This window comes from Mycobacterium talmoniae, assembly GCF_001854525.1.
Classification (GTDB): domain Bacteria; phylum Actinomycetota; class Actinomycetes; order Mycobacteriales; family Mycobacteriaceae; genus Mycobacterium; species Mycobacterium talmoniae.
Map to the genome: position 1 here is coordinate 1 of NZ_MLQM01000024.1, position 44499 is coordinate 44499.

Consider the following 44499-nt stretch of genomic DNA (forward strand, 5'->3'; position numbering starts at 1 on the left):
CCCCCCCCCCGCCCGGCCCGCCACCCGGCCGGGGCGCCCCCCCGGAGCGCCCCGGTCGGCCCGTCCGGCGCCGCCGGCCAGGGGCGCGCCGCCGAGCGCTACCTGCAGGCCCACGGCTGGGCGACGGTGACCACCGAGGCCGACGACCTGTTCGCCGCCGGTGGATATCCCGCGGCCGGCGACGGGGTGCGGGTCGCCGCCCCGATCCGCTACCTGCACGCGACCCGCAAGCGGGTCAATGGGCGTTGGCGATCGAGCGGCGGGTCAGCTCCTCGGTCACGGGGCAGGGGTCGGGGAACGGTTTGACGTCGAAGCTGACCGACCATTCGATGAAGTCGTCGAAGAACTGGATCGCGATCTCGCAGATGTAATCGCCGAGCGTCGCGTTGTTCTCGACACCGCGGAACCCGCTTCGGCCCGCCATCGTCAGGTCCTCGACCCGGGTGCGGGACAGCTGCTCGATCTTGCGTTCCCGCCCGATCGGGCTGCCCCGATACCAGGCGAAGGTGACCCGCGGCCAGACCACACCGCCGCGCAGCCACTGGCAGCCCGTCGGATTTTGGCCGGTGTTGACCAGCCCGCTCGCCCCGGTCAACTCGGCCACCGTCTGGTCGCTGATGCCGCCGCACAGCGGGAAGAACGGCCCGTGGCGGGCGTCGGGCGCCGTCGTCGCCGACGGCGGTCCCGAAGCGTGCGGCGCGGGGGAGCAGGCGGCCACCGTCGCGGCCACGGCCGCGGCCAGTACCCGTCGTGATGCGGCCCCCCGCTGCCTGCTCACCCGATGCACGGTAGCGCGCGCCGGGCGAACGCGGACGCTACATCGCCGGTTCAGCCCGCCATGAAGGCGTCGTAGGCCGACGCCAGATCGGGCGGCAGCACCGTGGTGTTGCACTGGCGCTGGGCGTCACCGATCGGCGCCAGGATGCCCCGCAACTCGTAGTACTCCTGCGGGTGTGCGGTGAAGTAGTTGCGGACATTGGTGGCCGCCTCCGGCCGTGGCTGACTGATGGCCTGCGACACCACCGCGTCGGCACCCGGGTGGGCGGCCAGATACTGGCGCGCCGAACTGGTGGTCGTGTCGACCGTGTTGGACAACCCGGCCGGGCTGCAGTCCGGGTCCGCCGCCGCCGTCGGCGCGACGAGGACGCAGGCGGCCGCCGCGCCCAGCAGGCAGCCGCCAGCGATACCAAGGTTTTTGAGCATTCTTATTCCCTTTGAGTCACGAATCAGTTGCACTCCCGACCCGAAGCCCACGGTACGCACCGCCGCCGCGGTCACCTCCGGGTGAGGCTGACGTCAAAAGGGGCTCCGCGGCAAGCCGTTTCGGCGCCTGCCGTCCGATGACGCGGATTTCGCCGAAGTTGCGGTAAGCGACCAATGAGAACGACGCCGGATTCTTAAACTGCGGGCCAAGTCCTTAACGAACGGTGACGGTCGGCTGTGATCGGATTGTGACCTGCTGAATGGTTCCGGGCGTTTTTGGTCGACATCGCGGTGATGCTGATCGCCGGGACGCTGATGGCGCGGCGCCCGCCGCCGGAACGTGTGAGACCCGTTACTCCACCCGTGCGCTCGGAATGCGGCCGAAGGCTCGCTGTTAGACAGTTACGTGGTGTCGAAATCCGGTCAGCCCGGCCAACCGGGCGCGCTGCACCTTGGTGTCGCGCTCGACGGATACGGGTGGCACCCGCAGGCCTGGCGAACCCCCGCCGCCGGGTCGGTGCTGGACGGCCGGTACTGGACTGACCTGGCCCGCACCGCCGAACTCGGGCTGCTCGACTTCCTCACCATCGAGGACACCTTCACCGTCCAACCCGGGCGTCGCGCCGCTATCGATCCGCGACGGCTGGCCGGTCGCGCCGACGCGGTACTGGTCGCCGCCCGCATCGCCCCGGCGACCCGACACATCGGGCTGATCCCGGTAGCCACCGTCACCCACACCGAGCCGTTCCACGTGTCCAAGGCCATCGCCACCCTGGACTTCGTGTCGGGTGGGCGGGCCGGCTGGCAAACCCGGGTCAGCGCGACCGCGCACGAAGCCGCCCTGTTCGGCCGCCGGGACGGCGCGCTGGATGTCGACGGATTGTTCGACGAGGCCACCGACTTCGTCGAGGTGGTCCGCCGGCTGTGGGACAGCTGGGAGGACGACGCGGTGATCCGCGATGGGGCTACGGGCCGCTACATTGACCGCGGCAAGCTGCACTACATCGACTTCACCGGAAAACATTTCGCGGTGAAGGGACCGTCGATCACGCCGCGGCCACCGCAAGGTCAGCCGGTGGTGACGGCGCTGGCGCACACCGCCAGGATCTACGAATTCGCCGCCGGCAGCACCGATCTGGTTTTCATCACGCCCACCGACGACGCCTCGGTGCGCGCCCTGCTGGCCCAGGTGCACGCCGCCGGCGGTGCGGGCCTGCAGGTGTACGCCGACGTCGCGGTGTCGTTTCACGGCGAAGCCTTTCGCTCGGATGCCCTGGTATTCACCGGCGGTGCCACCGATCTGGTCGATCTGCTGCTGAGCTGGCAGCGGCTGGGGATTCACGGCGCGCGGCTGCGGCCGGCGGTCAACGCCACCGATCTGCCGGTGATTGTCGAGCAGGTGGTTCCGCTGCTGCAGCGCGCCGGCCGATTCCGCACCGGTTACCGCGACGGCGAAACGCTGCGGGCCCGGCTCGGCCTGCCGGTGGCGCCCAACCGGTACGCGGTGGGGCCCCGATGACCGGGGTCCCGCTGTCGGTGCTGGATCTGGCGCCGATCAGCGCCGGCGGTGACGCGCCGACCGCGTTACGGAACACCATCGACTTGGCCCGGGCCGCCGAGCGGTGGGGCTATCGCCGGTTTTGGGTCGCCGAACACCACTTCGTGGGTGTGGCCAGCTCCGCGCCGGCGGTGCTGATCGGGCAGATCGCGGCCGCCACCACCACGATTCGGGTCGGGGCGGGCGCGGTCCAGTTGGGCTACACCACCGCCGCGGCGGTGGTGGAAAGCTTCGGCACACTGGCCGCGTTCCATCCGGGCCGCATCGATTTGGGTGTGGGCCGCTCCGCGCGACGACGCTCCGGCACCGAGACACCGCGCCCGGAGGAGGGGCCGCGGGACTGGCGGGAGGTCGACGGGGTGGTGATTCCGCCGCCGTTCGACCTGCGTCCGGTGCTCAACGCCGACCGGGCGCGGGCGACCGGATCGGTTCTGCAGCAGCCCGACGCGGTGACCCCCGACTTCGTCGCGCAGGTCGACGACATCCTCGCGATGCTCGACGGCAGCTACCGGATCGACGGTTTCGACGTGCACGCCGTTCCGGGCGAGCAGACCGGCCTGAGCCCGTGGATCTTCGGCAGCAGCAAGGGCACCAGCGCGCGGCTGGCCGGGCAGCGCGGGCTGCCGTTCGTCGCCAGCTACCACATCACGCCGGGTACCGCGCTGGACGCGGTCGACGCCTACCGCGACGCGTTTGTCCCCTCCCGCTATCTGTCCCGGCCGTATCTGGTGGTGTCGGCCGACGTGGTGGTCGCCGAGGACACCGCCACCGCCCGGCACCTGGCGTCCAGCTACGGGCACTGGGTGTATTCCATCCGGGCCGGCGAGGGCGCCATCCCGTATCCCGATCCGGACCACTGCGCGCCGCTCACCGACGAGCAACTTGCGGTGGTCAACGACCGGGTGGCAACCCAATTCGTCGGCGACCCGGATGAGGTCGCCGACCGGCTGGCGGCGCTGCAGCGCGTCACCGGCGCCGACGAGCTGGTGGTCACCTCGATCGCCTACCGGCATCGGGATCGGCTGCGCTCGCACGAACTGCTGGCCAAACGCTGGGGGCTGGGTCAATGAGTAAGCACCGCAAGCAGGTTCATCTGGCCGCCCACTTCCCGGGCGTCAACAACACCACCGTGTGGACCGACCCGGCAGCCGGCAGTCAGATCGAGTTCGACTCGTTCGTGCATCTGGCCCGCACCGCCGAGCGCGGGCTGTTCGATTTCTTCTTCCTGGCCGAGGGACTGCGGCTACGCGAGCACCGGGGCCGCATCTATGACCTCGACGTGGTGGGCCGCCCCGACACCTTCACCGTGCTGGCCGCGCTGGCCGGGGTGACCGAACGGATCGGGCTGACCGGCACCATCAACACCACCTTCAACGAACCGTTCGAGGTGGCGCGGCAATTCGCCAGCCTGGATCACCTGTCCGACGGGCGGGCCGGCTGGAACATCGTCACATCGTCGGACGCCTTCACCGGCGCCAACTTCCGTCGCGGCGGCTTCCTGGACCACGCCGACCGGTACCGCCGCGCTGAGGAGTTCCTCACCGTGGCGCGCGCCTTCTGGGACAGCTGGGCGGCCGACGCCCTGGTCGCCGACGGGGCCGCCGGAACCTACGTCGACCCCGCCCGTATCCGCATCGTCGAACACCGCGGTCGGCAGTTCGACGTGCGCGGCCTGGCGACGCTGCCGGCCGGGCCGCAGGGCCACCCGGTGCTGTTGCAGGCCGGTGACTCCGACGAGGGAAGGTCGTTCGGCGCCCGGCACGCTGACGCGCTGTTCACCCTGCACGGTTCGTTGGAGGACGGCCAGCGCTACTACGCCGACGTCAAGGGCCGCGCCGCGGCGCAGGGGCGAAACCCCGACCAGCTCAAGGTGTTTCCAGCCGCGACGTTCGTTTTGGGCGACACCGCCGCCGAGGCCGCCGAGAAGGCGCGGCATATCCGGTACCAGCAGGTCAGCGGGGCGACGGCGATCGCCATGCTGGAGCAGGTCTGGGGTCGCGACTTATCCGGGTACGACCCGGACGGCCCGCTGCCCGACATCGACCCCACCGGCGACACCAGCATCACCCAGGGTCGAGTGCGGCACGGCGACCCGCTCGCAGTGGCCCGCAGCTACCGGGAGCGTGCCGCGGCCGAAAACCTCTCCATCCGCGAACTCGTCATCGCCGTCACCAGCCGCCAGCAGTTCGTCGGCACCGCCGCCCACATCGCCGCCGAAATCGACCGCTACGTGCAGGCCGATGCGTGCGACGGGTTCATCCTGGTGCCCCACCTGACCCCGCACGGGCTCGACGACTTCGTCGATCAGGTGGTGCCGCTGCTGCAGGATCGCGGCGTGTACCGCACCGAATACACCGGCCACACGCTGCGGGAGCACCTGGGCCTTGCGGGCTGACTCAACGCGGCGTGGCCCGGGCGGCGGCCTGGTCGGTGGCCTCGCGGATCGGGCCGCGCCACAGGTCACCGTGGCCGGGCGCCAACACCTCGGTCTCCAGCAGCGCCAGCGCGGCCAGGCTGCGCACGCAGTCCGTCTGGTTGTGGCTGAACAGCGCCGGCAGCAGCTGCGGCCCGCGGTGCGTCAGCAGCGGATGCCCGGTGATCAGCGCATCCCCGCTGGCCAGCACGCCGTCGACCAGATACGAGCAGTGCCCGCCGGTGTGGCCGGGGGTCGGGATGGCCATCGGCTGGCCGGGCAGGGTGGCGGCCACCTCGGCGGTCAGCGGCTGCGCGGTGGGGATGCCCTCCCGGCTCAAGCCGCCGTTGCGCACCACATGCAGCGACCAGCGCGCCCACCGCGGCCGCCACACCCGGGTGACGACGGCCAGCGGGGTGGCCTGCTCCAGGTACTCCCGCTTGGCATGGCCGACCTCGTCGGGGTGGCAATACACCGGTGTGCCATGGGTTTTCGCCAACCAGATGGCGGTGCCGAGATGGTCGATGTGGGCGTGGGTCAACAGCACGGCGCGTACGTCGCCAGCGTCGTACCCGAGCGTGCGCAGCGAGGCCAGCACGTCGTCGCGGTCGCCGGGATAGCCGGCATCGATCAACAGCACACCGGTGTCGTCGGTGACCAGCAGCCAGTTGACCGCTTCACCCTGGGCCAGGTGCACCCGCTCGGTGACCGGGGTCAGCGTCGGTGCCATACCCGCGAGTCTAAGAACCGCGGGGGAGAGTAGAAACGATCAGGTGGCTGAATTGAAACTGGGATATAAGGCGTCGGCTGAGCAGTTCGGGCCGCGTGAACTCGTCGAGTTGGGTGTGGCCGCCGAAGCGCACGGCATGGACAGTGCGACGGTCAGCGATCACTTCCAGCCGTGGCGGCATGAGGGCGGGCATGCGCCGTTTTCGCTGGCCTGGATGACCGCGGTCGGGGAGCGCACCAAGCGGATCACGCTGGGCACTTCGGTGCTGACCCCTACCTTTCGGTACAACCCGGCGGTGATCGCGCAGGCGTTCGCGACCATGAGCTGCCTGTATCCCGAGCGCATCTTCTTGGGGGTGGGTACCGGGGAGGCGCTCAATGAGATCGCTACCGGCTATGCGGGGGAGTGGCCGGAGTTCAAGGAGCGGTTTGCTCGGCTGCGCGAGTCGGTGCGGCTGATGCGTGCGTTGTGGCGCGGGGACCGGGTCGACTTCGACGGCGACTACTACCGGCTCAAGGGGGCCTCGATTTACGACGTGCCCGAGGCCGGGGTGCCGGTCTACGTTGCCGCGGGTGGGCCGGCGGTGGCCAAGTACGCCGGACGGGCCGGCGACGGGTTCATCTGCACGTCGGGCAAGGGTGAGGAGCTCTACACCGAGAAGCTGATGCCGGCCGTGCGGGAAGGTGCGGCGGCGGCCGAGCGCAATGTCGACGACGTTGACAAGATGATCGAGATCAAGATCTCCTACGATCCGGATCCCGAACTGGCGCTGAACAACACCCGGTTTTGGGCGCCGCTGTCGCTGACCGCCGAGCAAAAGCATTCCATCGACGACCCGATCGAGATGGAGAAGGCCGCCGACGCGCTGCCGATCGAGCAGGTCGCCAAACGCTGGATCGTGGCGTCGGACCCCGACGAGGCGGTGGAAAAGGTCGGCCAGTATGTGAGCTGGGGTCTGAACCACCTGGTGTTCCACGCGCCCGGTCACGACCAGCGGCGGTTTTTGCAGCTGTTCGAAACCGACCTGGCGCCGCGGCTGCGCCGGCTCGGTTAGAAGGCCAGCAACCCGGCCAGCAGGTTGGGGATCTCGCCGGCCAGGCCCCCGAGGTCGCCACCCAGCGCGCTGAACGTGTCGGTGCCGGACGGGGTGATGGCTTCGGCGATGGCTTGGGTCAAGGCGATCAGGGAGCCGATGGGGCCGACGCCGTAGCCGGGTAGGTCGATGCCGACCAGGCCGCCGGTGACCGACACGTCGAAACCCAGGGCGTTGAACAGCGATCCGGCCGGGCTGAGCAGCCCACCCAGCTCCAGGTTGACGCTGTTGATGTCGACCAGCGCCTCCACCGCGGGCGGCAGGTCGAGCAACGAGACCAGCGGGGTGAGGTCGAGCGATTCGCCGCCGTTGAGGAACGCGCCGGTCATATGCGCCGGGATATTGATCAGCTCGTTGAGGGCGGCCAGCGGGTCGGTGTCGGGGCCGGACAGGTCCCCGATGATGGACTGGATGCTGTCGACGAGCGCCACCCCAGGGCCGATGACCGGGCCGACCGCGCCGAGCAGCACGCCGCTGAGCGGGGAGGCGGTGAACCCGAGTAGCGCGTGCACCAGCGCGTCGTCGGCGGTGGCGTCGTAGGCGAAGTTGAAGAGATTCAGGTGGTTGACGGGTCCGCCCAGCAGCAGCGCCGCCGCAGCCTGCGCAGTCCTGATCAAGGCGGCGCCGCCGATTCCGCCCACAGAACTGGACCAGGTCGCTTCGACGGTGCTCAGCAGATTGGCGTCGGGGACAAACGGCGCGGTAAACCCGGCCTGCAGATTGTGGGCGATCTGGCTGAAGACGGTCCCGAAGTCGCCGCGGAAGATGTCCTCGAGGTAGCCGATCTGGTTGGTGGCGACCTGGCGGATTATCGGGAACGGATCACTGCTCCACGCCGCGAACAGGTCCGATACGTTGGTGCTGGCCTGCTGGATAACGTCCACCCAGGGGGTAATGGGGTCCAGCCCTGCGGTGAGCTGGATCTCGGGGGGAGCCACATCGGGCAGCGGCGCCGCCGTCACCGGGGTGACGGCAATCAGGCTGGCTCCGGCGAGGGCAACCCCGGCGGTGACCCACGGACGGGTGGCTAGCTGCTGCATGGCGATCTCCCTCCCGCGCTGGATTGTGAGGTAACTCACAATCTGAGGGCAATGCTAACTGATAGCTGCCTAAGAAGCGTTGAAAAACTCTGGGAGATTCTCAGCGCTGGCTGGCGACGATGAGGGCGGTCCACTCCCCGTGTGGGGACGGGACGGCTCGCAGCGGGGTGCTGGGGCGGCAGAGTCGCAGCTCAACTGCGTTTTCTGGATCGGACCGGGGTTATTCAAAGCTTGTTGTCCGATTCTGCGCCTATCAGGATTTTCTTAGTTACAGTGTGATCCGCCGCGCAGACCTTGCGGGGTTTGGTTCCAGCGAAGGGCATGACCATGCAGGCTGCGCTACGTCCGTATCTGACCGCCGGGATCGCCGTCGTCGGCGCCGGCGTGGTCGCGGTAAGCCCCGTCGCAGCGCCACCGACGCTGCCCGACGTTGCGATGCCCGCGGTGCAACTCACGGCCGGCATTGACTTCGGTCAACTCGCCGACCTCGGTTCCCCGACCGACCCTCTCGGCGTCTACTCCGCGTTGGCGACCAATTCGTTCAACGACCTGTCCGCCATCGCCGGCGAGCGGTTTGCCGACCCGGCGCCCATTCTGGGGGCGATCCTGCACAACCAGATGGGTTACTTCAACGACTTCCTGGCGAATCCGGCATCGATCGTCAACGTGCCGGGTGAGATGTTCAACAACGCGGCCAACGTGTTTCAAACGCTGACCAGCTTCGCCCCCGAGATCAGCCTGCACAGTGACCTGTTGACCGATGTTCAGGGCCTGCTGGCGGCCATTGCGGACCTGAACATCGGCAACATCTTCAAGCTCATTCCGACCCTGACCACCATCATCGACGAGGCCGGACAGATCATCGGTGACCTGACCTCCGGCAACCCGCTGCTGATCCTGTCCGTCCTGTTGCCGGCGCCGATTGTGCTGGGGCTGGCCGCCATTGGTCCGCTGGTCAACGGTGTCGAGGCGTTCGATACCAGCTTGAGCGCGGTCCAGGGGGCGATCGGTTCCGGCGAGTACCTGAACGCCTTGGCCGCTCTGGTCGCCGGCCCGGGCTATGTCACCGACGCCATCCTCAACGGCCAATGGGGAGTCGGTATCGACCTTGGCCCGCTGGGCGGCGCCGGTATTCCGTTGTTCAACGGGCTGCTGCAACCCATGCAGGACGCCGACATCAGCCTGCTCGACAACCTGCTCAAGATCGACATCGGCCCGTTCACCGGGCTGCTCGACGGCTTCGTCAACTACCTGCCCCGCGAGATCGCCGGGGCGCTGCTGACCGGCGGCATGGTCGATCCGGTGGGCAGCAGCGTGGGAGCCCTTCCGCTGGATCTGGGCGCGCTGGATCTCACCAAGCTGCTCGGCGACGTGTTGGATCCGGCCGCACTGCTGGCTGGACTGGGCGGCGTGCTGCCCGCGGCGGCGAGCGATCTTCCCGGCACTCTCTTGACCGAGTTGTTCGACCCGTCCTGGCTGCTGAACCTGTTCTGAGTCGTAGGGGTTCAGCTAAGAAACCCCAGGGCGCGGCGGCCGGCGCCGACCGACGGGGTGGGATCGGTCGCCAGTGTGCCCGACATCAGCTCGTAATAGATGTCGCGGAAATCGGTGGTGGGCTTGAGATCCCCGTCATTGAGGTCGGTCAGGCTGGGTTCGTCGCCGTAGAAGCCGCCCTTCACCGGGGTGCCGGCGACGAACACCGGCCCGGCGGTGCCGTGGTCGGTGCCCTGGGACGCATTGGCTTTGACGCGGCGCCCGAACTCCGAATACACGACCATCACGAGGTTCTTGCCGTACCGGTCGTCGGCCATCTGCCGCAAGAACGGCGTCACCGCCTCATCAAAGGTTTGCAGCAGCCGCTGCTGGGTCTCGCGTTCGTCGGCGTGGGTGTCGAAACCGCCGAGCTGCACCGCGTACACCCGGGTCGGCACCCCGGCCCGCACCGCCTGGGCGACCAGCTGCAGCTGGGCGGCGAGCCGGTTGTGTTCGGTGCGGGCGGCCCGGATCGGCGCGAACGCGGTGTCGGTGCTGCGGGCGGCGCGATAGGCGGCGCACACCGCCGCCATGGCGGGGGTGTCGTGCGGATCGTCGGCGCCGAGCGCGGCCATGGTGGCGGTGAACCGCTCCGCCGATTCCGGGGACGCGGCCGGGGTCAGCGCGGCGGCGGTGCATTTGGCGCCCACCGCCAACGGCGGGAGCACCGAGCCGATGTTGACCGCCCTCAGCGGGTCGTCGCCGGTGGCGTCCAGCCAGCGGCCGATCCAGCCGGTCGAGACGGGTTCGGTCGGCGACGCGGTCTGCCAGATGTCCATGGACCGGAAGTGACTGTGGTCGGGTTGCGGATAGCTAACCCCGCGGATTACGGCCAGTTGGCGCTGGTTCCACAGCTGCGCCAGTCCAGTCAGCGCCGGATTGAGTCCGAGCCGGTCATCGAGATGCAGCACATCTGCTGGGGCGTAGGCGAGTTCGGGACGGGCGTCGTGATACGCGTTGTCGGCGTAGGGGATCAGTGTGCTGATGCCGTCGTTGCCGCCGTAGAGCGTCACGATCACCAGCACCCCGCTGCCGTCGGGCAGCGGCCGATCCTGCGCGGCGCGCAGCAGGTCGGGCCAGCTCACCGCCACCGCCCCGGACAGCAGGCCGGCGGCGCCGACACCGACGCTGGCGATCAGAAACTTGCGGCGATTGATCTCAGGCATCAGCGACCCCGTTACGACGTCAGGTATTCGGGCGTGTTGACGGCGGCGGCGACCAACCGGACCGGCTGGCGCGCCAGCGGTTTGAGCGCGGCGACGGTGCGGTCCGACCACGCCCCGACCCCGATCAGGTAGCCGACGGCGTCGATCCGGTCGCCGGCGCCGGTGTCCTCGACGCCGGACAGGTCACCGGCGCGGGCCAGGTTGCCGGCGGCGCGCAACCGCTCCCCGGCGCTGGCGGTGGACAGCCACACCTGCCCGCGCGGCCAGCCACCGACGTTCGGCGGATAGAACGGTCGCTGCCCCAGCGCGGTCAGCGTGGCATCGACCATCTTGATTCGCTTCGGGTGGTCCAACGGAACCCGCAGCGCCCGGATCACGCCGACCAGCCACTCCACCGGGGTGTCGACGACAGCTCCTCGGGCGCCGAGGAACTCCGTGTCGGTGAGGATCGCCGCGGTCAGCGCCCGCAGGTCGCGGCCGGGACCGTAGGCGGCGAGCATCCGGTCCAGTGCGGCCGCCGAGGGCGCGTCGTCGGAGGCCAACTGCTGCCACAGCCGCCCCGCGACGTATGCCGGCGACTTGGGTTGGGCCAGCACCGTGTCGCAGAATCCAACCGCATCGAAATCGCCGGTGCTGCCCAGCAGCGTCTTGGCGGTGTCGTCGTGGCGTTTGGGCGCCAGCACCGTATCGCCGTCGGCCTTGATCACCCAGCCGGTCAACGCACGGGCGCCGGCCCGCACATCGGCCTCGGTGTAGCCGTTACCGTGGCCCAGCGCGAACAGCTCCATGAATTCCCGGGCCAGGTTCTCATTGGCGGCCTTGGCGGTGTTGCTCTGCCCGTCGAGCCAGCGCAGCATCGCCGCGTCGGTCAGCATGGCGTAGGCCAGGGTGCGGAAATCGCCGAGCGCCAGCGTCCGCAGCTTCTGGTTCTGCGCCGCCATGAAATCCGCGACCCGAACCTTCTGCGCCGACGTCGCGAAGTGGTTGTGCCACAGCAATGTCAGCTTCTCGTGGATGGGCTGGTCGACGGCGGCCATGCGGCGCAGCCACCAAGCGGACAGCGCGGCCATCTGCTCGGACAGCTGCCGGTTGTACTGCTTGCGCTGCTCGGTGCTGGGGCCTTTACCGGGGGCGTGCGGCGCGGGCAGGGTGGGCATCGGGGTGGCCTGGGCGCCCGGATCGGCGTCGGGGTCTAGGTCCAGCGCGGCATCCACGTAGGCCGACCAATCCTGGGCGGCTACCGCGTCGACCTGCGGGCCGGTCACACCGAACCCGGCCCGGCGCAGCGCACGGGCCGTGGCGATCCACCGGTCGGACTGGGTGGCCATATGCGCAGTGTGAACCGCCCAGCTGAAGATTGGCTGTCACCGCCCGGCGCGTCGGATGCGTCCTATCTCGGTGAGCCGGTCAGAAGTATAGGTCCGGCGTTGCCGGCCAGGTCGCCCTCAAGCGCGTGGCTGGGCCAAGTTATACCGGCATGCATTTTCTCATCGGCACCGTGTCGGTCGACTCGTCCGCCCAACCCACCCGATGTTGCCCGCACGGCGCCGCAGCGGCTCGGGGTGGCGGTGCGCCGCCGGCGAGCAGGACCGTGAGGTTGTCAATCGTGCCGGTCGCTGCTGCCATTGCCGCAGTGATGCGCTGCTGCAGGTCCCCCAGCACTGGCGCTCCGACCTCTGACCCCGTTGGTGGGCCGGATCGGGCGGCCAGCCCAGCGCAGTCTGAGACGAGCTTGCGCAGATCCGCTGCTGCCTCGGCGATCTGGGCGCACGATTCGGCGATATCGGCGGTGGTCGGGTCGGCGGGTTGGACCATCGCGGCATCCCCCTTGTCGCTGTCGATAAACACCAGTATTGCACGGCTTTTCGACGCTGGCCGTACATCGAGCTACACCCCAGCGACTCCGTCCGACGCCAGTGGGCGTAGCCGTCCCCTGCCAAACCCTCAGCGCAGCAATCCTCTTGCGCCGCAATCCGTGTCAGTGCGGAATAAATGCCACGCCTCGACGCCGGTGATCACGCCGCGGTGAAATCGCCTCTTGGTGTGACGGTCCGAATCACACCGGACTCGTCATCGGGATCCCGAGCAGCCCGTCTGCACCGCTGCTGCGGACTGCCACGGGTAGGGCGGCAATCTTGGGTGGCATGCACGATAAGGTCTCCCCTCCTGACCGCATCTTCCACCAAGGGGTCCGCCCCGCCGGTCCCCCGATAGTTCGGATCGAACCACTTGGTCACGATCCGATAACGACCCCCGAATCTTTGGACATGCCACCGCAGTTTGTCAAGGGTCACTTTCGCGGCGCCGGCCGCACCTCGGCATCGGGGCCGCGGACACCGTCGAGCATCGAGCGTGACGCACAGCGGCGCCACCCATGTTCCAGCAGGTTACGTTGGCGTTATGGCCGATCGATCCGCGCGCGTTAGCGACGTCCATGAGATCGCCGCCGCGATGCCGCACGTGACCAGAATCGAAGGGCCGAAGGGTAACGCGATCTATCAGGTGGGCGGCAAATCGTTCGTGTTCTTCCGCAACCCGCGGCCGGATGCCAAGGACCCGGTCACCAACGAGCCCTACGCTGACGTCATCGTCATCTGGGTCGAGTCCGAAAGCGACAAGCTGGCCCTCATTCAAGACCCGGAGACGCCGTTTTTCACCACCGACCATTTCAACGGACACCTGTCCGTACTGGTCCGGGCGGTCGACTTGCCCGCCATCACCAGGACCGAATTGGCCGAAGTGATACAGGACGCGTGGCTGTCCCGGGCCTCGAAACGACGCAGGGAGAAGTGGCTGGCCATCCATGCCGACGGCAGGTGAGGGCCGGCGTGCGTCGATAGGCGGATGGCTACTTTTCGGCGTGGTCGACGAGGTGGATGGTGAGGGCGGCGGCGAGCAGGCGGGAGCCGTGTGGGTCGCTGGGGTCGATACCGGTGAATTCATGGACGCGCCGTAACCGGTAGGTCAGGGTGTTGGGATGGATGAATAGTTCGGCCGCGGCGGCTTTCCGGTCGGCGCCATGACGCAGATGCATCTCGAGAGCGTCGAGCAGGCTGGGATGTTGCTGTAGTGGCGCGATGCGTTGGGCCAGGAAGTCCCGGGCCGGCCCGGGCCTGGTGGCCTGATACTCGAACAGCAGGTCTTCGAGGTGATGGAGGCCCGGGTGCCCACCGAGTTGTCGTGCGAGACGGGCGATCTCGGTAGTTTCGGCGACCGCCGCCGGGATTCCTAAGAGCTCCGTTGCCCGGCACTCGGCGGCATAGATCTCGACGCCAAAGCGCGTCGCGAGGGCGTCCACCAGCGCTTCGAGGGCTCCGGGGCCGACCAACGGTGTCGGCAACAGGACGGTGCCCGCGTAGCCGTCGAAGGTGTTGAGGATGTCGGCGGATCCGAACTCGTAGAGGACGTGTTGGGCATGACGCATCCTGCGTTGGGCGACCAGCACGTCGTGAGCCGTTTGCGGTGTCGGCGCGGTATCGATGTCAATGGCGAGGATGTCGTAACGGTCACTGAGTTCGACGCTGGCATCCTCGGCCAGGATCGCTGCGGTCGGATCGCCGGCGACCAAGGCCTTACACAGGGTGCGCAGCTGTTCCCGCTTGTTGGCTCGCAGCACGAAGTCCGAGTCCTGGTAGATCTCGGTGATGACAATGCTGCACGTTCCGGCCAGGTCCGATAGGTGTGCACCCAACGCCGCCAGCGTCGCCGCATCGATGTCGGGTACCAGCTCCACGACGAGCTCCCAAAACCGTCGCACACCTCCGTGCAGGGCGGTGAGCAGAACCGGCAGCGGAATCCCGTCCTCGGCGTGGCGTTCGATGATGGGCACCGCGAACGCCGACACCTCGGCGGTGCTGAGCTGACGCCCCTCGATCATGCCGGTGACCACGACGGGAAAGGCCGCCGCCAGCAGCGGTCCGATTTCCACCTGGAACGGCTCGCTGGGCAGGGTCGTCGGCCACCGCACAGCTTTGACGGCAGCGTCAAGCAAAGCATCCGAGAGCTCGGGGATCCGCGATTCAATCGCCTCTCGCAGCGGCGAGTCTTCGGGGATACGCGGCAGAGCAGAAGTCACGATCCGATTGTGGCCGACAACAGCCCGATTGGGGGTGGAATCGTCACACGGGGTTGCGCCGGTGCGTGGCGGCGCTCCCGGCGCGGCAGCTCCCTGTGCAGGCCAGCCGGGTCGTCGACCGTGCAGCGGCGCCAATCATCAAGGGTGCGCCACGAGTTCGCTCCTCACCGCAGTTTGTGATTCGCCACAATCCGGATTCGGGTTGTTAGCACAGGTCATGCGGCATATTGCGGGTACTGCGGGGCCGGTCGCCGGTTAACCCGAGTTTTGTTTTCGGCACCAATAGGGTGGCCCAAACTTCTCCGATGCGTGCAGTGAATGGCGGGCCCCGATGTCGACATACTTAGACCACTGAACCGACCCAGTCCAGCCGTTGCTGTCTGGGTAAGCGACTCTGAGTGAGGGGTGGCAATGCCGGTGGAGGCGCCCAGCGTCGAGCGCATCGACTTTCCCGGCGGGAGCGGACAGTCGCACGCACTGAGGTGCCTGCTAAGTGCGACCGTCAAGGTGGGTCTGCAGGCGTGGGTGCGAACGCAGTGGCTGCCGTGGCCCTACGGTGCCATCGACCATGTCGGTCGGGCCCTGCCGCCGATTCCCGGTGTTACCCACCAGCCAACGGCGTTGCCCCATTGCGCGGCGGAGATCGTCAGCCCTGCCGAGCCGACGTCGGGCCGGTTCATTCTGTATCTGCCCGGGGGAGCGTTCTACGTCGGGGGCCGGTATCTGCACCGTCAAATGGTGGGTCGGTTCGCCACCATGCTTTCGTCGTCCGCACTCCACGTCAATTACCGAAAACTTCCCCAGCACTCCATCAACGACGCGGTCGCCGACGGCGTCGATGCCTATCGCCACCTTCTCGCAATGGGCATCGACCCCGACCGGATCGTTGTGATGGGGGATTCCGCGGGCGGATACCTCACCTTCACCACGGCTCTCGGCATCCGGGATGCGGGCTTACCGATGCCGGCTGCACTCGTCGCAATTTCGCCGCTAACGACGTGCGAAATCTCGGCCAAGTTGGCTGCTCCGTCGGCCAGGACCTGCGCGCTCTTCTCTCGGTCGGTGGTCACCAAGCTGCATGACGAGCGCGTCAGGCTCAACCGCGGTGAGGACCTGGTATCACCGGCAGACTGCCGGCTCAACGGGCTACCGCCCACCCTGATTCAGGCAAGTCGGAGCGAGATGCTCTACCCCGACGCCGTCCTGATGGCCGAGCGGCTCGCCGCTGCCGGGGTGCAGTGTGAGCTGCAAACGTGGCCCGGCCAAGTACACGTGTTTCAGGCGGCCGCGGCCGTAGTGCCGGAATCGGCCCAGGCTGTCGCCGAAGTCGTCGATTTCATCGACCGAGTGGTGCCCGCGGTCGCTGAATTGACCGCCTGACACCCGCGCTGCCCTCCCGGATCGCCCTGACCAGGCGAATCGGTGGCATCTGATAGGCAGCTGAAAATTGCCCCCGGGTTTTGCGGTGCAGCAGTCTGGGACCATCGGTCCCGGTAAATTGCGCAGCGGCATAGCGCAATGCAGGGGGATGGTTGTGGATCGAATACCACGGGGGCGGCTCTCGCGTGGCAGCAAGTTGGGTCGGCTGGCGGCAAAACGTGCGGTGAGCGGCGCGGGGCTCCGCCTGGCGATGATCGGCCGATCCGAAGACGCGAAAGCCGTGCTCGCGGAACGCGCGACCATAACGGCGGCGGACAATCTGTTTGCGGTCCTGGGATCCATGAAGGGCGCGGCGATGAAACTTGGCCAAGCCCTCTCCCTTTTCGATGTCGACCTGGTCCCGGAATCACACCGAGAACGCTTCCGGCAGAAGCTTGCTGCGCTGCGCGACCAAGCCCCGAAGGAACCCTTCAGCACCATGCGGGGGGTGATCGAGGCCGACCTCGGCCCGCTATCGCGGGTGTTCAGCGACTTCGACGAGGACCCCATCGCCGCCGCCTCGATCGGCCAGGTCTATCGCGCACGGCTGCGTGACGGCCGGGAGGTCGCGGTCAAAGTGCAGTATCCGGGGGTCCAGCAGGCAGTGGAAGCCGACATGCGCAACCTTGCGCTGCTGATCAAACTGTGGCGATCGTCGTGGCCGGCCGCCAACACGGCCATGCTCGAGGAGTTCAGCCGCAATATCGAGAACGAGTTGGACTATCTGACCGAGGCGCGTACCCAGCACCACGTGGCACAGCAGTTTCGCGGCCACCCCATGATCAGGGTTCCGGACAGCGTCGTTGAGTACAGCACCCCACGGGTCTTGGTGACCGAGTTTGTCCACGGCGTTTGCTTTGACCAGATCCGCGGTCTGCCGGCCGACGAGCGTAACCGCATCGGCGAATTAATTCACCGCTTCTACATCGGTTCGCTGTTCTGCCACAACGAGTTCTGCGGCGACCCCCACCCGGGCAACGTTCTGCTCGGCAGCGACGGCAAGGTCGAGTTTGTCGACTTCGGGCTATATCACCGGATGGATCCGGCCAATGTCGAGTTCGAGCGGAAATACCTTCGCGCCGCCGCCGAAGGAAAGGCCGAAGAGCTGTATCGCCTCATGGTCGACCGCGGCGTGGTGGACGCGAATTCGGCGGTGACCCCACAGGAATGCCTGGACTACTTCTTGGCCGTGGGCGCCTGGCACATGCTCGACGAGGAGATCGCCATCACGCCGGAGATGGCAACGGCCGCCATCGTGATGGCAATCGACCCGCGCGCGGTGGAATTCACGGACATGAAACGGCAGATGCTGCCGCCGGAGCACCTCTTCTCCCGGCGCGCCGAATTTTTGACGTTCGGCATACTCGGGCACCTGGAAGTGACCAACAATTGGCATCGGATCGCTCGTGAATGGCTCTACGGTGATCCGCCGCATACCGACCTCGGTCGCGAGATCGCCGATTGGCAGGCGTCCATCAGTTAGATCAGTGCGGCGCCGGCGAGTCTGGTGAAGGCCGACGCATCGTGACTGCAGAACACGGTCACTTCATCGCCGTGTTCGGCGATGAGATCGGCCAGGCGGTGCATGTTCTGCAGCTGTGCGCGCGGCAAACTCGGGTGACCGGAAATCAGGCTCAGGCCGCGAGTTGCGCGGCCGGTGATACCGCGCCGGACGGCGCCCGGCAAGGCGTAGGCATCGCCCGCGTGCAGCAGCCAGCCGGTCCCGGTGTCGATCGCGACGCCGACATGGCCACGACTGTGGCCCAGCAGGGGGATCACCAGGATGTCATTTGGAAGTCCCGGAAGCTCGCGGACGGCTTGGAATCCAAACCACCGGTCGCCGTCGGCCCCGAGTTCGTTGACCCGCCACCGCACGCCATGGGCCCACAGCTGTTCAGGCCGGTAGCGGATGCGCTCGAACGCGTCGGGACGCACACCGGCCCGATACTCGGGGCCGTGCACATGCACAGTGGCCCAGGGAAAGTCGGCAAGCCCGCCGGTGTGGTCATAGTCGAGGTGGGTGACCACGATGTTGCGGACATGTTTCGGGTCGTAACCAAGCGCCTGGATCTGCCGGATCGCGGTCTCGGACTCCCGGAGCACCGGCCGGATGGCGTGGCGCGTCCATCCCAGCAGTTCCGGACGACGGACACAGTCGAGCCCGAATCCGGTGTCGACCAACATCAGGTCGCCGCCGGAAAGCTCCACGAGCAGGCAGTGGTCGACCGTGCCGAACACCATGGTTCCGCAATTGAGGTGATGCACTCTCATCTGAGACTCCTCTTATCGGATATGCAGCATGCCAGGAGTGGCGGTCACTGCCCGGAAGGAAGGGACCGTAACTGCACTTTTGGTGCCGGTAACAACTCGGAGCGGGAGCGGACGGAGCTCGACCTGCCCGTCCATGACGCCCCGATCACGCCAACGGCAACGGCTCTCATCGGTTTGTCTCCCGAGCCAAAACCGGCCCGAATTTTTCTCGTGTGCAGCTAGTGACCCTGCCATGGCCCGTCGGGATACTTGGGCTTCAACCTGGGCCAGGTGTTCTGGCCGGATCGCGGTTCTCAGTACGGGGTGGGGCTCGATGAGGGGTGAGCCTGACCGGCGCTGCTGTGCGTCGAAGTACCGCGAAACACAACGAGAGACCCTGGGGGTAGGGCACATTGGCGACAATGTCACAGACCGTGAGTCCATCCTGCACGCGCTGAGTCCATGGGGGCGCCGGCGTGATGCGGTGGGCCGGCGGGCTGTGATGACCGGTCGCATGGATTCGCGAAACCGCCCACTCGGGAAGTCAGTCTGGATTAAGGTGGCCACCACTTGACTGTCCGGAGGGGAAATGACCGGTAGCACAGGGTTATTGACATGTGCGTCTTTTAGCGTCTCCGACAAGTATCAAGGTCAACCCCGAGGGGGCAGGCGATGACAGACGTCGCAGACTCCGCCCATGCCCCAGCCGAGCGATCGGGCATCGGGGAGATCATCGGCTGGTTTCGCCGTTATCTGCAGAACCATCCATTCCTCTCGCTGAACACCTTCGGCGGCCAGGTGCGGCTCGGGGTCGACGCCATCCGGTATCTGTTCTACGACCTGTTCACCCGCACCTTCCAGGCCGGGGAGTTCATCGAGCAGGTGGCGTTCATGGCGTCGACGGCGTTCACCCCGACGATTCTGGTGACGATCCCGATCAGCGTCACCCTGTCCGTCCAGTTCGGGCTGCTGGCCGGGCAGGTTGGCGCAGCGTCGATGTCCGGTGCGGCGACTGGGTTGGTGGTGATCCGCCAGGGGGCTCCGCTGGTGGCGGCGCTGCTGCTGGCCGCGGCGGTGGGTTCGGCGGTCACCGCCGACCTGGGTGCCCGGACCATGCGCGAGGAGATCGCGGCGATGGAGGTGATGGGGGTGTCGCCGCTGCGCCGCATGGTGGTGCCCCGGCTCGCCGCGCTGATCCTGGTCGGGCTCGGGCTGACCGGGGTGACCGCTTTCGTCGGCTACGTCGGGAGCTACCTGTTCAACGTCTACGTCCAGAACGGAACCCCGGGCTCCTTCATCGCCACGTTCTCGTCGTTCGCCACCGTCGGCGACATGGTGCTGGCGTTGGCCAAAGCGGTGGTTTTCTCGGCGATTGTCGCCATCATCTGCTGCCACAAGGGCTTGGACACCCGCGGCGGTCCAGCCGGGGTGGCGAACTCGGTGAACGCCGCGGTGGTCGAATCGGTGCTGCTGCTGATGATGGTCAACGTGTTGATGAGCCAGCTCTACGTCATCGTCTTCCCGCGGACAACCCTGTAAAGCCATGGCCACTCCCACCCCATTTCAGGTCCCGGGCCAACGCGTCGTCCTTGCCGGTGCGGATGTCGTCGGCGGCGCGTTCGGCAGGGCGGGGCACCTGGTCTATTTCTTCGGCAAGATCCTGCTGGCGATCCCGGCCATGATCAAAGACTTCCGACGCGAAATGCTGCGGATATTGGCGGATGTGTCCTGGGGAAACGGGTCGATCGTCGTCGGCGGCGGCACCGTCAACGTCGCGGTAGTGCTGGGACTCACCGCGGGCGCCCTGGTCGCGGTCGAGGCGATCAATGCGCTGAACCTGCTGGGCCTGGGCCCGGCGATGGGGTTGATCTCGTCGTTCGCGACGACCCGCGAGCTCGCGCCGGTGATGATCGCGATGGCGTTCATCGCCCAGGCGGGATGCCGCTTCACCGCGCAGTTGGGCGCGATGCGGATCAACGATGAAATCGACGCGATGGATGTGCTGGGCATCAACTCCGTCTCCTACCTGGTGGTCACCCGGGTGACGGCAGCCGTTGTGGCGGTCGTGCCGCTGTTCCTGATCGCGCTGGCGACGACCTACGCCTCCGCCCAGGCCGCCAGCATGGTCGCCGGCCAGTCCGCCGGGTCCTATCTGCACTATTTCTCGTTGTTCATCAACCCAGGCGACGTCGTGAAGGCGACGATGAAGGCGATCGTCTTCGTCTTCATCTCCTCGACGATGCAGTGCTATTACGGGTACTTCGCCAGTGGCGGTCCGGCCGGTGTCGGAGTGGCCGCCGGACGTGCGATGCGGAACAGCCTCACCACCGTCATGATCGTCAACATGCTGCTCACCATGGCGTTTTGGGGAGTTGCGTCCGGCGCGAGGTTCGGTGGGTAGGAATGCCGAACTCTTACGACTTCGACCCGCGCAGCCCGAACAATGGGCCACTTGTCGTCTTGGGTGTGGTCTTCGCGGTCGTCGCGCTCGCCTTTTCGGTGTTGATGGTGCAGAAATCCGAAGGCAAACTGGACAAGCTCGTCAAGGTAGACCTCGCGATGTTCAACATCGGTGACGGATTGCCGGCACACACCGACGTGAAGTTCCGCGGTGTGCTGGTGGGGTCGGTGTCCGGTATCACCCCCTCCCGGGAAGACAAGCCCAACATCGTCCACGTCGACCTCACACCGGCGTACGCCGCCAATATCCCCAGCACCGTGACCGCGCGGGTGGTCCCGAGCAACGCCTTCGCGGTGTCGGCGGTGCAACTGGTCGACAACGGGAGGGCGCCGCCGTTGCGAACCGGATCGGTCGTCCACGAGGACACCACATTGCCGACCGTGCTGTTCCAGAACGTCGTGGCCAAGCTCCGCCAGCTGCTGGCCGCGGCGGGCCGCAAGCCCGATCCCGACAGCATCGGCGTGATCGCGGCCTTGGGTGAGGCAACCGAGGGCCGTGGCCAGCAACTAACCGACGCCGGACACGACCTGAACGAGATTCTGGCGCAGCTCAATACGGTGGTCAGCCCGGACGCCTCCGGCCCGTCGACGCTGGCCGCGTTGACCGCCGCCGCGGGCGGCTTGCGGGATACCACCCCGGAACTGTTCGATGCGCTGCAGGACTCGATCCGGCCGATGCGGACCATCGCCGAGAAACGCGGGCAGCTGACCAGCCTGCTGTCTTCTGGGCTCGGCACCACCGGGATGCTGGGCGACGCCTTCGACCACCAGACCGACCGGCTGATCGCGATCAGCACCCAGCTAGCGCCAACCCTCGGTGTGCTCGCCGACCACGCAGGCGAGTTCCACGGCGTGTCGACCCGGCTGCAGAAACTGGCGAACAAGTTCTACGACGAGGCGTTCAACCCCGACAACAATCTCATCACTGTCAAGGTGATCGCGTCGTTCACCCCGAGCCGCAGCTACGTGCGCGCCGACTGCCCCCGCTACGGCGCCCTGGAGGGCCCGAGCTGCCAGACGGCGCCGCTAGTCCCCACCGCCCCGGATCTGTTTCCCTCGTTGGGGTCGATGGGTATCCCGCCGCCGCCCGGCGCGGCGGAGAACCGCCCCAACGTGACCCCGCCGCGTCATTCGATGCCGGGCGACGGCCCTGCCCCGGATATGCCGCCGCCGCCTCCGCCACCGTGGCAGGTGCACTGGCCGCCGCCCGATGCGCCGCCGCCTCCGGATGCAGCGCCGGCGCCGGGAGCACCGCCGGTAGCGGGCGCACCGCCGCCGCTTTCCGCTGAGGTGCAGCAGCAGTCGATCATCGGCGGCAACGTCGGGCCGGTCGGCAGCGCCCAGGAGAAAGCGCAGCTCGACCAAATCGTCGGCGGGGAAGCCACCACGGCCACCGTGCTGCTGCTGGGCCCGGTGGCGCGCGGGTCGCTGGTTCAGATCACACCGGGAGGTGCCCCGTGAGCCGATACCGCAAACCGTTGATCGGTTCGGTCATCTTTACGGTGTTCGCGCTCGTCGTCACCTGGATGGTGTTCGGCACCTTGGTGCGCGGAGTGGCGGGCCCGACGAACACCTATTCGGCGATCTTCACCGATGTATCCGGGCTGGCGGACGGCGATGACGTCCGGGTTGCCGGGGTGCGGGTCGGCCGGGTGGACAAGATCGAACTGGTCGATGCGCTGGCCAAGGTCACGTTCCGGGTACAGCGGGCGCAGACCCTGTACACCAACACCATCGCGTCGGTCACCTACCAGAACATCATCGGGCAACGCTACCTCGGGCTGGCCCAAGGTGCCGGAGGCAATCGCCAGCCGCTGCCAAACCACAGCCAGATACCGAAAGAACGCACCAACCCGTCGTTCGACATCTCCCACGCGCTCAACGGGTTCGAGCCGCTGTTGGAACAATTGGAACCCGAACAGGTGGACAACCTGACCAACGCGATCACCCGGGCGTTCGGCGGGGATACGACCTCGATTCTGGCGGTGACCACCCAGGCGTCGGCGCTGGCGGAAACGTTCGCCGGCCCCGATGAGGTGCTCGGCGATTTGATCGGCAACCTGGACGCGCTGATGGCCAGCTTGGCGTCGCAGAACACCAATTTGCAGACGATGATTCAGCAAACCCGGGGTGTGATGGCCGACCTGGCGGGCCGCCGCGAGGAACTGGTCGACTCCGTGGGGTCGATCAACTCGACAGTTTCTCGGCTGGCCGCGATCGTCAACAACATCACTCCCGACGCGCAGCAGTTGGTCAGCCGGCAACCCGGTGTGCTTGATTACGGGCTGCACGACGGCCGAGCGCGGCTGGCCTATCTGACGGCGAACGTCCCGGGCCTGATGAAGGCGATTGCCCGAACTATGCAGGACGGAAGTTACATCAACGGATACGCCTGTGATGTCGACTTCGGCTTGTGGCACGACCTGTACTACTGGTTCCGGGGCATCGTCGCCGCCGCCACCCGCGGTAACGGCCACGAAGTCTGGCACTCCCCGGTGTGCAGGTGAGCGCCATGACTAATCGGTTCGCCGGGTTGAGAAGGTTCATCCGCCCCCTCGACACCTACAACAAGACCTGGCTGGGGGCGATCGCGCTGGTGGTCCTCGGCGTCCTGCTGATGGGCGTGGTCGCCTACGGCGGCCTCAATATCGGCAAGACCTCCTACCGCGGCGAGTTCCTTCAGGCCGCGCAGATCAAAAAGGGTGACGGGGTCACCATCGCCGGCATTCAGGTCGGCACCGTCGACGGGGTGGAACTCGCCGGCGACCACGTGGTCGTCAAGTTCAATGTCCGCAACGATGTGCACGTGGGTGCGGACACCCAGGCCGGCATCAAACTGACCACGATCCTGGGATCCCGCTACCTCGAACTAACCCCGGCCGGCGGTGGGAAGCTCGACCATCACACCATCCCGCTGCGCTGGCCGAATGGTGACCTACGGACCCAGGTTCCCTACGATCTGGAAAAGACCCTCGCCGGGGCCACGAAGACCTTCGGGCCGCTGGATGCCGACCGCGTCGTGGACTCGGTGAAAGTGCTCGACGCCAGCCTGCAAGGACTGCCCGAGGCGCTGCCGCCGGCGTTGCAGAACCTGCAATCGCTGGCCACCATCATCGGGGATCGGCGCGACCAAATCGGCGCGCTGCTGAAAAACGCGGACACGTTGACCACCATGCTGGCCGGCCAGCGGGCCGATCTGGGGGTGCTGATCGTGCAGGGGCGCGACCTGCTGCGCGAGATCGCGACCCGGCGCGCGGCCGTGCAGCGGCTGTTCGCCAGCGCCACCACGTTGGTGCAGCGGGCCAAGACGATCATGGCCGACGAACCCGCCCTGGATCAGCTGCTCGCCAACGCGCAAGAGTTCACCACAATGATCAACGACCACGACGCGTTGCTGCGCAACATCCTGCAGTCGTCGCCCATCGCCGTCCGCAACCTCGCCAACGCCACCGGCAGCGGCAATGCCCTCGATGTCAACGCCCCGATGGGCCTGTTGATCGACTCGTGGATGTGCGCGATCAGCAGCCGCGCCGTTCAGTTCAACCTCGTCGAGTACTTCAAGGACTGCGAATGAGCCGCCAGGTCAAGGTGATCGGCGCCGTGATCGCCGCGGCCGTCGTCGTTGTTGTTGCCGCGGCGGCCGTGGTCGTGCCGCGGCTGGTGCACCGGCCGATGACGATCACCGCCCAGTTCGAGGACACCGTCGGGCTCTACGAGGGCAACGCCGTCTCGGTGCTGGGCATGGGGGTCGGCAAGGTGACCCGCATCGTTCCCAAAGACAGTTATGTGGAGGTGACACTCACCGTCGACCACGGCATCGACATCCCGGCGGACGTGCAGGCCGTGACGGTGTCCAACTCGATCCTCACCGACCGGGTGGTCGAGCTCACCCCGCCCTACCGCGGCGGGGAGACGCTGAAGAACGGTGCGGTGCTGGGCCCGCCGGGGGTGCGCACCCACACACCGGTCGAATTCGACAAAACCCTGCAGATGGTCGACAAACTGGGCAAGGCGCTGCACGGCGACGATCAGGGACACGGGCCGTTGGGGAACCTGATCAACCTGGCCTCGGACATCACCTCCGCCAACGGTCCCGACATCCGGGCCACCCTGGACAAGCTGTCCCAGGCGCTGCGGGTGGGTTCCGACAAGGGCGCCCGCAGCAAAAAAAACATCCAGGCGATCATCAACAGCGTCTCCGAACTGACCCAGGCCGCCGCCGACAACGACGCCACTATTCGCGAATTCGGCTCTAACCTACGGCAACTCAGCGACGTCCTGGCCGCCGAGGACCTGGGCTCGGGCAGCACCGGCGCGAAGGCCAATCAGCTACTCGCCGAGGCGGCCCGGCTGCTGGAGGGTCACCGCGAGGGTCTGCAGGGCACGCTCGCCAACACCCAAGCCATCGCGACGACGCTCACCGACAACCAGCGCGAGCTGGCGGAGTTCCTTGATGTGGCGCCGATGACGGTCGACAACCTCTACAACATGATCGACCCCGTCGGTGGCAGCTTCCGCGGGCACCTGCTGCTCAACAAGATCGTGATGAACAGCATGTTCACCAAGGAAATCTGCAACCTGATGGGTCTCAAACAGCTGGGGTGCGCCACCGGAACCCTGCGCGATTACGCGCCCGATTTCGGGCTGGGCACCATCCTGAACCTGATGGACGACGGGATAACTGGTACGCCATGAGCGGGGTATTCCGATGCTGTCCGCCGCGGTGCGCGCGCTGTCGTGGCCGCGGGCTTGGCCGTGCTGTTGGCCGGTTGTGCCGTCGGCCTGGACTCCATGCCGATGCCGTCCCCCGGAGCCAGCGGCAAAACATACGCGCTGACCGCCATTTTCTCCGATGCGCTGAATCTGCCGGCCCAGGCGCACGTGAAGCTGCTGGGTGCCGATATCGGCGAAGTTGACGCCATCCGGGCGCACGATTTCACGGCGCAGGTCGACATGCGGATCCGCTCCGATGTCCCGCTGCGGGTCGGCAGCACCGCCGAACTGCGGTCGGCCACCCTGATCGGTGACGTTTTCGTGTCGATCAAACCCAGTGCGGACGCGAAAGCGCCGCTGCTGCGCAACGGCGACACCATCCCGCTGAAATCCACCGCCGCCGCGCCGACCGTGGAAGATGTGCTCAACTCGATGGCGATGCTGGTCAACGGTGGCACGATTCGCTACCTGGTCAATTCGATCAACGGCGCCGGCCAGGCGATGGGCGGCCGCGGCGAAAAGGTCGGTCTGCTGCTGGACCAGAGCACAACGTTGCTGTCGAAGATGAACGCGCGGTCGGATCAGCTGGATAGCGCGTTGCGGCGCACCTCCGAACTCTCGGCTTCCATGGCGGCACGCTCGAACACCCTCAGCCAATCCCTCGAAGCCGGTGCGCCGGCACTGGCCGTCATCGCCGACAACACCGACCGGATCGCGAATCTTGCCGATTCGACCGCCCGGATCACCCGGCAGTTGTCCCGGTTCCCGTCCATACAGGGCACCGACACCCGCAGCACCGTCGCCGATCTCAACCACTTGGCCGAGACGTTCAACGACATCGCCGTCGACCCCAACCTGTCGCTGTACTCGCTCAACCGGCTGCTCGGGGTCTTGCTGAAGGCGTTCGACGCGACCTCGGTGCATGTCGAGGTCACCCTCGATCAACTCGCGCTGGCCGCGTGGCCCGATATCAACTACCCCGGCGATCCAGGATTCCACCCGTCGGATGGAACCGACTGGCATCAGCTGGTCGAGAGCCTTCGCTACGAATGGAACCTGTTGCTGGCCAAGATCTACGGGGAGCAGCGATGACCGCCGCCATCAACCCGGTGGAGCGGGCGGCCCGGCTGATCGTCGACGTGATCAAGGCGGTGGCCCAGCGCCGCATCCTGGTGTCCTGCATCGGACTGGCGATCGCCCTGGTGATGGTGGCCGCCTACGTCGCGATCACCGACCTGCGGATCAACCCGCTGCGCAGGACGATCGCGGTGCGGGTGCTGCTGCCGGAGTCGGGCGGGCTGCTGGTCAACCAGGACGTGACCCTGCGCGGCATACCGATCGGCCGCATCACCGCGATCAACCTCAGCCCAGACGACCACGGCGGAGTGGAGGCGGTAGCCACCATCAACGCCGACGTGCGGATCCCGCGGGATACCCCGGTGCGGGTATCGGGCCTGTCGGCGGCCGGTGAGCAATATATGGACTTCCGGCCGGAGCACGGTGGTGGGCCGTATTTGACCAACGGGTCGGTGATCGGCGGAAAACAAGCCAGCATCCCGGTGTCGTTGGGGAAGATCATCGACGACAGCCGCGGCGCGCTGGCTCAATTGGACACCGAGAAGGTGACCGCTCTGCTGCGCGAGCTCCGGGTCGGACGTGAAGGTCCGCAGAAGCTGGCGGGGCTTCTTGACGGCGCGATCTTTTTGTCGTCCACACTCGACGGTGTGCTGCCGCAGACCGTCAGCCTGCTGCGGACCACTCAGGTGGTGTTCACCACTTTCGCCGAGGTCAACTCGGGTCTGGGGCGCACCGCGGTCGACCTGCAAAACGTCTTGGGTGGGGTGAACAAGATGGACGGTGGGTTCCGCACCCTCGTCGACAACGGCAGCGGTCAGCTGGGCGCTGTCGACAACCTGCTCAACGACAACCGGGAGAATATCGTTGCCCTGCTGGGGAACCTGACGACGGTCTCGCAGCTGCTGTATATGCGGATACCGGCGCTGCAGAACCTGTGGCGCCCCGACCATGAGTCGTTCCTCGACCACTTCTCCACCATCTTCCGGGAGAACGCGCTGTGGGGGATCGGGGACCTCTACCCGAAGTACCGCTGCGATTACAGCAATGTGACCCGCCGGCCACCTACCCAGGCGGATTCCCCGGAGCCGTACCGGTACACCTACTGCAACAATCCCGACCCGTCGGTGCTGATCCGCGGGGCGCGCAACGCACCCCGGCCGCCCGGTGACGACACCGCCGGCCCGCCACCGGGATTCGACCCGAACGCGGTGACCGATCCCGCGCCGGTGTATCCGCCGTACACGCTGCCGCTCCCCTATGGGGGCCCCCAACTGCCGGCCTGGGTACCGAACTAAAGCGAACCTGGAGAGTCCTGTGTCCAAGCAAACCCCGACCAAAGACGTCTTTGACCGGCTCGCCGACCCCGACGATCCGGATACCGTGCAACCTACTTCGGCCAAAACGACGGCCGTGCAGTGCGAATCGGATGAGGAGACCGTTGCCGTCGAACCCGAGATCGACGTGGCGGGTGTCCCCACGGGCGACGCGGACGCCCCGATCACCCAGGACGCCGCCGGGGCCGGCGCGCCCGCTGGCGACCGGCGGGTGCGGCGTCGGGTGGTCGCCGTGCTGGTCGGTGTGGTTCTGGTTGCGGCGCTGGGGTTGTCGGCGTTTTTGGGATGGCGGCTGATCCAAGTCGATCAGACCGCCGCCGCCGGCCGCGCGGCGCTGGAGGCAGCGAAGAAGTACGCGGTGACCTTGACGACTCTCGACGCCAAAGACATCGACAAGAACTACTCGGAGGCGGTCGCCGGTGCGACCGGGCAGTTCAGGGATGAGTACAGCGCCGGGGCCGCACAGTTGCGGCAGATCCTGATCGACAACAAGGCGACGGGCAAGGGAGTGGTCCTCGATGCGGCGATTAAATCCGCGACCAAGACCCGGGTGGAGGTCCTGCTGTTCGTCGACCAGTCGGTCGAGAACGCGGTGCTGTCCGCGCCCCGGATCGACCGCAACCGGGTGCAGATGACCATGGAGCTGGTCGACAATCATTGGCTGGCTGGCAAGGTCGAAATCATCTAGGGGCACAGTGGTGAGTATGAAAACTGCGAGCGATACCGCGCCGGCCGACAACGACGATGTGGTCGAGGAAGTCTCGGACAACGCGGTCGGTGTGACCGAGGTGTCCGTCGTCGACATCGACACCGATGAGGACCCGACCGACCCGGAAACCGCGAGCCACAAGACACGGTGGTGGCGGCGGGCCCTACCGCGGCGTGGCGCACCGGGGTCACGCCGGTGGATCAGGGCAGCGACCCGCGGGACTGTCGTCGTGGTGTTCGTGGCGGCACTGGCCGGGGCGGGCTACGAAGGCTGGCTGCTGTTTCAGCAACATCGCAAACAGGCCGCCGCGTATCAAGCACTCGATGCCGCGCAGCAGTTTGCCACCAACTTCACCAACGCCGACCCCAACACCATCGACCAGGCGATCAGTGCCATCACCGAGGGGACCACCGGTGAGTTCAAGGACCGCTACGTCCGAAGTATCTCGCAGCTGCGCGCAATGTTGATCGAGAACAAGGTGACCACGCGCGGCACCGTCGTGCGCTCGGCGATCGAGTCCGCGACAAGCAACAGGGTGCAGGTGCTGTTGTTCGTCAAGGAATCGTTCACCAGCGCGGCCGTGCCCGAGGCGCCGCCTGGGCCACCGGCCCAGCCGCCCGGGGCGCCGCCGGGGCCACTCGGGTCGCCCGCGCCACCCGGGTCACCGGCCGAGACGCCCACCGAGGTGGTCGGCATGGAGGTCACCGTGGAGAAAGTGGACGGCCGATGGCTGGTCAGCAAAGTCGTACCCGGGGACAAACTATGAGGGCCAGCGCGCTGGCGGCGGCCTTGGGCTTGGTCAGCACGCTGGTGGCGACCGCGCCGGTCGCCAACGCCGCCGCCGAGCAGTTCTGCGCCGAGCTGGGCGCCAATTGGGACGGGGCGCGTTGCACGACCCTGGTCGTCTCGCAGCGCAAGGCGGAGCGGTTCATCTCCTTCGACCTGCCCGAGTCGATGCTGGACAACCCCACCTCCGGGCCGGTGGTGCGCAACTTCTACCACATGTTGATGGACGGCTGGCGCCACAGCGGCGCCGAGACGCCGCGCGACAGCAGCGCCACCGCCGACTACCAGCTGTTCTCCGGTCCGGGCGCGGTGCAGTCGCTGATCGTGCACGAGGACTTCGAGCCGTTCGGCATCCAGCCCAACAACGCCTACCGATCGTTCGTGTTCGACATGGGCCAGGGGCGCCGGCTCGCCCTGGCCGACCTGTTCAAACCGGGGGTGGATCCGATGACCGCGATCCCCCCGGCCGCCGCACCGATCCTACCGGCCGCGCTGGACGCTGCTGCGCCGCCGCACGCGCCGGGCACCTACCCGTTCACGGTGGAGCACTGGCAGCCCGGCCCGGACGGGCCCGGCTACACCGGCAGCTACCACGCCTTCGCGCTGACGCCGGACAACCTGATCTTGTATATGCCCGATGTGCCGATGCAGCGGGAAAACTCAGCGCCGCACACATCGCGTCCCGGTGACCCCTTGGTGTGGTCGATGGACGGCGGAACCGTCACCATCGAGGTCCCGTTGTCCGCGCTGGCCGGATCGCTGCGCCCGGAATACGGCGGGGGATAAGCGTTCTCAGCTCATCCGAAATGGTCTCCCCATATGCAGTAGCGGCGCGCCGCCAGCAAATGACTGCGTGCCGCACCTAGATCGGCCGCCAACCACAGCTCGTCGGGTCCCTGCTGCGCGTAGCGGCCGTCGTGGTTGAGTTTGGAGGCCAAGATGTCCGACCAGTTCCGCAGATCTACTGCCGGCTGGCTGGATAACTCATCGAGCGGGCGTTTGGCGTCGATGATCTGATTCCCCACGCCCGGCGGCGTAACTCCCTCCGGTTCAACCTGATCGAAGGAAGCCTCAAGTTGATCGCCCACCGGCATCATGGTGTCGCATTCCGGATCGTGTGCGGCGGCCAGCGGTGCGGTGGACAGCGATATCAGCGGTCCGGCGGCCACGAACGCCAGCCCTAAAACGATCCGCCTCGATTTGCCGATCACGCGGCAATTGTATGTGCCCAGGCGGCGACCGCGTCGGGCAATTGCTGTATCTATGGCTGCGTGCTTACCCTTGGCGCGCGGTACCCCTACGATTCCTGGTATTGGTAAGGACGGCCGTCAGGAGGGTCGCGTGGACGACGACAGCCTGGCGATCGTGGATGCCCAACGTTGGGGTTCGGCCAGCGTGGCGCGCTGGGCCGCAACCCACCACGGCCAGCTGGTCGTGGTGATGGTGCTCAACACCGTCGGCGTGACCTTCTGGCTTCCATTCGGTGCCGCGGTGTGGGCCTACCTGCGTGACCGACTCCCGGCGGGGTCGACTCTCCCGGCGTGCTTCGCCGCCGCATTTATCGCTCTCGCGATGCCACGCCGTGCTCAGTGACCTTAGGGGGATCCGACCATGTCAGAACCGTTGATCGGGAACGTGTCTGATACGGCCCGCTGGATGGCGTCCTACCGGGCTGCCGAAACCAGACGGCCCGATGCACTGTTTCACGATCCTTTCGCTGATCGCCTTGCCGGCGACCGCGGGCGCGCGATCGCCGCGACCGCACCGCGGTTGGCGCGCAACGGGTGGTGGTGGATCACCCGGACCAAACTGATAGACGACCTCGTCGCGGAGTCAGTAAAAAACGGTTGTGACCGTGTCCTGAACCTCGCAACCGGCTTCGACACACGCCCGTATCGCCTTGAGCTGCCCAACAGCCTCGACTGGATCGAAGCGGATCTCCCCCAACTCATCCAGGAGAAAAATCGGTTGCTGACCGGTGAAACAGCCCGCTGTCAGCTTTCCCGAGTCGCTGTCGATCTTGCCGATGCACCGAGTCGCACAGCATTCCTGGCAGACGCGACCAGCGGCGCCCGCAACACCGTGGTCATCACTGAAGGTCTTCTGCTCTATCTCAGCCAACAGCAGGCCGGAGCCCTCGCAGAGGACCTACACCGCAAGGAGATCGGTGGCTGGATCACCGATGTCATCGCGCCCGCGATCGTCCGCAGGATGATGCGACAGATGCCCAGCCTGGACAAAGCGCCCATGATGTTTGAGCCGACCGACGGAGTCGCGTTCTTCGAACAGCGCGGCTGGTCTGTGGGCACCGTCCAATCGATCCTCAAATACGCCCGACGCTGGAGGCGACTCCCCGCGGCGTTGCGCCCGGTGGCCTACCTTCCAGATCCCAACCCACGCAGGCTCTCACACGCGCCATGGTCTGGCGTTGTGCGTTTTCATCGCTGAGGCTACGCCGCAGGGCAGTAGTGTGTGCTGAGCCAACGGCAGGCGGCCTCGTTGAGGGCGGCGGCGGGTGAGAGGAAGTTGCACCGGAGCGCAGAGATAACCGATCAGTCGTGTTTCGCCTCGTAGCGCAGCAGAACCGTGCCACCCGGGAAGGTGCGGTTCTCCAACAGTCGCAGCGAGATCCATGACGGCAGTGTCGGGAAGAACGGGGTGCCGCCGCCCACGGCGGTTCCAGTACTGGTGCAGTTCTTCGCTCGGATCGGACCAGTCGATGTTGCCTTGTGCATCGGCGATGTACCCGTCCACCGACACGTTGAATCCATAGATGAGGTTGCCCATGCAGATCAGACTGCGCTGGAGGGCAAAACTCATCGCGACGCGAGATATTGTCAAATCGCTGCGTGTTCGACTGGAATTCCGTCGTTAAGTGGGTCCCGTCAAGCTTTTTGGTCCCGATAGCCATCCCACGGATTTTGGCTTCGGCTGACCCCAGGGCTATGGAAGTCTGTGAACGTGGATCTTCGGAATGTGGATATCCGCTGGCGGGCGCCGGTGACCGACGCTGAACTGGTGGCGCTCACCGAGTCGCACGGCGGACGGGCGGTTGCGGGTTGGTGGGATCAAGTTCGGCCGCACTCATTGGGATGGGTGACCGCTCGCGCCGACGGCATGCTCATCGGATTCGTCAATGTGGCCTGGGACGGTGGTGACCACGCCTTCCTCGTCGACACCAAAACCAGAGGCAACTGTCAGCGGCGCGGTATCGGCACTGCTGTCGTGAAACTGGCGGCGCAGCGGGCCAAAAGCGCCGGATGTGAGTGGCTGCACGTCGACTTCGGTGAGGAGCTTCGAGCGTTCTACTTCGATGCGTGTGGCTTCGTCAGCCCACCCGCTGCGGGGGTGATCAACCTGTATGCGCTGAGGATGGCACCTGGGTGACCCAGCACTGAGCGACGGGATCAACATTCCCACCGCGCGCCCGTTGGAGCGGCCCGGTCAGGCGGCGAAGACGGCGCGGACGACGGACTCGTCGCCGTCGATCTCGACGAGTCCGAGGGCACGGGCGTCGCTGAGGGTGAGGGCGCCGGCGGCGAGGCCGAGGATGTAGGCGGGGTCGGCGCGGACGGTGGCGTCGAGGGCGAGCCACTCCGGACGGAAGGAGTCGCCGTCGGGGCCGCGGACCATCAGCGGGGTGGACCAGCGGATCAGGCTCTCGATCGGCTGGCGCAGCTCGGCACCCCAGGCCGTGAGGGCGTACTCGACCACGCTGCCCTCACCGGCCAGCCGCCGTTCAAGCCGCTGGCGCGGCGACGGTGATCCATCGAAGGGAGCGCTACCAGCTCACCAACCCGCGTATCGTCCCACTCGATTTCTCGGATCTGCCTGCAGCCGTGCAAGCTATTCGCGCACCTGCGCGCAGCGCCCTACACGCCAGCCTTTCTCCCGTCTGAGGTCGATGAGCCGACTACGAAGCGCGAGCGTGCTGCGGGCCAAGCCGGCGGTTGTTTGCGCAGATCGACCGGCGTTGTGTTACTCGATGCGCCGCAATGCCTCGGGGGCGAGGTCGCTTATGTTGGGGTACCCGTCGACGGCCATGATCAGGTCGGCCTCGGCCAGCAGCGAGCGCAGCACGTGCACGACGCCGTCGACCCCGCCCAGCGCCAAACCGTAGGCGTACGGGCGGCCGACCCCCACCGCGGTGGCCCCCAGGGCCAGGGCCTTGATGATGTCGGCGCCGCTGCGCACGCCGGAGTCGAACAGCACCGGCAGCCCGTCGGCGGCCTCCACCACCGCGGGTAGGCAGTCCAGCGCGGGCAGGCCGCCGTTGGCCTGGCGGCCGCCGTGGGTGGAGCAGTAGATGCCGTCCACGCCGCCGTCCTTGGCGCGGCGCGCATCGTCGGGGTGACAGATGCCCTTGACGATCAGCGGCAGGTCGGTCAGCGACCGCAGCCACGGCAGGTCGTCCCAGGTCAGCGGGTTGCCGAAGGTTTGCACCCAGGCCAGCACCGCGGCCTGCGGGTTCTCCTCCGGCGGTTGGGTCAAGCCGGCGCGAAACACCGGGTCGGACGTGTAGTTGGCCAGGCAGTGCCCGCGCAGCGGGGGAGAGTACGCCGTCGCCAGGTCGCGGGGGCGCCAGCCCGGCGCCCAGCTGTCCAGGGTGACGACGATGGCCTTATATCCGGCGGCCTCCGCGCGGTGCACCAAACTGGCAGCCAACTCCCGGTCTTTCGGCACATACAGCTGGAAGAACCCCGGCGTATCATCCAATTCGGTCGCCACGGCCTCCAACGGATCGGCACTGAACGTGGACAGCATCATCGGCACCCCGGTGGCCGCCGCGGCGCGGGCGGTGGCCAGGTCGCCGTGGCCGTCCTGGGCGCAGATCCCGATGACCCCGATCGGCGCCAGGAACACCGGCGAAGGTAGCCGCATCCCGAACAACTCCACCGACAGGTCCCGGTCAGCGGCGCCGACGAACATCCGCGGCATCAGCCCCCACCGCTCGAACGCGGTGACGTTGGCCCGCTGGGTGCGTTCGTCGCCGGCGCCCCCGGCGACATACGACCACACCGACGGCGGCATCGCGGCCTGGGCCTTGGCTTCCAGATCCGCGTAGGCCATCGGCAGCGACGGGGTGACCCCGCCCAGGCCCTGCAGGTAGATCTCGAACTGGTAGTCCCCGAATGCCATGCCGCTTAGCGTGGCAGGAGGGGCACTCGTTCTTCCACGGCTTTTCGCCCGCCGTCGCAACGCTGGCCGGGATGCCAGCGTTGGTGGTGGCCGTCTAGGCCCTCCGCTGCCTAGTGGACGCCGAGCCCAGCCAGGTATCGAGTCGCCTCGATTGTCGAGAAAGAGAGCGACTCGGCGCCGACATTGTTATCGGCACCAAGAAGGAGGCGAAAACTTCTCCTATGCGTGCAGTGAATCTGGGTGGGTGATGTCGACATACTTAGCCCCTGAACCTGCCCGGGTCAGATGGTGCAGCGCGGGTCGAGACTCTGCGTCAGGTATCCACAGCTGATCGCGATCACCGCCGAGTCGATGGGGATGACGACGGCGGTCGGCAGGGCGGAGCCTGAGCAGGGGATGCGGTCCCGGAGGGGGAGACCTTATTGTGCGTGCCAGCCGAGGTGTTGGTGTCCGGATCGGCGCGGTGGCCATGGCCGGTGCGTTACCACTGGTGGCGGGGTGCGCGACCGACTCGGCTACGCGTGCGGGCGCACCGACCAGCGCGGGCAAGCGCGGTGGCGTCGCCCCGACTCCGTTGCGTCGCCCACCGAACGGCAGATCCGGTGCGCACGGCGGATCGGCCGGGCCGGCCTCCGGCGATGTATCCACCGCCGGCTCGGAGGGCACCGAAATCGCTACGCCGAACGGTGAGTTCAGCGTGCAGGGCGCGATCTTGCAGAAGTACGCAGCGGTCGGCGGGCCCAGCAGTCGGCTGGGATTGCCGACGTCGGGTGAACAACCCGGTCCGGGTGACGGTCAGTACAGCGTCTTCGAGGGCGGTGCCATCTATTGGTCGCCCCTGACTGGCGGCCACGTCATTTGGGGCGCCATTCGGGGCAGCTGGGATAGCCAGGGCGGGCCCGGCGGGCCACTCGGCTATCCGACGACCGACGAAATAGCCTTTCCGGACGGTTGGCAACAGTCGTTTCAGCATGGGGTGATCACCTACACCGACCGCCCGCATATTCAAAGAACGCGGCATGGTCACAGCTGGTCGCGTTCGGCCGCATGGTCGCGATAACCGGAAGACGTTGACTACGGGCGGTTTTAGCGGTGCCGTGGGGCGCGGCTGCGGGAGGTCTTGACGAACTTCCCGCCGCCGGGAAGCAGAGGAGACTCAATGATGGGAAATTCGTTACGTGCCTCGCGAGCACTTCTGAACACGAAGGTGCTCACGGGACTCCTCGAGAGCGGACGCCTGCACGTCGATTCGCTCGACGCTGATCACCGAACCCTCTTACATTGTGCGGTGGACCTGGTCGCCGAAGAGGCCGCCGCCGTCCTGGTGGAGGCCGGCGCCGATGTCAACCGGCGCGACCGGTGGGGCAACACGCCGCTGTGGCGCGCGGTCTATCACCTCCCGCGCACCGACGCCATCGCCGCGCTACTGCTCGACCACGGCGCCGACCCGACAGCGAAGAACAATCACGACATCAGCCCCCTCGATTTGGCCCGCCGTATGGCCGCGAGTGGTCATGACGGGGTCTCCTTCAGCTGGATGGCCACCGGGATGCCGGTGTCAAACCAATAACGGTGCAGTTCCTGGATTTTCGTTCGGGTGGGCAGCCCGCGAAGGTGCAGCGCACACTCGGCATAGTCGGTCGCGTGCACGGCGTCGCAGATCGCTGCCCGCGCACGGGCCAGTTCGGCGGCATCGGTGATCTCGTACGCGACGCCGTCGAACATGCCGCCCGGGATCCGCAGCCGCACCCTCGGGTCGGCGCGGATGTTCCACACCCACGCGTGAACCGCGTCCGGCCGCGTCACCGCCACGTGCGGCGGCCGCAGCGCCACCAGATACGCCCGTCGGCCCTGGCGGATCACCCGGACGCACTTGCTGCGCAGCTTGCCGGTTTTGCGCCCGGTCGTGGTCAGCACACCGAATCCGGCAGGCGGCGACCACCGCAGCAGCGGCAGCATTAACCCGCTGAGCACGCGGGCGTCACGGCGCGTACGCAGCAGCCGTCGGTGCCTTCCGATTTCCGCGGCCGCGGCATCGCGTACTCGGTCGGACTCCATGAACCGATCCTGCACCGCCCCGCCCGAGATCGCGACCCCCGCACCGCAAGTCCATCACCGGGAAATCGCCGATTGGACGAGGAGTTGCTGCTGCGCAGCGTCCACCGTCTGCGCCAGCAGCACGGCGATGGTCATCGGACCCACCCCGCCGGGAACCGGGGTGATGAACGACGCCCGACGCGCTGCGCTGTCGAAGTCCACGTCACCGACGTTGCCAGGGTTATAACCCGCATCCACTACCACTGCGCCGGGTTTGAGTGCACCACCGTGGACCAGTCGTGGACGACCCACGGCCGCGACCACGAGGTCCGCTCCCGCCAGGTGCGCATCGAGGTCACGGGTGCGGGAATGGCAGACCGTCACCGTGGCGTCGCGCCCGAGCAGCAACGCCGCCATCGGCTTACCGAGGATGGGGCTGCGCCCCACCACCACCGCGTGCCGCCCCGCCAACTCGACGCCGTAGTGATCGAGCAGGCGGATGATCCCGCCCGGCGTACATGAGGCGAAGCCCGGCTGACCGAGCGCCATGGCCGCGAACGACGCCGAGGTCACCCCGTCCACGTCCTTGCGTGGGGCGACGGCGTCGAACGCCGCGCGTTCGTCGATGTGCGCGCCCATCGGGTGCTGGAGCAGGATGCCGTGGACGGCCGCGTCGTGGGAAAGGCCGGAGATCGTGTCCACCAACTCCGAGGTGCAGGTTTCGGCGGGCAACCCGACGTGGCGGGTGCCGAGCCCGAGCTGTTCGCAGCGCCGTCGTTTCATCCGCACATAGGTCACCGACGCGGGATCATCACCCACCAGAACGGTCGCCAGCGTCGGCCGCACACCCATTGCGGCGACCAGGGATTCGGCGCGAGAAGCGGTGTCGGAGTTGATCGTTGCGGCCAACTCGACACCGCGCATCACAGTAGTTTCGTTCGGCACGGGTCCTCCTGGGCTCGAATCGAGTTGCCCAGGCGCACGGCGAATCAGCTGTGGTCGCTCCCCGGTGGTGCTCCACCTTCCGCGCCAGTCACGACCACATCAAGCCTACGGCACTCCCAGAAGGGCTCGTTGGAGCCTGCTGGCGCCGGCTGCGCCTGTGGATAGCGGGAAACACCGCGCGGGCTAGCGTGCGATGGTTCGCGGTATGCGGCAGCCGTTCATCGGTAGTGAGGAACTGGCGTGCGGTGCGCTCAACCGCCACCAGTTGCGGACGCGCTACCGTGCCGTGTTTCCGAACGTGTACCTGCCCCAGCAAGTCCGGCCGTCGCTTGAGCAGCGCGCACTTGCGGCCTGGCTGTGGTCGGGACGGGAAGCGGTCATCGCCGGGATGGCGGCGGCCGCGTTGCATGGGGCCAAGTGGGTCGACGATGACCTTCCGGTGGAGTTGATATATCCCAACCCGCGCCCGCCTCCTGGTGTCGTGACCCGCCGAGAGCTGCTGCTCGAGGGCGAGACCCAGGTGTTGGCGGAGCGCACAATCACCACACCCGAGCGCACCGCCTTCGACCTTGGTCGGCGGGGGCCGATCCGTGCGGCGGTTGCCCGCCTGGATGCGCTTGCCCAGGCCACGGAACTGAATTTCGCTGATGTGGCGCTCATTGGCCACCGACATCCCCACACGCGGGGGCTGCGCCAACTAGAGCGCGTCCTTGACCTGGTCGACGCGGGTGCCCAGTCACCGAAAGAGACCTACCTGCGGCTCCTTCTGGTCGAAGCTGGCCTGCCGCGGCCGCAGACCCAGATCCGGGTGACGACGGAAGACGCGGTGTATTACCTGGACATGGGGTGGGAGGAATACCTGGTTGCGGTCGAGTACGACGGCGACCAACACCGGACCGACCGCTGGCAGTTCGTCAAAGACATTCGGCGACTGGAGACCCTGGAACGAATGGGGTGGATCGTCATCCGGGTGGTCGCCGAGGACCGCGCCGCTGACATTGTGCGACGGGTGTGGCGAGCGTTGGCAGCCCGCGGATTGACTGTGCGCTGAGGGCGTTGACTGTGCATCCAGGGCGGGCCAGGCCGTCCGTCGCCGCCCAGGTTGCACAGTCAACGCGCGCGCCCGCCCAGGTTGCACAGTCAACGCGCGCGCCCGCCCACGATGCACAGTGAACGCCCAACGGGCGACTCAGAACGTCGACATGGGCCGCACCGCGTTGGCCATATCCACCAGCGCGTAGCGGTGCGCCTGGGTGGGCGCCACCCGGGCCAGCCCGCGCAGCGCCGCCTCGACGCCCAGGCGCAGGCCGTGGTCGGTGAACGGGAAGCCCAGGATGTGGTTGGTGCTGGCCTCGTGATCCTGCAGCCAGTCCATCGCCGCGCCCAGCACCAGCGCCCGGATCTGCAGCACCCGCGGCTCGGTGTCCGGCAGCGCCTCCACCCGGCGGGCGGCGTTGCGGATGTCGTCCTCGGTGATCTCCCGGGTGGAACGCCCGGACAGCAGCGTCATCGCGCTGGTCAGCCGCGCGGTGGTGAAATGCCGTGAGGTGGGCGGGACTTTGTCCAGGGTCCGCACCGCCGCCGCCCGGTCGCCTTCCACCGACAGCGCCCGGGCCAGCCCGAACGCTGCGGAGATCACCCCGTCGTCGGTGCTCCACACGCTTTGGTAGAACTTGCGCTCGTCGGCGGTGCCGGCCAGCTCGGCGGTGGCCGCCAGCGCCATCTTGGGGGCCAGCTCCCCGGGAAACATGTCCAGCACCTCGGTGAAACGCTTGCTGGCCGAGTCGTAGTCACCGGTCAGCAGCTCGGCCACACCGCGGAACCACACCAGCCGCCACTGCCAGCCGACCCGCTCGGCCAAATCCTCGAGCTTTTGGGTGGCCTTGGTGACGTCGCCGAGGTCCAGCAGCGCGCGGACCTCCATCAACGGCAACTCGACGGATTCAGATAAGTCGATGCCCTCGGAGTCCAGCGCGCCGTGGCGCACCGCGCGCAGCGAATCCAGGGTCTGTACCGGCTCGGACAGCACCGTCGCCGACAGCACCGGCGCGGCGACGTCGGCCTTGTTGACCAGCGGCACCTGCAAGGCGGTGACGATCTCGCGGGCGGTCAGCTTCTCCGAGTGCACCTGCCCGTCCAGGTACACGTCGGTGTGCGCCACCAGCAGGTCCACCCCGAACGTGGAGCGCGACCGGGTGAAGATCGACGACAGCCCCGGCCGCGGCACCCCGCTGTCTTGGGCGACCACCTCGCGCAGCACGCCCATCAGCTGCCCGGACATCTCCTCGGCGGAGGCGAACCGCCGGCGCGGGTCGGGGTCGATGGCGCGGCGCAGCAACCGGCCGAACGAGTCGTAGGTCCGCAGCACCGGGTCGTCGTCGGGCAGCCCGTCGACGTAGCGGCCGTCGCGGGTGCGCAGGTTCACCGTCAACGCGGCCAGGGTGCGGCCCACCGTGTAGATGTCGGTGGCCACCGTCGGTCCGGTGCGCACGATCTCGGGTGCCTGATAGCCCGGGGTCCCGTACAGGTAGCCGAACGAGTTGATCCGCGACACCGCGCCCAGGTCGATCAGCTTGAGCTGCTCCTCGGTGAGCATGATGTTCTCCGGCTTGAGGTCGTTGTAGACCAGGCCGAGGGAATGCAGATAGCCCAGCGCGGGCAGGATTTCGAGCATGTAGGCGATGGCCTGCGCGACCGGCAGCTTTTTGCCCTTGGCCGGTTTGAGGGACTGCCCGCCGACGTACTCCATCACGATGTAGCCGACCGGATCCCCGTGCCGGTCCGGGTGCTGGACGAAGTTGAAGATCTTCACGATCGCCGGATGCGTCACCTCGGCGAGGAACTGCCGCTCGGCCATCGCGATCGCCTGCGCCTCGGCGTCCCCGGAATGCACCAGGCCTTTGAGCACCACCGGGCGGTCGTTGACGTTGCGGTCGATCGCCAGGTACACCCAGCCCAGACCACCGTGCGCCACGCAGCCCTTGATCTCGTACTGGCCGGCCACCATGTCGCCCGGTTTCAGCTGCGGCAAAAACGAATACGGGCTGCCGCAGTACGGGCACCAGCCTTCCGAGAGCGCCTTGCCCTCCGGGCCCGACCGCCCCACCGGCTTGCCGCAGTTCCAGCAGAACCGTTTGGACTCGGCGACCACCGGGTTGGTCATCACCGCGGCGAACGGGTCGATCTCGGGCACCCGCGGCATCTCCACCAGCCCGCCGCCCAGCCGGCGGATCGGGGCCACGGGGCGCAGCACCGGATGGGGTCGTTCCTGTGGTTGGGTGCCGACGTCCTCGTCCGACCCGCCGTCGGAGTCCGGATCGAACCGCGGGCGGAAGATCGCCTGGGTGGCCATCGGGCGCTGGGTTGCGGCGGAGTCGGCCAGCACGTCGGCCGGTTGGGTGCTGGGCCCGACGTCGTGCTCGGGGGCTGCGTCCGCGGGCTCGCTCACCGCGCGCGGCTCGTCGGCGTCGGGCGCCGCTGCGTCGTCGACCGGGCGCCGCTGCTCCTCATCGCTGCGCGCTGCGTCGTCGTCGCGGGGGCTCATCAGTCCACGTACTTCGGGGTCGGGGGCGGCGGTGCCGGACCTAGCACCGTTAACCACTTGCGGTACAGCGTGTTCCAGGTTCCGTCCCGGCGGATGCGGTCCAGTGTGCCGTTGACGAACCGGACCAGGCCGGTGTTGTCCAGGTTAATCCCGATGCCGTAGGGCTCCTGACCCATATTGGGCCCGACGATGTGCAGGTAGGGGTCTTGGGACACCAGGCCGGCCAGGATCGAGTCGTCGGTGCTGACCGCGTCCACCTCGCGCTGCTGCAGCGCCACCAGGCAATCCGCCCAGGTCACCACCGACACGATGATCGGGGCCGGGGAAATCTCGCGGATCCGGTGCAGCGAGGTGGTGCCCTTGGCGACGCACACCCGCTTGCCGGACAGGTCGGAGGCCTGCGCGATCGGCGAATCGCGCGGGGTCAGGATGCGCTGGTTGGCGGTCAGGTAGACCGTGGAGAAGTTCACCAGTTTGCGCCGCTCGCAGGTGATGCTCATGGTCTTGACGACGATGTCGACCTGGGACTTCTGCAGCGCGGTGATGCGTTCGGCCGACGACAGGATCCGGTACTCGACCTGCGACACCGTGCCGAAGATGTCGCGGGCCACCTCACCGGCGACATCGACGTCGAACCCGGTGATCTGGCCGGTGATCGGATCGCGGAAGCTGAACAGGTTGCTGCCGATATCCAGGCCGACGATCAGCCGGCCGCGGGCCCGGATGTTGGCCACCGCGGCGTCGGCCTCGGCCGGGGTGGCGAACGGGCGCAGGCTGGCCTCCCGGTCACAGTCGGGGGCGGGCTGCGGCGGTCGCGGCGGCTCCGGCGGCAGCTCCTGCATCCCGGCCGGGGTGGGCGGCGGCAGGGTCGCCGCCGACGACGTCGTCACATAGTCGGAGTGCCCGCACCCGGCCAGCACCAGCACCGCCGCGAGCGCGGCGCACAGCGGACCGGACAGCCTCCTCATCAGCGGTACTCGCTTAGCCGGGGCCACAGACCCAACGCGACCGCGATCGCCGCGCCCAGGCTGAGCGCCGCCCCGCCCACCGGGGCCACCGACAGCACCCGGCGGGCATTGAGGATGTCGTTGCGCAGCTGGTTGCGGCTCTGCTGCATCGCCTTGTCCAGCGCGGCCTCCAGCTGGTTGAAGGCCGGGGTGGAGTCGTCTTGGCCGGTGCCCAACGCCACCTGGGTGGCGGCCTGGTAGTTGCCGACCGTGATGTAGGAGTTGATCCGGTCGTTGGCCTGCCGCCACCGGGTCAGCAGCTGCTCGGCATCGTCCAGGTCGGCCTTGGCGACGGCGTCGCTGCGCGACATGTAGTCGGTGAGCTGCTGATGCATGGTGTCGATGCGCTGGTAGAAGGTCTGTTTGCGGGCGTCCTCGTCACCGCGGCGGATCAACGACAGGGTCTCGTCGGCGCGGGCCTGCTGCGCGGTGATCGCCAGGTTAGTGATGGTTTTGAGTGACTCGGCGGCGGTGTCCTTGGCGGTGCGGCTGCCGGCGGTGGAGATGACCAACACGGTACCCACCCAGATCACCATGATCAGGATCGCCAGCGCGCCCGCGATCAGGCCGGGGTTGATGCGCCGCCGGGTGGTCCGGGCCAGCCAGCGGTGCGCGAACGCGCCGAAGATCACCGTGGTCGCGACGATGATGATCACCGGGGCGGGCACCCGGGTCGACGCGGTGGTTTCGGTGTCCACCCGCGCCGACGTCGCCTCGTACAGCTTCTGCGCGTCGGGCAGGATGGTGCCCTGCATCAGCGCGGACGCCTCCGACAGGTACGACGACCCGACCGGATTACCGGCCCGGTTGTTGGTGCGGGCGATCTCGATCAGGCCGGTGTAGGTGGCCAGTTCGGCGTTGATCCGGCCCAGCAGCTGCACCAACGGTTCGTCGGTGAGCCCGCTGGACGCCCGGGTCACCGCGACCGCGGCGTCGATGACGGCCTGCTCGTAGCGTTGCCGCACGCTGCGCGGTTCGGCTTGGGCGATGAACGCGGTGGCCGCGGCGGCGTCGGCCACCGACAGCGTGGTGTACAGCCGCCCGGCGGCGTACGCCAGCGGCTCGGTGTGGTTGAGCACGGTGGTCAGCGCGGTCTGGCGGTGATCGATCGTCGTGGAGGTGGCGAACGCGCTCAGGCCGCCCAGCGTGGCCAGGATGAGCCCGATGGTCAGGATGCGTCCGGGGGTGGTGGTGATGAACCACCAGCGCGGGTGAGTGGACCCAGTCGGCGACGGCGACGCTTGCGGCTCGGTCGACGGATGCGCCAACTCCACGGTCACGGCGGTTCGGACCTCATCTTTCGGCTGGTCGTCGGACTGCGCTGCTCGTCCACCAACGGTATAAGCAAATTCTAAGAGCATGGGTGACGCGCGGCGCACAGGTTGTGGACGAGTGTTGCCCGCCGGGTCGGCTGACCCCGGCCCGCTTATTCTGAACGCGTGCACGGCGACGGCGACGGGTGGTCGATCTCCGATACCGGCGCCCGGTACTGGGGCCGGCACGGCGCCGCGGGTCTGCTGCTGCGGGCGCCCCGGCCCGACGGCACCCCCGCAGTGCTGCTGCAACACCGGGCGTGGTGGAGCCATCAGGGCGGCACCTGGGGCTTGCCGGGCGGCGCCCGGGACAGCCACGAGACCGCCGAGCAGACCGCGGTACGCGAAGCCCACGAGGAAGCCGGCCTGCCCGCCGAGCGGATCGCGGTGCGCGCCCAGCTGGTCACCGCCACCGCCAGCGGCACCGCCTGGACCTACACCACCGTCGTCGCCGACGCCGGCGAGCTACTCACGGTGGTGCCCAACCGGGAAAGCGCCGAGCTGCGCTGGGTGGCCGAGGACGAGGTGTCGGGCCTGCCGTTGCATCCCGGCTTCGCCGCCAGCTGGGACCGGCTGCGCGCCGGGGCGGCCACCATTCCGCTGGGCGACGGTGACCAGCGGCGCCGCGAGCTGCCCCGCACCGTGGAGATCGAAGCCGGGGTGTTCGTCTGGTGCACGGCCGGCGCGGCCGATCACCCGCCGTCGCGGCTGAGCGCCCAGCTCAGCGCGCTGCTGTAAGCGCCGCTTTCAGCTGTTCTGCTGCCGCCCGCGGATCGTCGGCGACGGTGATCGCGCGCACCACCACCACCCGGCGGGCACCCGCGTCGAGCACCTCCGGCAGCCGCTGCGCATCGATGCCGCCGATCGCAAACCACGGTTTGTCCCCGGGCAGCGCGGCGGCGGTGCGCCGCGGGTCCAGGCGGGGCGGGGGGGGGGGGGGGGGGGGGGGGGGGGG

General features: G+C 67.6%; 45 protein-coding genes, 1 pseudogene and 1 riboswitch. Of the genes and pseudogenes, 27 read left to right on the top strand and 19 right to left on the bottom strand.

Annotated elements, in window-relative coordinates:
• A partial coding sequence (locus tag BKN37_RS29510) for a hypothetical protein (RefSeq protein ID WP_207547214.1) occupies window positions 1-306 on the top strand: 306 nt, incomplete at its 5' end.
• Here BKN37_RS29510 and BKN37_RS07110 read toward each other — a convergent pair.
• On the bottom strand, window positions 236-778 hold the full coding sequence (locus tag BKN37_RS07110) for a DUF3558 domain-containing protein (RefSeq protein WP_071023877.1): 543 nt from the start codon (window positions 776-778) through the stop codon (window positions 236-238). The two genes, BKN37_RS29510 and BKN37_RS07110, sit on opposite strands and share 71 nt — an antisense overlap.
• A gap of 50 nt (window positions 779-828) precedes the next feature.
• Window positions 829-1203 carry a heme-binding protein gene (locus BKN37_RS07115; protein WP_071023801.1) on the bottom strand — a complete coding sequence of 125 codons (375 nt, stop codon included), beginning with the start codon at window positions 1201-1203 and terminating at the stop codon, window positions 829-831.
• Between the two features lie 409 nt (window positions 1204-1612).
• On the opposite strand from BKN37_RS07115, the gene BKN37_RS07120 reads away from it, so the two are divergent.
• From BKN37_RS07120 to BKN37_RS07130, 3 genes are read left to right on the top strand one after another with little or no spacing between them, the layout of a single operon-like run.
• Window positions 1613-2722 (top strand): LLM class flavin-dependent oxidoreductase, encoded by a 1110-nt coding sequence (locus tag BKN37_RS07120; RefSeq protein WP_071023880.1) that lies wholly within the window; start codon window positions 1613-1615, stop codon window positions 2720-2722.
• Window positions 2719-3831: an LLM class flavin-dependent oxidoreductase gene (locus BKN37_RS07125; RefSeq protein ID WP_071023803.1), complete on the top strand. Its 1113-nt coding sequence runs from the start codon at window positions 2719-2721 to the stop codon at window positions 3829-3831. Before BKN37_RS07120 ends, BKN37_RS07125 begins: the two co-directional genes overlap by 4 nt.
• On the top strand, window positions 3828-5156 hold the full coding sequence (locus tag BKN37_RS07130) for an NtaA/DmoA family FMN-dependent monooxygenase (RefSeq protein ID WP_071023806.1): 1329 nt from the start codon (window positions 3828-3830) through the stop codon (window positions 5154-5156). The genes BKN37_RS07125 and BKN37_RS07130 overlap by 4 nt, the downstream gene beginning before the upstream one ends.
• Before the next feature lies 1 nt (window position 5157).
• On the opposite strand, the gene BKN37_RS07135 is transcribed toward BKN37_RS07130, so the two are convergent.
• On the bottom strand, window positions 5158-5904 hold the full coding sequence (locus BKN37_RS07135; protein WP_071023808.1) for an MBL fold metallo-hydrolase: 747 nt from the start codon (window positions 5902-5904) through the stop codon (window positions 5158-5160).
• 43 nt (window positions 5905-5947) lie between these two features.
• On the opposite strand from BKN37_RS07135, the gene fgd reads away from it, so the two are divergent.
• A complete protein-coding gene (fgd, locus tag BKN37_RS07140) occupies window positions 5948-6958 on the top strand; it encodes a glucose-6-phosphate dehydrogenase (coenzyme-F420) (RefSeq protein WP_071023811.1) in 1011 nt (336 codons plus the stop codon).
• Here fgd and gjpA read toward each other — a convergent pair.
• Window positions 6955-8037, bottom strand: coding sequence for an outer membrane porin GjpA (gene gjpA, locus BKN37_RS07145; RefSeq protein WP_071023813.1), 1083 nt, complete (start codon window positions 8035-8037; stop codon window positions 6955-6957). The genes fgd and gjpA overlap by 4 nt on opposite strands.
• Before the next feature lie 321 nt (window positions 8038-8358).
• On the opposite strand from gjpA, the gene BKN37_RS07150 reads away from it, so the two are divergent.
• Complete coding sequence (locus BKN37_RS07150) at window positions 8359-9531, top strand: hypothetical protein (RefSeq protein WP_071023816.1); 1173 nt, start codon at window positions 8359-8361, stop codon at window positions 9529-9531.
• A gap of 11 nt (window positions 9532-9542) precedes the next feature.
• On the opposite strand, the gene BKN37_RS07155 is transcribed toward BKN37_RS07150, so the two are convergent.
• The 3 genes from BKN37_RS07155 to BKN37_RS07165 all read right to left on the bottom strand — a co-directional run bounded on the left by BKN37_RS07155 (window position 9543) and on the right by BKN37_RS07165 (window position 12584).
• Complete coding sequence (locus BKN37_RS07155; protein WP_071023818.1) at window positions 9543-10736, bottom strand: DUF1501 domain-containing protein; 1194 nt, start codon at window positions 10734-10736, stop codon at window positions 9543-9545.
• Window positions 10737-10747: 11 nt separating this feature from the next.
• Entirely contained in the window at window positions 10748-12064 is a 1317-nt protein-coding gene (locus BKN37_RS07160; RefSeq protein ID WP_071023820.1) for a DUF1800 domain-containing protein, read from the bottom strand.
• 139 nt (window positions 12065-12203) lie between these two features.
• Window positions 12204-12584 (bottom strand): hypothetical protein, encoded by a 381-nt coding sequence (locus BKN37_RS07165; RefSeq protein WP_071023823.1) that lies wholly within the window; start codon window positions 12582-12584, stop codon window positions 12204-12206.
• A 552-nt stretch (window positions 12585-13136) separates the two neighbouring features.
• On the opposite strand from BKN37_RS07165, the gene BKN37_RS07170 reads away from it, so the two are divergent.
• Window positions 13137-13556, top strand: a complete 420-nt coding sequence (locus BKN37_RS07170; RefSeq protein ID WP_071023825.1) for an MmcQ/YjbR family DNA-binding protein — start codon at window positions 13137-13139, stop codon at window positions 13554-13556.
• A 28-nt stretch (window positions 13557-13584) separates the two neighbouring features.
• On the opposite strand, the gene BKN37_RS07175 is transcribed toward BKN37_RS07170, so the two are convergent.
• The gene (locus tag BKN37_RS07175) at window positions 13585-14811 is read right to left on the bottom strand and encodes a PucR family transcriptional regulator (RefSeq protein WP_071023827.1); all 1227 of its coding nucleotides are present in this window, start codon (window positions 14809-14811) and stop codon (window positions 13585-13587) included.
• 411 nt (window positions 14812-15222) lie between these two features.
• Between BKN37_RS07175 and BKN37_RS07180 the strand changes: the two genes are divergently transcribed.
• Entirely contained in the window at window positions 15223-16191 is a 969-nt protein-coding gene (locus BKN37_RS07180; RefSeq protein WP_071023829.1) for an alpha/beta hydrolase, read from the top strand.
• Between the two features lie 148 nt (window positions 16192-16339).
• Window positions 16340-17713, top strand: coding sequence for an ABC1 kinase family protein (locus tag BKN37_RS07185; RefSeq protein WP_071023831.1), 1374 nt, complete (start codon window positions 16340-16342; stop codon window positions 17711-17713).
• On the opposite strand, the gene BKN37_RS07190 is transcribed toward BKN37_RS07185, so the two are convergent.
• Window positions 17710-18471, bottom strand: a complete 762-nt coding sequence (locus tag BKN37_RS07190; protein ID WP_242657130.1) for an MBL fold metallo-hydrolase — start codon at window positions 18469-18471, stop codon at window positions 17710-17712. The two genes, BKN37_RS07185 and BKN37_RS07190, sit on opposite strands and share 4 nt — an antisense overlap.
• A 681-nt stretch (window positions 18472-19152) precedes the next feature.
• On the opposite strand from BKN37_RS07190, the gene BKN37_RS07195 reads away from it, so the two are divergent.
• The 11 genes from BKN37_RS07195 to BKN37_RS07245 are packed head-to-tail and all read left to right on the top strand — an operon-like array spanning window position 19153 to window position 30345.
• Entirely contained in the window at window positions 19153-20019 is an 867-nt protein-coding gene (locus BKN37_RS07195; RefSeq protein ID WP_071023836.1) for an MlaE family ABC transporter permease, read from the top strand.
• Between the two features lie 4 nt (window positions 20020-20023).
• Entirely contained in the window at window positions 20024-20881 is an 858-nt protein-coding gene (locus BKN37_RS07200; RefSeq protein WP_083341633.1) for an ABC transporter permease, read from the top strand.
• A 2-nt stretch (window positions 20882-20883) separates the two neighbouring features.
• Window positions 20884-22401 carry an MlaD family protein gene (locus BKN37_RS07205; protein WP_071023838.1) on the top strand — a complete coding sequence of 506 codons (1518 nt, stop codon included), beginning with the start codon at window positions 20884-20886 and terminating at the stop codon, window positions 22399-22401.
• Entirely contained in the window at window positions 22398-23447 is a 1050-nt protein-coding gene (locus BKN37_RS07210; RefSeq protein WP_071023840.1) for an MlaD family protein, read from the top strand. The genes BKN37_RS07205 and BKN37_RS07210 overlap by 4 nt, the downstream gene beginning before the upstream one ends.
• Window positions 23448-23452: 5 nt before the next feature.
• Window positions 23453-24514: an MCE family protein gene (locus BKN37_RS07215; RefSeq protein WP_071023884.1), complete on the top strand. Its 1062-nt coding sequence runs from the start codon at window positions 23453-23455 to the stop codon at window positions 24512-24514.
• A complete protein-coding gene (locus tag BKN37_RS07220) occupies window positions 24511-25635 on the top strand; it encodes an MCE family protein (protein ID WP_071023842.1) in 1125 nt (374 codons plus the stop codon). Before BKN37_RS07215 ends, BKN37_RS07220 begins: the two co-directional genes overlap by 4 nt.
• 42 nt (window positions 25636-25677) lie before the next feature.
• Window positions 25678-26745, top strand: coding sequence for an MCE family protein (locus BKN37_RS07225; RefSeq protein ID WP_071023844.1), 1068 nt, complete (start codon window positions 25678-25680; stop codon window positions 26743-26745).
• Entirely contained in the window at window positions 26742-28025 is a 1284-nt protein-coding gene (locus tag BKN37_RS07230) for an MlaD family protein (RefSeq protein WP_071023846.1), read from the top strand. Before BKN37_RS07225 ends, BKN37_RS07230 begins: the two co-directional genes overlap by 4 nt.
• Before the next feature lie 19 nt (window positions 28026-28044).
• Window positions 28045-28752 (top strand): hypothetical protein, encoded by a 708-nt coding sequence (locus BKN37_RS07235; protein WP_083341634.1) that lies wholly within the window; start codon window positions 28045-28047, stop codon window positions 28750-28752.
• Window positions 28753-28768: 16 nt separating this feature from the next.
• Window positions 28769-29539: a hypothetical protein gene (locus BKN37_RS07240; protein WP_071023849.1), complete on the top strand. Its 771-nt coding sequence runs from the start codon at window positions 28769-28771 to the stop codon at window positions 29537-29539.
• A complete protein-coding gene (locus tag BKN37_RS07245) occupies window positions 29536-30345 on the top strand; it encodes a DUF3298 domain-containing protein (protein WP_071023851.1) in 810 nt (269 codons plus the stop codon). The genes BKN37_RS07240 and BKN37_RS07245 overlap by 4 nt, the downstream gene beginning before the upstream one ends.
• Window positions 30346-30356: 11 nt before the next feature.
• Here BKN37_RS07245 and BKN37_RS07250 read toward each other — a convergent pair whose 3' ends face one another.
• Window positions 30357-30770: a hypothetical protein gene (locus BKN37_RS07250; protein WP_083341635.1), complete on the bottom strand. Its 414-nt coding sequence runs from the start codon at window positions 30768-30770 to the stop codon at window positions 30357-30359.
• A gap of 130 nt (window positions 30771-30900) precedes the next feature.
• Between BKN37_RS07250 and BKN37_RS07255 the strand changes: the two genes are divergently transcribed.
• Both BKN37_RS07255 and BKN37_RS07260 read left to right on the top strand, forming a co-directional pair.
• Window positions 30901-31152, top strand: coding sequence for a hypothetical protein (locus BKN37_RS07255; protein WP_071023853.1), 252 nt, complete (start codon window positions 30901-30903; stop codon window positions 31150-31152).
• A gap of 18 nt (window positions 31153-31170) precedes the next feature.
• Entirely contained in the window at window positions 31171-32007 is an 837-nt protein-coding gene (locus BKN37_RS07260) for a class I SAM-dependent methyltransferase (RefSeq protein ID WP_071023856.1), read from the top strand.
• Between the two features lie 104 nt (window positions 32008-32111).
• Here the strand turns inward: BKN37_RS07260 and BKN37_RS07265 are convergent.
• Window positions 32112-32346 (bottom strand): annotated as a pseudogene (locus tag BKN37_RS07265) (hypothetical protein).
• A 231-nt stretch (window positions 32347-32577) separates the two neighbouring features.
• Here BKN37_RS07265 and BKN37_RS07270 point away from each other — a divergent pair.
• Window positions 32578-32946: a GNAT family N-acetyltransferase gene (locus tag BKN37_RS07270; RefSeq protein ID WP_242657132.1), complete on the top strand. Its 369-nt coding sequence runs from the start codon at window positions 32578-32580 to the stop codon at window positions 32944-32946.
• 57 nt (window positions 32947-33003) lie between these two features.
• On the opposite strand, the gene BKN37_RS07275 is transcribed toward BKN37_RS07270, so the two are convergent.
• Both BKN37_RS07275 and BKN37_RS07280 read right to left on the bottom strand, forming a co-directional pair.
• Window positions 33004-33273, bottom strand: coding sequence for a hypothetical protein (locus tag BKN37_RS07275; RefSeq protein ID WP_071023858.1), 270 nt, complete (start codon window positions 33271-33273; stop codon window positions 33004-33006).
• A 264-nt stretch (window positions 33274-33537) separates the two neighbouring features.
• Window positions 33538-34698, bottom strand: a complete 1161-nt coding sequence (locus BKN37_RS07280; protein WP_071023861.1) for an alpha-hydroxy-acid oxidizing protein — start codon at window positions 34696-34698, stop codon at window positions 33538-33540.
• A 469-nt stretch (window positions 34699-35167) separates the two neighbouring features.
• Here BKN37_RS07280 and BKN37_RS27645 point away from each other — a divergent pair, with 469 nt between their 5' ends.
• Together BKN37_RS27645 and BKN37_RS07285 are read left to right on the top strand one after the other, a co-directional pair.
• Window positions 35168-35758: an LGFP repeat-containing protein gene (locus tag BKN37_RS27645; RefSeq protein ID WP_083341642.1), complete on the top strand. Its 591-nt coding sequence runs from the start codon at window positions 35168-35170 to the stop codon at window positions 35756-35758.
• Between the two features lie 99 nt (window positions 35759-35857).
• Window positions 35858-36268: an ankyrin repeat domain-containing protein gene (locus BKN37_RS07285; RefSeq protein ID WP_083341636.1), complete on the top strand. Its 411-nt coding sequence runs from the start codon at window positions 35858-35860 to the stop codon at window positions 36266-36268.
• Here BKN37_RS07285 and BKN37_RS07290 read toward each other — a convergent pair.
• Entirely contained in the window at window positions 36211-36756 is a 546-nt protein-coding gene (locus BKN37_RS07290) for a nitroreductase/quinone reductase family protein (protein ID WP_083341637.1), read from the bottom strand. The two genes, BKN37_RS07285 and BKN37_RS07290, sit on opposite strands and share 58 nt — an antisense overlap.
• A 54-nt stretch (window positions 36757-36810) precedes the next feature.
• Entirely contained in the window at window positions 36811-37659 is an 849-nt protein-coding gene (locus BKN37_RS07295) for a bifunctional 5,10-methylenetetrahydrofolate dehydrogenase/5,10-methenyltetrahydrofolate cyclohydrolase (RefSeq protein ID WP_071023865.1), read from the bottom strand.
• 40 nt (window positions 37660-37699) lie between these two features.
• A riboswitch (ZMP/ZTP riboswitch) is annotated at window positions 37700-37782 on the bottom strand.
• A gap of 103 nt (window positions 37783-37885) precedes the next feature.
• Between BKN37_RS07295 and BKN37_RS07300 the strand changes: the two genes are divergently transcribed.
• A complete protein-coding gene (locus BKN37_RS07300) occupies window positions 37886-38731 on the top strand; it encodes an endonuclease domain-containing protein (RefSeq protein ID WP_071023867.1) in 846 nt (281 codons plus the stop codon).
• A gap of 138 nt (window positions 38732-38869) precedes the next feature.
• Here the strand turns inward: BKN37_RS07300 and BKN37_RS07305 are convergent, their stop codons facing one another.
• From BKN37_RS07305 to glnX, 3 genes are read right to left on the bottom strand one after another with little or no spacing between them, the layout of a single operon-like run.
• Window positions 38870-41224: a serine/threonine-protein kinase PknG gene (locus tag BKN37_RS07305; RefSeq protein WP_083341638.1), complete on the bottom strand. Its 2355-nt coding sequence runs from the start codon at window positions 41222-41224 to the stop codon at window positions 38870-38872.
• The gene (locus BKN37_RS07310) at window positions 41224-42192 is read right to left on the bottom strand and encodes a glutamate ABC transporter substrate-binding protein (RefSeq protein ID WP_071023869.1); all 969 of its coding nucleotides are present in this window, start codon (window positions 42190-42192) and stop codon (window positions 41224-41226) included. The genes BKN37_RS07305 and BKN37_RS07310 overlap by 1 nt, the downstream gene beginning before the upstream one ends.
• Complete coding sequence (gene glnX / locus BKN37_RS07315; RefSeq protein ID WP_071023872.1) at window positions 42192-43511, bottom strand: protein kinase G-activating protein GlnX; 1320 nt, start codon at window positions 43509-43511, stop codon at window positions 42192-42194. The genes BKN37_RS07310 and glnX overlap by 1 nt, the downstream gene beginning before the upstream one ends.
• Before the next feature lie 159 nt (window positions 43512-43670).
• On the opposite strand from glnX, the gene BKN37_RS07320 reads away from it, so the two are divergent.
• Entirely contained in the window at window positions 43671-44282 is a 612-nt protein-coding gene (locus BKN37_RS07320; RefSeq protein WP_071023875.1) for an NUDIX hydrolase, read from the top strand.
• On the opposite strand, the gene BKN37_RS07325 is transcribed toward BKN37_RS07320, so the two are convergent.
• Window positions 44266-44499 (bottom strand): thiamine phosphate synthase (locus BKN37_RS07325; protein ID WP_207547215.1); only part of this gene is annotated, 234 nt, incomplete at its 5' end. The genes BKN37_RS07320 and BKN37_RS07325 overlap by 17 nt on opposite strands.

What these genes read in the sequence shown, in the direction of transcription:
- BKN37_RS07115 (WP_071023801.1), bottom strand. Translation starts at nt 1,203, where the DNA reads ATGCTCAAAAACCTTGGTATCGCTGGCGGCTGCCTGCTGGGCGCGGCG.
- BKN37_RS07125 (WP_071023803.1), top strand. Translation starts at nt 2,719, where the DNA reads ATGACCGGGGTCCCGCTGTCGGTGCTGGATCTGGCGCCGATCAGCGCC.
- BKN37_RS07130 (WP_071023806.1), top strand. Translation starts at nt 3,828, where the DNA reads ATGAGTAAGCACCGCAAGCAGGTTCATCTGGCCGCCCACTTCCCGGGC.
- BKN37_RS07135 (WP_071023808.1), bottom strand. Translation starts at nt 5,904, where the DNA reads ATGGCACCGACGCTGACCCCGGTCACCGAGCGGGTGCACCTGGCCCAG.
- gjpA (WP_071023813.1), bottom strand. Translation starts at nt 8,037, where the DNA reads ATGCAGCAGCTAGCCACCCGTCCGTGGGTCACCGCCGGGGTTGCCCTC.
- BKN37_RS07150 (WP_071023816.1), top strand. Translation starts at nt 8,359, where the DNA reads ATGACCATGCAGGCTGCGCTACGTCCGTATCTGACCGCCGGGATCGCC.
- BKN37_RS07155 (WP_071023818.1), bottom strand. Translation starts at nt 10,736, where the DNA reads ATGCCTGAGATCAATCGCCGCAAGTTTCTGATCGCCAGCGTCGGTGTC.
- BKN37_RS07160 (WP_071023820.1), bottom strand. Translation starts at nt 12,064, where the DNA reads ATGGCCACCCAGTCCGACCGGTGGATCGCCACGGCCCGTGCGCTGCGC.
- BKN37_RS07170 (WP_071023825.1), top strand. Translation starts at nt 13,137, where the DNA reads ATGGCCGATCGATCCGCGCGCGTTAGCGACGTCCATGAGATCGCCGCC.
- BKN37_RS07180 (WP_071023829.1), top strand. Translation starts at nt 15,223, where the DNA reads ATGCCGGTGGAGGCGCCCAGCGTCGAGCGCATCGACTTTCCCGGCGGG.
- BKN37_RS07185 (WP_071023831.1), top strand. Translation starts at nt 16,340, where the DNA reads ATGGTTGTGGATCGAATACCACGGGGGCGGCTCTCGCGTGGCAGCAAG.
- BKN37_RS07190 (WP_242657130.1), bottom strand. Translation starts at nt 18,471, where the DNA reads ATGGTGTTCGGCACGGTCGACCACTGCCTGCTCGTGGAGCTTTCCGGC.
- BKN37_RS07195 (WP_071023836.1), top strand. Translation starts at nt 19,153, where the DNA reads ATGACAGACGTCGCAGACTCCGCCCATGCCCCAGCCGAGCGATCGGGC.
- BKN37_RS07200 (WP_083341633.1), top strand. Translation starts at nt 20,024, where the DNA reads ATGGCCACTCCCACCCCATTTCAGGTCCCGGGCCAACGCGTCGTCCTT.
- BKN37_RS07205 (WP_071023838.1), top strand. Translation starts at nt 20,884, where the DNA reads ATGCCGAACTCTTACGACTTCGACCCGCGCAGCCCGAACAATGGGCCA.
- BKN37_RS07215 (WP_071023884.1), top strand. Translation starts at nt 23,453, where the DNA reads ATGACTAATCGGTTCGCCGGGTTGAGAAGGTTCATCCGCCCCCTCGAC.
- BKN37_RS07220 (WP_071023842.1), top strand. Translation starts at nt 24,511, where the DNA reads ATGAGCCGCCAGGTCAAGGTGATCGGCGCCGTGATCGCCGCGGCCGTC.
- BKN37_RS07230 (WP_071023846.1), top strand. Translation starts at nt 26,742, where the DNA reads ATGACCGCCGCCATCAACCCGGTGGAGCGGGCGGCCCGGCTGATCGTC.
- BKN37_RS07240 (WP_071023849.1), top strand. Translation starts at nt 28,769, where the DNA reads ATGAAAACTGCGAGCGATACCGCGCCGGCCGACAACGACGATGTGGTC.
- BKN37_RS07245 (WP_071023851.1), top strand. Translation starts at nt 29,536, where the DNA reads ATGAGGGCCAGCGCGCTGGCGGCGGCCTTGGGCTTGGTCAGCACGCTG.
- BKN37_RS07260 (WP_071023856.1), top strand. Translation starts at nt 31,171, where the DNA reads ATGTCAGAACCGTTGATCGGGAACGTGTCTGATACGGCCCGCTGGATG.
- BKN37_RS07280 (WP_071023861.1), bottom strand. Translation starts at nt 34,698, where the DNA reads ATGGCATTCGGGGACTACCAGTTCGAGATCTACCTGCAGGGCCTGGGC.
- BKN37_RS27645 (WP_083341642.1), top strand. Translation starts at nt 35,168, where the DNA reads ATGGCCGGTGCGTTACCACTGGTGGCGGGGTGCGCGACCGACTCGGCT.
- BKN37_RS07285 (WP_083341636.1), top strand. Translation starts at nt 35,858, where the DNA reads ATGATGGGAAATTCGTTACGTGCCTCGCGAGCACTTCTGAACACGAAG.
- BKN37_RS07290 (WP_083341637.1), bottom strand. Translation starts at nt 36,756, where the DNA reads ATGGAGTCCGACCGAGTACGCGATGCCGCGGCCGCGGAAATCGGAAGG.
- BKN37_RS07295 (WP_071023865.1), bottom strand. Translation starts at nt 37,659, where the DNA reads ATGCGCGGTGTCGAGTTGGCCGCAACGATCAACTCCGACACCGCTTCT.
- BKN37_RS07300 (WP_071023867.1), top strand. Translation starts at nt 37,886, where the DNA reads ATGCGGCAGCCGTTCATCGGTAGTGAGGAACTGGCGTGCGGTGCGCTC.
- BKN37_RS07305 (WP_083341638.1), bottom strand. Translation starts at nt 41,224, where the DNA reads ATGAGCCCCCGCGACGACGACGCAGCGCGCAGCGATGAGGAGCAGCGG.
- BKN37_RS07310 (WP_071023869.1), bottom strand. Translation starts at nt 42,192, where the DNA reads ATGAGGAGGCTGTCCGGTCCGCTGTGCGCCGCGCTCGCGGCGGTGCTG.